48 protein-coding genes and 2 pseudogenes are annotated in these 57,671 nt (G+C 70.6%); 13 read left to right on the forward strand and 37 right to left on the reverse strand.

Going from position 1 to position 57,671, the window contains the following annotated elements; translation table 11 throughout:
- Positions 1–88: 88 nt before the first annotated feature.
- The 14 genes from ACWD6R_RS13760 to uvrA form a co-directional block, all read right to left on the reverse strand.
- Positions 89–1,681: a PH domain-containing protein gene (locus ACWD6R_RS13760; RefSeq protein WP_451818865.1), complete on the reverse strand. Its 1,593-nt coding sequence runs from the start codon at positions 1,679–1,681 to the stop codon at positions 89–91.
- Complete coding sequence (locus ACWD6R_RS13765; RefSeq protein ID WP_451818866.1) at positions 1,678–2,181, reverse strand: PH domain-containing protein; 504 nt, start codon at positions 2,179–2,181, stop codon at positions 1,678–1,680. Before ACWD6R_RS13765 ends, ACWD6R_RS13760 begins: the two co-directional genes overlap by 4 nt.
- Before the next feature lie 4 nt (positions 2,182–2,185).
- Positions 2,186–3,838 (reverse strand): glucose-6-phosphate isomerase, encoded by a 1,653-nt coding sequence (gene pgi, locus ACWD6R_RS13770; protein WP_451818867.1) that lies wholly within the window; start codon positions 3,836–3,838, stop codon positions 2,186–2,188.
- Positions 3,839–4,009: 171 nt separating this feature from the next.
- On the reverse strand, positions 4,010–4,345 hold the full coding sequence (locus ACWD6R_RS13775) for an RNA polymerase-binding protein RbpA (RefSeq protein WP_078839979.1): 336 nt from the start codon (positions 4,343–4,345) through the stop codon (positions 4,010–4,012).
- Positions 4,346–4,454: 109 nt separating this feature from the next.
- Complete coding sequence (gene secG / locus ACWD6R_RS13780; RefSeq protein ID WP_078839980.1) at positions 4,455–4,691, reverse strand: preprotein translocase subunit SecG; 237 nt, start codon at positions 4,689–4,691, stop codon at positions 4,455–4,457.
- Between the two features lie 116 nt (positions 4,692–4,807).
- Entirely contained in the window at positions 4,808–5,584 is a 777-nt protein-coding gene (gene tpiA / locus ACWD6R_RS13785; RefSeq protein WP_451818868.1) for a triose-phosphate isomerase, read from the reverse strand.
- 6 nt (positions 5,585–5,590) lie between these two features.
- Positions 5,591–6,802, reverse strand: coding sequence for a phosphoglycerate kinase (locus ACWD6R_RS13790; RefSeq protein WP_451818869.1), 1,212 nt, complete (start codon positions 6,800–6,802; stop codon positions 5,591–5,593).
- A 108-nt stretch (positions 6,803–6,910) separates the two neighbouring features.
- A complete protein-coding gene (gene gap / locus ACWD6R_RS13795) occupies positions 6,911–7,918 on the reverse strand; it encodes a type I glyceraldehyde-3-phosphate dehydrogenase (RefSeq protein WP_451818870.1) in 1,008 nt (335 codons plus the stop codon).
- Between the two features lie 262 nt (positions 7,919–8,180).
- Positions 8,181–9,170, reverse strand: coding sequence for a DNA-binding protein WhiA (whiA, locus tag ACWD6R_RS13800; protein WP_030919772.1), 990 nt, complete (start codon positions 9,168–9,170; stop codon positions 8,181–8,183).
- The gene (locus ACWD6R_RS13805; protein WP_451818871.1) at positions 9,161–10,198 is read right to left on the reverse strand and encodes a gluconeogenesis factor YvcK family protein; all 1,038 of its coding nucleotides are present in this window, start codon (positions 10,196–10,198) and stop codon (positions 9,161–9,163) included. Before ACWD6R_RS13805 ends, whiA begins: the two co-directional genes overlap by 10 nt.
- The gene (gene rapZ / locus ACWD6R_RS13810; protein ID WP_451818872.1) at positions 10,195–11,208 is read right to left on the reverse strand and encodes an RNase adapter RapZ; all 1,014 of its coding nucleotides are present in this window, start codon (positions 11,206–11,208) and stop codon (positions 10,195–10,197) included. Before rapZ ends, ACWD6R_RS13805 begins: the two co-directional genes overlap by 4 nt.
- Entirely contained in the window at positions 11,205–13,235 is a 2,031-nt protein-coding gene (gene uvrC, locus ACWD6R_RS13815; protein WP_451818928.1) for an excinuclease ABC subunit UvrC, read from the reverse strand. Before uvrC ends, rapZ begins: the two co-directional genes overlap by 4 nt.
- A 185-nt stretch (positions 13,236–13,420) precedes the next feature.
- Complete coding sequence (locus tag ACWD6R_RS13820) at positions 13,421–13,849, reverse strand: Rieske (2Fe-2S) protein (protein WP_451818873.1); 429 nt, start codon at positions 13,847–13,849, stop codon at positions 13,421–13,423.
- Between the two features lie 427 nt (positions 13,850–14,276).
- The gene (gene uvrA, locus ACWD6R_RS13825) at positions 14,277–17,312 is read right to left on the reverse strand and encodes an excinuclease ABC subunit UvrA (protein ID WP_451818874.1); all 3,036 of its coding nucleotides are present in this window, start codon (positions 17,310–17,312) and stop codon (positions 14,277–14,279) included.
- A 177-nt stretch (positions 17,313–17,489) separates the two neighbouring features.
- Between uvrA and ACWD6R_RS13830 the strand changes: the two genes are divergently transcribed.
- A complete protein-coding gene (locus ACWD6R_RS13830; protein ID WP_451818875.1) occupies positions 17,490–18,179 on the forward strand; it encodes a maleylpyruvate isomerase family mycothiol-dependent enzyme in 690 nt (229 codons plus the stop codon).
- A 10-nt stretch (positions 18,180–18,189) separates the two neighbouring features.
- Positions 18,190–18,846 carry an MBL fold metallo-hydrolase gene (locus tag ACWD6R_RS13835; protein WP_451818876.1) on the forward strand — a complete coding sequence of 219 codons (657 nt, stop codon included), beginning with the start codon at positions 18,190–18,192 and terminating at the stop codon, positions 18,844–18,846.
- Positions 18,847–18,969: 123 nt separating this feature from the next.
- Here ACWD6R_RS13835 and ACWD6R_RS13840 read toward each other — a convergent pair whose 3' ends face one another.
- The 5 genes from ACWD6R_RS13840 to ACWD6R_RS13860 form a co-directional block, all read right to left on the reverse strand.
- Positions 18,970–19,974: a TerC family protein gene (locus tag ACWD6R_RS13840; protein ID WP_451818877.1), complete on the reverse strand. Its 1,005-nt coding sequence runs from the start codon at positions 19,972–19,974 to the stop codon at positions 18,970–18,972.
- 256 nt (positions 19,975–20,230) lie between these two features.
- Positions 20,231–22,183, reverse strand: a complete 1,953-nt coding sequence (locus tag ACWD6R_RS13845; RefSeq protein WP_451818878.1) for a TerD family protein — start codon at positions 22,181–22,183, stop codon at positions 20,231–20,233.
- Between the two features lie 134 nt (positions 22,184–22,317).
- Positions 22,318–22,896 carry a TerD family protein gene (locus tag ACWD6R_RS13850; RefSeq protein ID WP_451818879.1) on the reverse strand — a complete coding sequence of 193 codons (579 nt, stop codon included), beginning with the start codon at positions 22,894–22,896 and terminating at the stop codon, positions 22,318–22,320.
- A gap of 131 nt (positions 22,897–23,027) precedes the next feature.
- Complete coding sequence (gene uvrB, locus ACWD6R_RS13855) at positions 23,028–25,157, reverse strand: excinuclease ABC subunit UvrB (protein ID WP_451818880.1); 2,130 nt, start codon at positions 25,155–25,157, stop codon at positions 23,028–23,030.
- A 39-nt stretch (positions 25,158–25,196) separates the two neighbouring features.
- Positions 25,197–26,084: an MHYT domain-containing protein gene (locus tag ACWD6R_RS13860; RefSeq protein WP_451818881.1), complete on the reverse strand. Its 888-nt coding sequence runs from the start codon at positions 26,082–26,084 to the stop codon at positions 25,197–25,199.
- A 214-nt stretch (positions 26,085–26,298) separates the two neighbouring features.
- On the opposite strand from ACWD6R_RS13860, the gene ACWD6R_RS13865 reads away from it, so the two are divergent.
- The 3 genes from ACWD6R_RS13865 (at position 26,299) to ACWD6R_RS13875 (ending at position 29,256) form a co-directional block, all read left to right on the forward strand.
- Positions 26,299–27,243 carry a glycerophosphodiester phosphodiesterase gene (locus ACWD6R_RS13865; protein ID WP_451818882.1) on the forward strand — a complete coding sequence of 315 codons (945 nt, stop codon included), beginning with the start codon at positions 26,299–26,301 and terminating at the stop codon, positions 27,241–27,243.
- A gap of 57 nt (positions 27,244–27,300) precedes the next feature.
- Complete coding sequence (locus ACWD6R_RS13870; protein WP_451818883.1) at positions 27,301–27,870, forward strand: methylated-DNA--[protein]-cysteine S-methyltransferase; 570 nt, start codon at positions 27,301–27,303, stop codon at positions 27,868–27,870.
- Positions 27,871–27,936: 66 nt separating this feature from the next.
- On the forward strand, positions 27,937–29,256 hold the full coding sequence (locus tag ACWD6R_RS13875) for an MFS transporter (protein WP_451818884.1): 1,320 nt from the start codon (positions 27,937–27,939) through the stop codon (positions 29,254–29,256).
- Between the two features lie 88 nt (positions 29,257–29,344).
- Here ACWD6R_RS13875 and ACWD6R_RS13880 read toward each other — a convergent pair whose 3' ends face one another.
- Positions 29,345–29,707 carry a cupin domain-containing protein gene (locus tag ACWD6R_RS13880; protein ID WP_451818885.1) on the reverse strand — a complete coding sequence of 121 codons (363 nt, stop codon included), beginning with the start codon at positions 29,705–29,707 and terminating at the stop codon, positions 29,345–29,347.
- Positions 29,708–29,956: 249 nt separating this feature from the next.
- Here ACWD6R_RS13880 and ACWD6R_RS13885 point away from each other — a divergent pair, with 249 nt between their 5' ends.
- Positions 29,957–30,937 (forward strand): pseudouridine-5'-phosphate glycosidase, encoded by a 981-nt coding sequence (locus ACWD6R_RS13885; protein ID WP_451818886.1) that lies wholly within the window; start codon positions 29,957–29,959, stop codon positions 30,935–30,937.
- Positions 30,928–31,830: a carbohydrate kinase family protein gene (locus tag ACWD6R_RS13890; protein WP_451818929.1), complete on the forward strand. Its 903-nt coding sequence runs from the start codon at positions 30,928–30,930 to the stop codon at positions 31,828–31,830. Before ACWD6R_RS13885 ends, ACWD6R_RS13890 begins: the two co-directional genes overlap by 10 nt.
- Before the next feature lies 1 nt (position 31,831).
- Here the strand turns inward: ACWD6R_RS13890 and ACWD6R_RS13895 are convergent, their stop codons facing one another.
- The 3 genes and pseudogenes from ACWD6R_RS13895 to ACWD6R_RS13905 form a co-directional block, all read right to left on the reverse strand.
- Complete coding sequence (locus ACWD6R_RS13895) at positions 31,832–32,479, reverse strand: uridine kinase (RefSeq protein WP_451818887.1); 648 nt, start codon at positions 32,477–32,479, stop codon at positions 31,832–31,834.
- Between the two features lie 303 nt (positions 32,480–32,782).
- The gene (locus ACWD6R_RS13900) at positions 32,783–33,238 is read right to left on the reverse strand and encodes a cupin domain-containing protein (RefSeq protein ID WP_451818930.1); all 456 of its coding nucleotides are present in this window, start codon (positions 33,236–33,238) and stop codon (positions 32,783–32,785) included.
- 111 nt (positions 33,239–33,349) lie between these two features.
- Positions 33,350–33,733, reverse strand: a pseudogene (locus ACWD6R_RS13905) (HXXEE domain-containing protein); the annotation flags it as partial.
- 75 nt (positions 33,734–33,808) lie between these two features.
- Here ACWD6R_RS13905 and ACWD6R_RS13910 point away from each other — a divergent pair.
- Positions 33,809–34,390 carry a TetR/AcrR family transcriptional regulator gene (locus ACWD6R_RS13910; RefSeq protein ID WP_451818888.1) on the forward strand — a complete coding sequence of 194 codons (582 nt, stop codon included), beginning with the start codon at positions 33,809–33,811 and terminating at the stop codon, positions 34,388–34,390.
- An 87-nt stretch (positions 34,391–34,477) separates the two neighbouring features.
- Here ACWD6R_RS13910 and ACWD6R_RS13915 read toward each other — a convergent pair whose 3' ends face one another.
- The 3 genes from ACWD6R_RS13915 to ACWD6R_RS13925 form a co-directional block, all read right to left on the reverse strand.
- Positions 34,478–35,770, reverse strand: a complete 1,293-nt coding sequence (locus ACWD6R_RS13915; RefSeq protein WP_451818889.1) for an SWIM zinc finger family protein — start codon at positions 35,768–35,770, stop codon at positions 34,478–34,480.
- A complete protein-coding gene (locus ACWD6R_RS13920; RefSeq protein ID WP_451818890.1) occupies positions 35,767–38,688 on the reverse strand; it encodes a DEAD/DEAH box helicase in 2,922 nt (973 codons plus the stop codon). The genes ACWD6R_RS13915 and ACWD6R_RS13920 overlap by 4 nt, the downstream gene beginning before the upstream one ends.
- A 99-nt stretch (positions 38,689–38,787) precedes the next feature.
- Entirely contained in the window at positions 38,788–39,744 is a 957-nt protein-coding gene (locus ACWD6R_RS13925) for a slipin family protein (RefSeq protein WP_451818891.1), read from the reverse strand.
- A 205-nt stretch (positions 39,745–39,949) separates the two neighbouring features.
- Between ACWD6R_RS13925 and ACWD6R_RS13930 the strand changes: the two genes are divergently transcribed.
- Positions 39,950–40,294 (forward strand): hypothetical protein, encoded by a 345-nt coding sequence (locus ACWD6R_RS13930; RefSeq protein WP_451818892.1) that lies wholly within the window; start codon positions 39,950–39,952, stop codon positions 40,292–40,294.
- 101 nt (positions 40,295–40,395) lie between these two features.
- Here the strand turns inward: ACWD6R_RS13930 and ACWD6R_RS13935 are convergent, their stop codons facing one another.
- A complete protein-coding gene (locus tag ACWD6R_RS13935) occupies positions 40,396–40,839 on the reverse strand; it encodes a DoxX family protein (protein ID WP_451818893.1) in 444 nt (147 codons plus the stop codon).
- Between the two features lie 232 nt (positions 40,840–41,071).
- The gene (locus ACWD6R_RS13940; protein ID WP_451818894.1) at positions 41,072–42,190 is read right to left on the reverse strand and encodes an ADP-ribosylglycohydrolase family protein; all 1,119 of its coding nucleotides are present in this window, start codon (positions 42,188–42,190) and stop codon (positions 41,072–41,074) included.
- A gap of 79 nt (positions 42,191–42,269) precedes the next feature.
- On the opposite strand from ACWD6R_RS13940, the gene ACWD6R_RS13945 reads away from it, so the two are divergent.
- Positions 42,270–42,548: a DUF6343 family protein gene (locus ACWD6R_RS13945; protein ID WP_393303211.1), complete on the forward strand. Its 279-nt coding sequence runs from the start codon at positions 42,270–42,272 to the stop codon at positions 42,546–42,548.
- A gap of 201 nt (positions 42,549–42,749) precedes the next feature.
- Here the strand turns inward: ACWD6R_RS13945 and ACWD6R_RS13950 are convergent, their stop codons facing one another.
- The 5 genes and pseudogenes from ACWD6R_RS13950 to rpsA all read right to left on the reverse strand — a co-directional run bounded on the left by ACWD6R_RS13950 (position 42,750) and on the right by rpsA (position 46,811).
- Positions 42,750–43,118 (reverse strand): tetratricopeptide repeat protein, encoded by a 369-nt coding sequence (locus tag ACWD6R_RS13950; protein ID WP_451818895.1) that lies wholly within the window; start codon positions 43,116–43,118, stop codon positions 42,750–42,752.
- A 92-nt stretch (positions 43,119–43,210) separates the two neighbouring features.
- Positions 43,211–43,825, reverse strand: coding sequence for a dephospho-CoA kinase (gene coaE, locus ACWD6R_RS13955; RefSeq protein WP_451818896.1), 615 nt, complete (start codon positions 43,823–43,825; stop codon positions 43,211–43,213).
- Positions 43,826–43,889: 64 nt separating this feature from the next.
- Complete coding sequence (locus tag ACWD6R_RS13960) at positions 43,890–44,828, reverse strand: PAC2 family protein (RefSeq protein ID WP_451818897.1); 939 nt, start codon at positions 44,826–44,828, stop codon at positions 43,890–43,892.
- Positions 44,829–44,911: 83 nt separating this feature from the next.
- Positions 44,912–45,140, reverse strand: a pseudogene (locus ACWD6R_RS13965) (amino acid oxidase); the annotation flags it as partial.
- 162 nt (positions 45,141–45,302) lie between these two features.
- Positions 45,303–46,811, reverse strand: coding sequence for a 30S ribosomal protein S1 (gene rpsA, locus ACWD6R_RS13970; RefSeq protein WP_451818898.1), 1,509 nt, complete (start codon positions 46,809–46,811; stop codon positions 45,303–45,305).
- Between the two features lie 397 nt (positions 46,812–47,208).
- Between rpsA and ACWD6R_RS13975 the strand changes: the two genes are divergently transcribed.
- Positions 47,209–48,021, forward strand: coding sequence for a class I SAM-dependent methyltransferase (locus ACWD6R_RS13975; RefSeq protein WP_451818899.1), 813 nt, complete (start codon positions 47,209–47,211; stop codon positions 48,019–48,021).
- Positions 48,022–48,315: 294 nt separating this feature from the next.
- Positions 48,316–50,814, forward strand: a complete 2,499-nt coding sequence (gene hrpB / locus ACWD6R_RS13980) for an ATP-dependent helicase HrpB (protein WP_451818900.1) — start codon at positions 48,316–48,318, stop codon at positions 50,812–50,814.
- Here hrpB and ACWD6R_RS13985 read toward each other — a convergent pair.
- From ACWD6R_RS13985 to ACWD6R_RS13995, 3 genes are all read right to left on the reverse strand, one after another.
- Entirely contained in the window at positions 50,801–51,811 is a 1,011-nt protein-coding gene (locus ACWD6R_RS13985; protein ID WP_451818901.1) for a DUF3068 domain-containing protein, read from the reverse strand. The genes hrpB and ACWD6R_RS13985 overlap by 14 nt on opposite strands.
- Positions 51,812–51,823: 12 nt before the next feature.
- The gene (locus ACWD6R_RS13990) at positions 51,824–51,961 is read right to left on the reverse strand and encodes an SPW_0924 family protein (protein WP_266986840.1); all 138 of its coding nucleotides are present in this window, start codon (positions 51,959–51,961) and stop codon (positions 51,824–51,826) included.
- A 152-nt stretch (positions 51,962–52,113) separates the two neighbouring features.
- On the reverse strand, positions 52,114–53,781 hold the full coding sequence (locus ACWD6R_RS13995; protein ID WP_451818902.1) for a lytic transglycosylase domain-containing protein: 1,668 nt from the start codon (positions 53,779–53,781) through the stop codon (positions 52,114–52,116).
- Positions 53,782–53,993: 212 nt separating this feature from the next.
- On the opposite strand from ACWD6R_RS13995, the gene ACWD6R_RS14000 reads away from it, so the two are divergent.
- A complete protein-coding gene (locus ACWD6R_RS14000) occupies positions 53,994–54,863 on the forward strand; it encodes a DUF4184 family protein (RefSeq protein WP_451818903.1) in 870 nt (289 codons plus the stop codon).
- Between the two features lie 34 nt (positions 54,864–54,897).
- Here ACWD6R_RS14000 and polA read toward each other — a convergent pair whose 3' ends face one another.
- Positions 54,898–57,609 (reverse strand): DNA polymerase I, encoded by a 2,712-nt coding sequence (gene polA, locus ACWD6R_RS14005; RefSeq protein WP_451818904.1) that lies wholly within the window; start codon positions 57,607–57,609, stop codon positions 54,898–54,900.
- Between the last annotated feature and the right edge of the window lie 62 nt (positions 57,610–57,671).

Below are 57,671 nucleotides of genomic sequence, written 5' to 3' on the forward strand. Positions count from 1 at the left end.
GAGACCCCATCCGAGGGCCTTCCGGCGCCTTGGAATCGCACGCACCAGACCGCGTCCGCTTTCCGATCGAAGGTCACCCGACAGGCTCTCAGGCGTTCGGCGGCGTGCACTCCAGGAAGGGCTCCAGCAGGCCGGGGACGGCCTCGGAGGCGAAGCCGAGGCCCTCACTCGCACCGGCGTCGTACACCGTGTAGGCGCCCGCTCCGGCCGCCGTCGTGGCGGTCACGCTCAGCAGCCCCGCCCGCCGCTGGAAGTACGACTGCCTGACCGTCCAGCCGATCACTCCGGCCCGCTCCAGTGCGGCGGTGGACCGCCGTACGATGCCGGAGCGGGTCACCAGATAGTCACCGCTGAGGGCGTGTCCCAGGCCGCGGTACGCATCACGGGCCAGGAACACGCCGACCGGCAGCCCCACCACGGCGCAGCCCAGGGCAACCCAGAGCAGGACGGGCGTCAGCAGCACGCCCAGGACACCAAGGATCAGCACGGGAGCCAGGACGGCCCAAACCGCCCGGCGCAGCCGTCTGCCACGGGCCGCGAGGGGGTGTGGGATCAGCGGGGCACCGGTCGGGGCCGTGGTCTCGCGCAGCGCGTCGGCGGCCACGGCGTCGGCGACGCTGCGGGGCGCGGCGGGCAGCAGGGTGTTGTGGTCGCCGTGCTGCTCCTCGTCGTCCTTGGCGAGGCCGGTGGTGATCGCGTCCACCCGGGCGGCGCCGAACAGCCGGATACCGAGCGGTTCGACGACGTCGACGCCGCGCAGTCGGCGCTCCTCGATGGTGACGGACCGGGAGGTGAGGAGCCCGCGCCGGATCCGCAGGGTGCCGCCGGGTTCGCGCTCCAGGCGGTAGCTCCACCACCTCTCGATCCAGAGGCCGAGCGCGCCGAAGACCCCGGCGACCGTCACGGTGACGGCGAGGATCACGGTCGTCGTGAGCAGCGAGGTGTCCCGGAAGCGGTCGCCGATCCAGTGGAGCACCTGGCCCTGTTCCCCGAACCAGTCGCTGACCTGCAGCACCGCCCCGGCCGCCGCACCGCCGAGGGCGGGGGTGACGAACGAGACCGGTGCGTAGCGGATCCAGCGCGGGTCGAGTGCGGCGAGCTCGCCCTCGCGGTGGGTCCCGGGCGCACCGGTGGCCGCGTGGGTCAGCAGTTCGTGGCGGAGCCGTTCGCCCTCGCTCCTGCGGACCGGGTCGAGCTCCAGGGTGGCCTCGTTGCCGGTGTGCTCGCCGGTGCCGATCCGGACGGTGACGAGGCCGAGGATCCGCAGCAGGGGGTGGGCGGTGAGGTCGACGCTGCGGATGCGTTCGCGGGCCAGTGAGCGCTTCTCGACCAGCAGCAGCCCGGTGTGGAGCTCGACGCGCTCGGCGCCGATGCGGTAGCGGGTGCGGCGCCAGCGTATGTAGTCGCCGCCCGCACCGCAGCCGATCAGTACGAGCACGCCGGTCAGCACCCAGGCGACGGCGGCCGCGAGGCCGAGCCGTCCGGCCAGGCCGAGCGTGGTGGGCACGGCGGCGCCGGCCGCCACGCCGGCCGAGACGAGCGCGGTGACGAGGACCGTCCGCCGGTCGAGCTGCCGCCAGCCGGCTCCGGCGGCCGCCCCGGGATCCGTACCGTCCCGGTCCGATCCGCCGGCCGGTGAGGCGAGCCGCTCGCTGCCCGTGCCGTCCGCGACCTCACTCATGTGGCGTCCCCGGGCGTGTCCTGGGTGATCCTGGTCAGCCGCTCGGCCAGTTCGGCGGCGAGCTCGTGGTCGAGGCCCGCGATCTTCAGGGCCCCCTCGGCGGAGGCGGTGGTCACGGTGACCGAGGCCAGCCTGTACAGCTGCTCCAGCGGGCCGCGCACGGTGTCGACGGTCTGGATCCGGGACATCGGCGCGATCCGCCACTCCTGCCGGATCACGCCGGTCCTGATGTACACCGCCTCGCCGGTGACCTCCCAGCGGTGGGTGCGGTACCACCAGCGGGGGAAGAAAACGGCGCAGGCCGCACCGAGGGCCGCGAGGACCACGGCGGGCAGCAGCAGCCAGAACCGGGCGGGCGCGATGAGCGCGCCCAGCACGGCCAGGACGGCCACCGGCGCCGCGGTCAGCAGCAGCCACTGGGTCCGCCACCAGCCGACGGCCCTCGGGTCCGGCGTGTTGTTCGGCGGCCGGAGCCGCACCGTCCTCTCCCCCGTGGTCATCGGATCAGCGGCCCCGCCGCGTGCGGTAAGCGGCGACGAGGGCGGCGGTCGAGCTGTCCAGCTGCTCGCCCCCTGTGCCCTCGGTCAGCACCGGCTCGATCTTCTTGGCGAGAACCTTGCCGAGCTCGACGCCCCACTGGTCGAAGGAGTCGATGTTCCAGACGGCGCCCTGGACGAAGACCTTGTGCTCGTACAGCGCGATGAGCTGGCCGAGGACGGACGGCGTCAGCCGGTCCGCGAGGATCGTCGTCGTGGGGTGGTTGCCCCGGAACGTCTTGTGCGGCACCAGCTCCTCGGCGACGCCCTCCGCGCGGACCTCGTCCGGCGTCTTGCCGAAGGCCAGCGCCTGGGTCTGGGCGAAGAAGTTGGCCATCAGCAGATCGTGCTGGGCGACGAGCCCGGGCAGCAGGTCGGCGACCGGCTCGGCGAAGCCGATGAAGTCGGCCGGGATGACCTTGGTGCCCTGGTGGATCAACTGGTAGTAGGCGTGCTGCCCGTTGGTGCCGGGCGTGCCCCAGACGACCGGTCCGGTCTGCCACTCGACCGGATTGCCGTCCCGGTCCACGGACTTGCCATTGGACTCCATGTCCAGCTGCTGCAAGTAGGCGGTGAACTTGGACAGATAGTGGCTGTACGGCAGTACGGCATGCGACTGGGCGTCGAAGAATGCGCCGTACCAGATGCCCAGCAGGCCGAGCAGCAGAGGGGCGTTGGCCTCCGCCGGGGCGGTGCGGAAGTGTTCGTCGACGAGGTGGAAGCCGTCGAGCATCTCGCGGAACCGGTCCGGTCCGATGGCGATCATCAGCGAGAGACCGATGGCCGAGTCGTACGAGTAGCGGCCGCCGACCCAGTCCCAGAACTCGAACATGTTGGCGGTGTCGATGCCGAAGTCCGCGACCTTCTCGGCGTTGGTAGAGAGCGCCACGAAGTGCTTGGCGACCGCGTCCCGCTCGGCCCGAAGGCCGGTCAGCAGCCAGTTGCGGGCGGAGGTGGCGTTGGTGATCGTCTCGATCGTGGTGAAGGTCTTCGACGCGACGATGAACAGCGTCTCGGCGGGGTCGAGGTCGCGAACGGCCTCGTGCAGGTCGGCGCCGTCGACGTTCGACACGAAGCGGACGGTGAGCGAGCGGTCCGTGAAGGAGCGCAGCACCTCGTACGCCATGGCGGGGCCCAGGTCGGAGCCGCCGATGCCGATGTTGACGATGTTCTTGATCGGCTTGCCGGTGTGGCCGGTCCACTCCCCCGACCTGATGCGGTCGGCGAAGGCCGCCATCCTGTCGAGCACGGCGTGCACGGCGGGCACCACGTTCTCGCCGTCGACCTCGATCACGGCGTCGCGCGGGGCGCGCAGCGCGGTGTGCAGGACGGCGCGGTCCTCGGTGGTATTGATCTTCTCGCCGCGGAACATGGCGTCACGCAGCTCGGCGACTCCGGTGGCGTCGGCGAGCTCGCGCAGCAGTCGGAGCGTCTCGTCGGTGACCAGGTGCTTGGAGTAGTCGAGATACAGATCGCCGACCCGGAGGGTATATCCGGCCCCGCGCTCCGGATCGTCGGCGAACAGCTGCCGCAGATGCGTCCGCCCGAACTGCTCGCGGTGCTTGCCGAGAGCGGTCCACTCGGGCGTGTGATTGAGCTTGGTTCGGCTTTGTGCGTTCATCCCGGATATCAGCCCACTTCTTCTCGTACGTGCACATGCCCCGCTGCCCCTCCAACTTAATTGATCAGAGGGGCTGACAAGGCGACGGAGAGCTGCGGCGCCGACAAATGCACTCCGGCCGGCCACCCATGGGGCGACCGGCCGGTGAACAAAAACTTGCCGGGAGGGGTACTAGATTTCGCCCCGGAGTTTGGCCAGGGCCTCGGCGAGGATGGCCTCGCCGTCCGCATCGCTGCGACGCTCACGTACGTACGCAAGGTGCGTCTTGTACGGTTCGGTGCGCGGCGGGTCCGGCGGGTTGTCCCGGTCCTGACCGGCCGGGAAGCCACAGCGCGGGCAGTCCCAAGTGTCCGGTGTCTGCGCGTCACTGGCGAAGCTCGGCTGCGTCTCGTGCCCGTTCGAGCACCAGAAGGAGATGCGGAGACGCGGCGCGGACTCGCCCCGCTCGGCCTCCCCCATCGGCCCCGCTCCGACCCGGCTTCCCCGGATCGCGTTGCCACTTGCCACGGTCGTAACTCCCTGCGTGATGGTGCTCGAAGATGCCCCAGTCTACGTAAGGCCCAACGCGCGTCCAGTGAAAGGAGTTACACCCTCACCGGGAATCGCGGACGCCGGGTCAGTTGTCCAGCTTCATCAGCAGACCAAGCACGACAATGCATGCGAACCATCCCAGACCGACCACCACGGTGATCCGGTCGAGGTTTCGCTCGGCGACCGAGGAGCCGCCGACGGACGACTGCATACCGCCACCGAACATGTCGGAGAGGCCGCCGCCCTTTCCCTTGTGCATCAGCACCAGCAGCATCAGCAGCAGGCTGAAGACGATCAGGGCGATCGAGAACCCCATAACCACGGCTGGTCCCTACTTTCCGGAATTCCCTTGGACTGCTCTAACGGACAACGGGGGCCGGGAGGACAATGACCCCCACGGCCCCCGCAAGGGTACGACGGATCGGCGCTACCGCATACTCACTGGTCGCGGAAGCGGACGATCTTGACGAACTCGTCGGCATCCAGTGCGGCGCCGCCGATCAGGGCGCCGTCCACGTCGGACTGCGCCATGATCGCCGCGACGTTCCCGGACTTCACCGAGCCGCCGTACTGGATACGGACGGCGTCGGCCAGCTCCTGCGAGTACAGCTCGGCGAGGCGGCGGCGGATCGCACCACAGACCTCCTGCGCGTCCTCGGGGGTGGCGACCTCACCGGTGCCGATGGCCCAGACCGGCTCGTAGGCGATCACGATGGACTCGGCCTGCTCGGCCGGGATGTCCTTCAGGCCGCCGTCGAGCTGCGCGAGGGTGTACGCGACCTGGTCACCGGCCTTGCGGACGTCCAGGCCCTCACCGACGCAGAGGATCGGGGTCAGGCCGTGCCGGTACGCGGCCTTCACCTTGGCGTTGCAGATCTCGTCGTTCTCGCCGTGGTACTGGCGGCGCTCGCTGTGGCCGACCGCGACATAGGTGCACTTCAGCTTGGCGAGCATGAAGCCTGAGATCTCACCGGTGTACGCGCCGGAGTCGTGCGCCGAGACGTCCTGGGCGCCGTACTTGATCTTCAGTTTGTCGCCGTCGACCAGCGTCTGCACCGAGCGCAGGTCGGTGAAGGGCGGCAGGACGGCGACCTCGACGGCGTCGTAGTCCTTGTCGGCCAGGGCGAAGGCGAGCTTCTGGACGTGCGCGATGGCCTCGAGGTGGTTGAGGTTCATCTTCCAGTTGCCCGCCATCAGCGGGGTACGGGTGTTCATGAAAGGTCAGTCCTCCAGTGCGGCAAGGCCGGGAAGCGTCTTGCCCTCGAGGTATTCGAGGCTGGCGCCGCCACCGGTCGAGATGTGGCCGAATGCGTTCTCGTCGAAGCCCAGGATGCGGACGGCAGCGGCGGAGTCGCCACCGCCGACGACACTGAAGCCCGAGGAGTCGACGAGGGCCTGGGCGACCGCCCGGGTGCCCTCGGCGTAGTCGGGGTGCTCGAAGACGCCCATCGGGCCGTTCCAGAAGACGGTGACGGCGTCGGCGAGCTTCGAGGCGTACAGCTTGTTGGTCTCGGGTCCGTTGTCCAGACCCATCACGCCGGCCGGGATGGCGTGCGCGGGCACGGTGCTGTGCTGGGTCGGCGCCTTGGTCTTGAGGTCCGGGAACTGCTCGGAGACCACGACGTCGACGGGGAGCACGAACTCCACGCCCTTCTCCTCGGCGCGCTTCAGATACTCCAGCACCGCCGGGATCTGGTCCTCCTGCAGGAGGGAGCTGCCGACCTCGTGGCCCTGGGCCTTGAGGAAGGTGTACGCCATGCCACCGCCGATGAGGATGCGGTCGGCCCGCTCCAGGAGGTGGTCGATGACGCCGAGCTTGTCGGAGACCTTGGAGCCGCCGAGCACGACGGCGTACGGACGCGCGACGTCCTCGGTGAGCTTCTTCAGGACGCCGACCTCGGTGGCGATCAGGTCGCCCGCGGCGTGCGGCAGCCGGGCCGGGAGGTCGAAGACCGAGGCGTGCTTGCGGTGGACGGCTCCGAAGCCGTCGCCCACGTACACATCGGCGAGCTCGGCGAGCTGGTCGGCGAACGCGCCGCGCTCGGCGTCGTCCTTCGACGTCTCGCCGGGATTGAAGCGGAGGTTCTCGATGACGGCGACCCGGCCGTCGGTGAGGGCTGCGACCGTGGCGCGGGCGGACTCGCCGACCGTGTCGGTCGCGAAGGCGACGTCGGCGCCGATCAGCTCACCGAGCCGGGCGGCGGCGGGGGCCAGGGAGAAGGCCGGGTCCGGGGCGCCCTTGGGGCGGCCCAGGTGCGAGGCGACGATGACCTTCGCACCGGCCGCGGCCAGCTTCTCCACGGTCGGCTGGACGGCGCGGATGCGGCCGTCGTCGGTGATGGTGGTGCCGCTCAGCGGCACGTTGAGGTCGGCGCGGACGAATACGCGCTTGCCGGTGACCCCTTCGGCGAGAAGTTCGTCGATCGTCTTCATCTTGCTGGACTCCTTGGAGGGCGGGAGAGCATGCAACGGGGCTCGAACGGCGCTGCGTTGCGCTGTCCGAGCCCCGTGCTCACATCGAGGTGCCTGCCGATTCGACGGTCAGAGCTGGCTGCCGACGAACACGGTCAGGTCGACGAGGCGGTTGGAGTAGCCCCACTCATTGTCGTACCAGCCGATGACCTTGACCTGCGTGCCCTCTGCCATGGTCAGCAGGGAGTCGAAGGTGCAGGACGCCTGGTCCGAGACGATGTCCGAGGACACGATCGGGTCCTGGGTGTAGACGAGCTTGCCCTTGAGCGGGCCTTCCTCGGCGGCCTTCTGGAAGGCGGCGTTGACCTCGTCGCGGGTGACCTCGCGCTCCAGCGTGATGACCAGGTCGGTGACCGAGCCGGTCGGGACCGGAACGCGCATCGCGATGCCGTCGAGCTTGCCCTTGAGCTGAGGGAGCACCAGAGCGGTGGCCTTGGCGGCACCGGTCGTGGTCGGGATGATGTTCTCCGCGGCGGCGCGGGCGCGACGCAGGTCGGAGTGCGGGAAGTCCAGGATGCGCTGGTCGTTCGTGTACGCGTGAACCGTCGTCATGAGGCCCTTGACGATGCCGAAGTTCTCGTCCAGAACCTTGGTCATCGGCGCAACACAGTTGGTGGTGCAGGAGGCGTTGGAGATGACGTGGTGGTTGGCCGCGTCGTACTTGTCCTCGTTGACGCCCATCACGATGGTGATGTCCTCGTCCTTGGCCGGAGCCGAGATGAGGACCTTCTTGGCACCACCGGCGATGTGCTTCTCGGCGTCGGCCTTCTTGGTGAAGATGCCGGTCGACTCGATGACGACGTCGACGCGCAGCTCACCCCAGGGGATGTCGGCCGGGTTGCGCTCGGAGAGCACCTTGATGGTGTGGCCGTCGACGGTGATGCTGTCGGCGGTGTGGCTGACCTCGGCCTTCAGACGACCCAGAATGGTGTCGTACTTCAGAAGGTGGGCCGTGGTCGCAGTGTCACCCAGGTCGTTGACAGCCACGATCTCGATGTCCGCACCCTGCTCCAGCAGCGCGCGGAAGTAGTTACGACCGATGCGGCCAAAGCCATTGATGCCTACGCGGATCGTCACGAACCGATCTCCTCGTTAGGTACGCCGGTTTTCGACGCCGGCGAGTTGTATAGGGATGTCCCCGACCGCCTCCGACCCTACCTCTCCGAGGGCCCGTGAGTGACATCGAGCGGGCCCGGAAGCGCCGTGGGGGCCCGTACTCCCCGGTTGGAGTACGGGCCTCCGGATACTCGGCTGCGCACGCAGCGATGATTACTGTCTGTCAACACCTGCGGGAATGCCACGCGTTCCGCTTTCGGCCCACTTCCGCCGCTGCTTCTTCTCAGCCCACCAGGCCGTCGGCGAGCTCTTCGCTGAGGGTGGATTCCGTCCCCGGGATACCGAGGTCCTGGGCCCGCTTGTCGGCCATGGCCAGGAGTCGGCGGATCCGGCCGGCGACCGCGTCCTTCGTCAGCGGCGGGTCGGCGAGCGCGCCCAGTTCCTCCAGGGAGGCCTGCTTGTGCTCCATGCGCAGCCGTCCGGCCGCCGCGAGGTGCTCGGGCACCTCTTCGCCCAGGATCTCCAGAGCACGTCCCACGCGGGCACCCGCGGCCACCGCGGCCCGCGCGGAGCGGCGCAGATTGGCGTCGTCGAAGTTGGCCAGCCGGTTGGCGGTGGCGCGGACCTCGCGGCGCATCCGCCGCTCCTCCCAGGCCAGCACCGACTCATGGGCGCCCAGCCGGGTGAGCAGGGCACCGATCGCGTCGCCGTCGCGGACGACGACCCGGTCGACGCCGCGCACCTCGCGTGCCTTCGCCGCGATGGAGAGCCTGCGGGCCGCGCCGACCAGCGCGAGCGCCGCCTCCGGGCCCGGGCAGGTCACCTCCAGCGAGGAGGAGCGGCCCGGCTCGGTGAGCGAGCCGTGGGCCAGGAAGGCCCCGCGCCAGGCGGCCTCGGCATCGCAGGTGGCCCCCGAGACCACCTGCGGCGGCAGACCGCGGATCGGGCGGCCGCGGCCGTCCACCAGGCCGGTCTGGCGGGCCAGCTGATCGCCGCCCGCCACCACCCGTACGACATAGCGGGAGCCGCGCCGCAGACCGCCGGGGGCCATCACGATCAGCTCCGAGCTGTGCCCGAAGATCTCGAGAATGTCCCGCTTCAGCCGGCGTGCCGCCATAGCGGTGTCCAGCTCCGCCTCGATCACAATCCGGCCACTCACCAGGTGCAGCCCGCCCGCGAACCGAAGAATCGCCGAAACCTCTGCCTTCCTGCAGCAGGTCCGGGTCACGGGAAGCCGAGAGATTTCGTCCTTCACCGCTGGCGTCATCGCCATGGGCCGATCCTTCCATGCATCCGAAAAATACGGTCGTACGCGGCGGCCAACAGCTCCGGATCATGGATCGGAACGCCGTCGGGTGAGGCCACCGGCGCCAGCTCGACCGCGGCACCGAGCCGCTTGGCGGCTTCGGCGAGGGACTCGCGATCGGGCACGGCGGCTTCGTCGGCCAGCACCACGTCCAGGGCGAGTTTAGGGGCGTGTCGTCCCAAAACCTCCAAATGACGCTGCGGAGAGAAGCCATCAGTTTCACCGGGTTGCGGTGCGAGGTTGAGCGAGAGGACCTTGCGGGCCTTCGTCACGACGAGCGCGTCGAGCAGTTCCGGTACGAGCAGATGCGGGATCACCGAGGAGAACCACGATCCCGGGCCGAGCACCACCCAGTCCGCGTCCAGGACCGCCTCGACCGCCTCCGGGACGGCCGGCGGGTCGTTCGGGACGAGGTGCACGGACTGCACCTCACCGGGAGTGAGCGCCACCGTCGCCTGGCCGCGCACCGTGTCCACGTCGTCCGGACGGGCCGGGTCGTGGCCCCGTACGAGCGCCTGGAGCTCCAGCGGCACGGCGGACATGGGCAGCACCCGGCCGTGCGCGCCGAGGAGCTTGCCGACCAGGTCCAGGGCCTGCACATGGTCGCCGAGCTGCTCCCACAGGGCGACGATCAGCAGATTGCCGACCGCGTGCTCGTGCAGATCGCCCTTGGACTGGAAGCGGTGCTGGATGACCTGGGCCCAGGTCTGGCCCCAGTCGTCGTCGCCGCAGAGCGCGGCGAGCGCCTTCCGGAGGTCGCCGGGCGGCAGGACGCCGAGCTCCTCGCGGAGCCGGCCGCTGGAGCCGCCGTCGTCGGCGACGGTGACCACGGCGGTGAGATCGCCGGTGATCCGGCGCAGCGCCGCGAGCGACGCGGACAGGCCCATGCCGCCGCCGAGGGCGACGACCTTGGGATGCTGGGCGCCGCGCTTGCGGGCGGAGAGCGCAGAGGTGGCTCTGCGCAGCCGCCGCAGGCGCACATTACGACTGGTCACTCGCGCCCCATGTCCCGGTGGACGAGGACGGTCTCGATTCCTTCGGTGGCGAGCCGCGCGGCGAGCTTCTCCGACATCGCGACGGAGCGGTGCTTGCCGCCCGTGCAGCCGACGGCGATCGTCATATAGCGCTTGCCCTCGCGGCGGTAGCCCGCGGCGACGAGCTGCAGCAGCTCGGTGTACTGGTTGAGGAACTCCTTGGCGCCCGGCTGGTCGAAGACGTACGCCGACACCTCCTCGTTGAGCCCGGTGAACGGGCGCAGCTCCGGGACCCAGTGCGGGTTGGGCAGGAAGCGGCAGTCCACCACCAGGTCGGCGTCGACCGGCAGGCCGTACTTGAAGCCGAACGACATCACCGTGGCGCGCAGCTCCGGCTCCTCGTCGCCGGCGAACTGGGCGTCCATCTTGGCGCGCAGCTCGTGCACGTTGAGGCTGGAGGTGTCGATCACCAGGTCGGCGTCGCCGCGCAGCTCGCGCAGCAGGTCGCGCTCGGCCGCGATGCCGTCGACGATGCGGCCGTCACCCTGGAGGGGGTGCGGGCGGCGGACCGATTCGAAGCGGCGGACCAGCGCGTCGTCGGAGGACTCCAGGAAGACGATCCGCCGGGTGACGTGCTTGGCCTCGAGGTCGGCGAGGGATTCCCGGAGGTTGTCGAAGAAGCGGCGGCCGCGCACGTCGACGACGACGGCGATCCGGGCCACATTGCCCTGTGACCGGGCACCCAGCTCCACCATGGTGGGGATCAGCGCGGGCGGCAGGTTGTCGACGACGAACCAGCCGAGGTCCTCCAGACATTTGGCGGCGGTGGACCGCCCGGCGCCCGACATACCGGAGATGATCACCAGCTCGGGGATGGCCGCAGTGGCATCACCCGTCTCGATCGTGGTGCCCGTACTCACGTGTCCTGCTCCGTCTGCTCGGTCTGTGCGGTCGTGCGCGCGCTCTTGCTCGTGCTGCTGCTCGTGCTGGTTCTGCTGATTGTGCTCTTGTTCCTGCTCGTGCTCAGTCATGTTGCGCTGCCCCCGTCGTCCTCTTCAATGATCTCTCCTGTCGCCGTGTTCACGGCGGGCGCGGCCGGGGCGGCCGAGGCGAGGGCGACAGCCACTGATTCCGCCGTCCTGCGGCCTATTCCCGAAACCTCGCAGATCTCGTCGATTGTCGCCTGCTTCAGCCTCTTCACGGAGCCGAAATGCTTGATCAACGCCTGCTTCCTGGTCTCGCCGAGTCCGGCGACTGCATCGAGAGGGCTGGAGCGTATGCGCTTGGCCCGCTTGGCGCGCTGGTAGGTGATGGCGAAGCGGTGGGCCTCGTCGCGGACGCGCTGCAGGAGGTAGAGGCCCTCACTGGAGCGGGGCAGGACCACGGGGTCGTCGTCGTCGGGCAGCCAGACCTCTTCGAGACGCTTGGCGAGGCCGCAGACGGCGATGTCGTCGATCCCCAGCTCGTCGAGGGCCCGCTTGGCCGCGGCGACCTGCGGCTGACCACCGTCGACCACCACGAGCTGCGGCGGGTAGGCGAACCGCTTGGGGCGGCCGTCGTCCTCACGGGACTCGATCTCGAAGGGGCCGGCATCGGAGGCTTCCGGGGCCGGGACGGCTCCGGTGGGGACAGGGATCTCCTCCCACTCCCCCGTCCGTTCCTTCTCCTGCAGGTACCGCTTGAAGCGGCGGCCGATCACCTCGTGCATCGAGCGGACGTCGTCCTGGCCCTCGAAGCCCTTGATCTGGAAGCGGCGGTACTCGCTCTTGCGGGCCAGACCGTCCTCGAAGACGACCATGGAGGCGACCACGTCGTCGCCCTGGAGATGGGAGATGTCGAAGCACTCGATGCGCAGCGGAGCCGTATCGAGGCCGAGGGCCTCGGTGATCTCCTCCAGGGCGCGGGAGCGGGTCGTCAGATCGGAGGCGCGCTTGGTCTTGTGCAGCCCCAGGGCCTGCTGGGCGTTGCGCTGGACCGTCACCATCAGGTCCTTCTTGTCGCCGCGCTGCGGGATGCGCAGGCTGACCTGGGAGCCCCGGCGGTCGGCGAGCCACTGGGAGACCGCTTCGGGATCCTCCGGAAGGGCCGGGACGAGGACCTCCTTGGGGACGGAGTCGCCCGTCTCCTCCCCGTACAGCTGCTGCAGGGCGTGCTCGACGAGGCCCGAGGTGCCGACCGCCTCGACCTTGTCGGTGACCCAGCCGCGCTGGCCGCGCACCCGGCCGCCGCGGACGTGGAAGATCTGCACGGCGGCCTCCAGCTCATCCTCGGCGAGAGCGATCAGGTCGGCGTCGGTGGCGTCGGCGAGGACGACGGCGCTCTTCTCCATGGCCCGCTTGAGGGCCTCCACGTCGTCGCGGAGCCGGGCCGCCCGCTCGTACTCCATCTCCTCGGCCGCCGCCATCATGTCCTTCTCCAGGCGGCGGATGTACGTGCCCGTGCGGCCGGCCATGAAGTCGCAGAAATCGTCCGCAAGTTCGCGGTGTTCCTCGGGGGTGACCCGGCCGACGCAGGGCGCCGAGCACTTGCCGATGTAGCCGAGGAGGCAGGGGCGGCCGGTCCGCGCGGCGTTCCTGAAGACACCTGCGGAGCACGTGCGTACGGGAAAGACCCGGAGCATCAGGTCGACGGTCTCGCGGATCGCCCAGGCGTGCCCGTACGGACCGAAGTAGCGCACGCCTTTCTTCTTGGCACCGCGCATGACCTGCACGCGCGGGAACTCCTCGTTGAGCGTGACCGCGAGGTACGGATAACTCTTGTCGTCCCGGTACTTGACGTTGAACCGGGGGTCGTACTCCTTGATCCAGGAGTACTCCAGCTGGAGCGCCTCGACCTCGGTGGCGACGACGGTCCACTCGACGGAGGCGGCCGTGGTGACCATCGTGCGCGTACGGGGGTGGAGATTGGCCAGGTCCTGGAAGTAGTTGGCCAGGCGCTGGCGCAGGCTCTTCGCCTTCCCGACGTAGATCACCCGGCGATGCTCGTCGCGGAATCTGTAGACCCCCGGGGAGTCGGGGATCTGTCCCGGCTTGGGGCGGTAGCTGGAGGGGTCTGCCATGTCTCCCACCCTACTTGCGGGCAGTGACAGTGCGGTGACGTCCGGGGTGATGCCGTGCTCCGGGGCGTACCGCGTCCCGTCGTCGCCGGTGGCGATGTTCACCACCTGCCAGGCGCCGGACGTCCCCGCCTCGGGGACGGTCCGGAGGGACGCCTTGGGAGTGACCCGGCCCGGGGCGTCGGGCGTCAGGCGTCAGGACCGGCGATCAGCTTTCCGCCCTCGACCCTGACCGGGACGGAGGGCAGCGGCACGGTCGCCGGACCTTGCACCGCCTTGCCGGTGGTCGTGTCGAAGCGGCTGCCGTGGCAGGGGCAGTTCCCCTCGTTGTCCTCCACCTTGTCCAGCAGGCAGCCCGCGTGGGTGCACTGGGCGCTGAACGCCTTGAACTCGCCCTTGGCCGGGCAGCTGACGACGACCCGCTGCTCGCGGTAGAGCTTGGACCCGCCGACCGGCACCTCGTCCGGGGAGCCGAGCTCGACGGGGGCGGTGGGGGTCGGCGTCTGGGCGTGCCCGAGCTTCGATTCGGTCGAACAGGCGGTCACTCCCAGCCCGGCGACACCGGCGAGAGCGGCACCCTTCAGCACGGTACGGCGGGCGGTGGGCTGGCCGGACATGCGGACTCCACGGGGTGAGAGGGGTGGGACGAAGAGGGGGCGTCGGAGAGACGCCGGCTGCACCAGGGGTACCGGAAGGCACCCGGGGCACTACCGGCATCAGTGACAGAACCGACGATACCGGCGGAGACGGGCGGCCCTGCGGCCGGGCCGGTCGTGGACGGTCATGCCTGGTCAGGACCGGTCGCGACTACGCCTGAGCAGGCATGACCGACCCACCGCAGCCGGCGCGGGCCGGGGCGGCGGTGGGCCGGGCCACCCGCGCCGAGCGGCAGCAGGCGGGCAGACCGTCGCCGGTTGCAGCCACCCACGCCCGACCGTGACCGGGCGGCAGCCGAGCGTGGCCCGACGCGACCGGTTGTGGCCGCCCGCAAGGTGACGGCTGCCCGCCTGCCGGCCGGGAGCCGTCACCTCGACGCGCCGCGCGTCAGGCCTTGCGCGCGCGAGTCGTCTTCTTCGCCACCGCCGTCTTGGCCGACTTGGCCGCCGCGCTCCCGCCGGCATCCGTCTTGGCCGTCGCCGTCTTCCGCGCAGGGGACGACTTCGCGGCCACCGTCTTCTTCGCGGCCGTCCTCCGCACCGGCTTCCGCGCTGCGGGCACCGCCGCCTCGCTCACCCGGTCCGCGTCCAGGATGCCCTGGAGGAACTTGCCCGTGTGGCTCGCCGGGACCGTCGCGACCAGCTCCGGCGTGCCCTCGGCGACCACCAGGCCACCGCCGTTGCCGCCCTCGGGACCCATGTCGATGACCCAGTCCGCGGTCTTGATGACATCGAGGTTGTGCTCGATGACGATCACCGAGTTGCCCTTGTCGACCAGTCCGGACAGCACCTTGATGAGCTTGCTGATGTCCTCGAAGTGCAGTCCGGTGGTCGGCTCGTCCAGGACGTAGACCGTGCGGCCGGTGGAGCGCTTCTGCAGCTCGCTCGCGAGCTTCACGCGCTGCGCCTCACCGCCGGAGAGCGTCGGCGCGGACTGGCCGAGCCTGACGTATCCGAGGCCCACCTCGTGGAGCGTACGGAGATGGCGGGCGATCGTCGGGACGGCCTCGAAGAACTCCAGGCCCTCCTCGATCGGCATGTCCAGCACCTCAGCGATCGACTTGCCCTTGTAGTGGACCTCCAGCGTCTCCCGGTTGTACCGCGCCCCGTGGCAGACCTCGCACGGGACGTACACATCCGGCAGGAAGTTCATCTCGATCTTGATCGTGCCGTCGCCGGAGCAGTTCTCGCAGCGGCCGCCCTTGACGTTGAAGGAGAAGCGGCCCGGCAGATAACCGCGCACCTTCGCCTCCATCGTCTCGGCGAACAGCTTGCGGACATGGTCGAAGACGCCGGTGTACGTCGCCGGGTTGGACCGGGGCGTACGGCCGATCGGCGACTGGTCGACGTGTACCACCTTGTCGACCAGGTCGTCGCCGTCGACCCGGGTGTGCCGCCCGGGGACCGACTTGGCGCCGTTCAGCTCGCGCGCCAGGTGGGTGTAGAGGATGTCGTTGACCAGGGTCGACTTCCCCGACCCCGAGACTCCGGTGACGGCCGTGAGCACCCCGAGCGGGAAGGAGACGTCGATGTCCTGGAGGTTGTTCTCCCGGGCTCCGTGCACCGTGAGCCTGCGCGTCGGGTCGACCGGGCGCCGGACGTCGGGCATCGCGATGGCCTTCTTGCCGACCAGATACTGGCCGGTGATCGACTCATCGTTGCCGAGCAGCTCCTTGAGCGAGCCGGAGTGGACCACCTTGCCGCCGTGCTCACCGGCGCCGGGGCCGATGTCGACGACCCAGTCGGCGACCTTGATGGTGTCCTCGTCGTGCTCGACGACGATGAGCGTGTTGCCCATGTCACGGAGCCGTACCAGCGTCTCGATCAGCCGGTGGTTGTCGCGCTGGTGCAGGCCGATGGACGGCTCGTCCAGCACGTACAGCACGCCGACGAGTCCGGAGCCGATCTGGGTGGCGAGCCGGATGCGCTGCGCCTCGCCACCGGACAGAGTGCCTGCCGCGCGGTTCAGCGAGAGATAGTCGAGGCCGACGTCGACGAGGAACTTCAGCCGCTCGTTGACCTCCTTGAGCACCCGCTCGGCGATCTTCTTGTCGCGGGCGTTCAGCTTCATCCGGCCGAGGAATTCGGCGCACTCGCTGATGGACATCGCGGCGACCTGGGCGATGGACTTCTCCATCACCGTGACCGCGAGGACGATCGGCTTCAGCCTGGTGCCCTCACAGGTCGGGCAGGGCACCTCGCGCATATAGCCCTCGAAGCGCTCCCTGCTGGAGTCGCTCTCGGCGTCGGAGTGCCGCCGCTTGACGAACTGCACCGCGCCCTCGAAGGCCGGGGTGGTGTACGCGCGCTCACGCCCGTACCGGTTGCGGTAGCGGACCTCGGTCTGGATCTTGTGGCCGAAGAGCAGGGCCTTCCTGGCCCGCTGAGGCAGCCCGGCCCACGGGATGTCCGTACGGAATCCGAGGGCTGTGGCGAGCGCGTCGATCTGCCGCCCGAAGTACTCCTTGGTGTGGCCGTGCGACCAGGGGTGGATCGCGCCCTCGTCGAGGGACTTCTCCTCGTCGGGGACGATCAGCTCCGGGTCGACCTCCATCCGCGTACCGATGCCCGTGCAGTCGGGGCAGGCGCCGAAGGGGGAGTTGAAGGAGAAGGAGCGCGGCTCCAGCTCTTCGAAGGAGAGGTCGTCGTACGGGCAGTAGAGGTGCTCGGAGTACATCCGCTCACGCTCGGGGTCGTCCTCGGGGAGGTCGACGAAGTCGAGCACGACCATGCCGCCGGAGAGCCCGAGCGCGGTCTCGACCGAGTCGGTCAGCCGGCGCTTGGCGCCGTCCTTCACCGTGAGACGGTCGATGACCACCTCGATGGTGTGCTTCTCCTGCTTCTTCAGCGCGGGCGGCTCGGAGAGGTGGATGGTCTCACCGTCGACCCGGGCCCTGCTGTAGCCCTTGGTCTGCAGATCTGCGAAGAGGTCGACGAACTCGCCCTTGCGCTCGCGCACCAGCGGCGACAACACCTGGAAGCGGCTGCCCTCGGGCAGGCCGAGCACCTTGTCGACGATGGCCTGCGGCGACTGGCGGGAGATGGGGCGGGAGCACTCGGGGCAGTGCGGCTTGCCGATCCGGGCGAAGAGCAGCCGGAGGTAGTCGTACACCTCGGTGATCGTGCCGACCGTCGAGCGCGGGTTGCGCGAGGTCGACTTCTGGTCGATGGAGACGGCGGGCGACAGGCCCTCGATGAAATCGACGTCCGGCTTGTCCATCTGGCCGAGGAACTGCCGGGCGTACGAGGAGAGCGACTCCACGTACCGGCGCTGGCCCTCGGCGAAGATCGTGTCGAACGCGAGAGACGACTTACCCGACCCGGAGAGCCCGGTGAAGACGATGAGGGAGTCGCGGGGAAGGTCGAGCGAGACGTTCTTGAGGTTGTGCTCGCGAGCGCCACGGACGATGAGACGGTCGGTCACGCCGGTCCGCACCTTTCTAGAGAGAAATGGGGGAACTGAGCCCCTGTCCCAGGATATGGGGGGCGCCACAGCGGTGTACGAAGCTTTTTCGACTCCGAGCGTATAGCACGCGCATTCGATTTATGGACGGTCGACAACTCCTTCACCCGAACGAGTGCCGAGGCTAGGCTCGGCCGCATGATTGATCACGCGCACGACCTGGCAGCCGTACGTGAAGCGACGGATCGGCTGCTCAGCGCGACGGTGAAACTGGACGACGTCACCGCCGCCGAACCGTCACGGCTGCCCGGCTGGAGCCGGGGCCATGTCCTGGCACACCTTTCCCGTAACGCCGACGCGCTCGTAAATGTTCTCCAGGGCCGTCCCATGTACGCAGACAGCGAAACCCGCGACCGGGACATCGAGCGCGACGCACCCCGGCCGCTCACCGAACAGCTGGCCGATCTGCGCGAGAGCTCGGCCCGCTTCCTGGCCGCCGCCGCCGAGCCGGCCGACTGGTCCCGCACCATCACGATGCGCAACGGCGTGACCGACTCCGCCTCCCGGGTCCCCTTCCGCCGCTGGATCGAGGTCGAGCTGCACCATGTCGACCTGGGAATCGGCTACGAGCTCGAGGACCTTCCGGACGAATTCGTGGCCCGTGAGATCGACTTCCTCGCGGAGCGGTTCGGCCGTCACCCGGAGGTCGTCTCCACGGGTCTGGCCACCGACGACGGCCGGATCTGGACCACGGGTGGCGGCGCCGAGGGCCCGGCCGTCGCGGTCCGCGGCCCGGCGCCGGAGCTGCTCGGCTGGCTCGCCGGACGCCGCGACGGCTCGGCGCTGAAGGTCGACGGCGGCCCTCTCCCCGTGCTGCCGCCGCTATAGGCTGAGACGTATGACGTACAGCGGAGCGGTCAGGGTCGGCGGACCTGCGGATGTACACGAGTTGACGGACCTGATGATCTCCAAGGTCGCCGTCGGCCCGATGAACAACAACGCGTATCTGCTGCGCTGCCGGGCCACCGGCGAGCAGCTCCTGATCGACGCGGCCGCCGACGCCCCCACCCTGCTGCGGCTGATCGGTGACGACTCCATCGCGTCCGTCGTCACCACCCATCAGCACGGCGACCACTGGCAGGCGCTGGGCGAGGTGGTGGCGGCCACCGGTGCGCGTACCTACGCGGGGCGGTACGACGCCGAGGGCATTCCGGTCCCGACCGATGTGCTGGTCGACGACAACGACACGATCCGGGTGGGGCAGGTCACCCTGACCGCGCGCCATCTGGTCGGTCACACCCCGGGCTCCATCGCGCTGGTCTACGACGACCCGCACGGCGCCCCGCATCTGTTCACCGGGGATTGCCTCTTCCCCGGCGGGGTCGGCAATACCCGCAAGGACCCCGAGGCGTTCGCGAGCCTGCTCCACGACGTGGAGACCAAGCTCTTCGACGTGCTGCCCGACGAGACCTGGGTCTATCCGGGCCACGGCCACGACACGACGCTCGGCGACGAGCATCCGCAGCTGCCCGAGTGGCGCGCACGCGGCTGGTGACGGCAGCTGCAGGGGCGCTCTCCACCCGTACAAACACCGGCCGGGGCGGGCAACGGACAGTTGCGCGCCCCGGCCGGTGCCGGTTCCTGCCCGGCCGGACGGCCGCCGGGCCGTCCGCCGCGGTCAGGCGTCGATGCTGGAACCTTTGTCCGCGGCCTTGTCCGCTTCCGCGGCCGCCTCGGCCTGCTCCTGCTTCTTGTTGGCGATGAGGCTGGTGATCGTGGTGATCACCAGCACGCCGCAGATGACGCCGAGCGAGACCGGGATCGAGATCTCGGGGACATGCGCCCCGGACTCGTGCAGGGCGTGCAGCACCAGCTTGACGCCGATGAAGCCGAGGATGACCGAGAGCCCGTAGCTGAGGTGGACCAGCTTCTTCAGCAGACCGCCGATGAGGAAGTACAACTGCCGCAGCCCCATAAGGGCGAAGGCGTTGGCGGTGAAGACGATGTACGGGTCCTGGGTCAGGCCGAAGATCGCGGGGATGGAGTCCAGGGCGAACAGCACATCGGTGGTGCCGATGGCGAGCATGACGATCATCAGCGGCGTCAGGACGCGCTTGCCGTTGTTACGGATGAAGAGCTTGGTGCCGTGGTATCGGTCGGCGACCCCGAAGCGGCGCTCGATCGTCTTGAGGAGACGGTTCTCCTCGAACTCGTCCTCCTCCTCACCGGCCCGCGCCTCCTGGATGAGCTTCCAGGCGGTGTAGATCAGGAACGCGCCGAAGATGTAGAAGACCCACGAGAAGTTGGCGATGACCGCGGCGCCCGCGGCGATGAAGATCGCTCGCAGAACCAGCGCGATCAGCACGCCGACCAGCAGCACGCGCTGCTGGAGATGGGACGGCACCGAGAACTTCGCCATGATCAGGACGAAGACGAAGAGGTTGTCCACGCTGAGCGACTTCTCGGTGATGAACCCGGCGAAGAACTGGCCCGATGCCTGGCTCTCGCCGAACACGAGCAGGCCGAGTCCGAAGAGCACGGCCAGCGCGATCCAGACGATCGTCCAGATTCCGGCTTCCTTCGTCGTCACGTCATGAGGCTTGCGCCCGATGAAGAAGTCGACGGCGATAAGGGCTGACAGACCAAGAATGGTCAGCACCCAGAGGGTCCACGAAACGTCCACTGCGCCTCCGGCAGTTCGCTACGGCTACTGATCAGCGTCGTCGCTGCCGGAGGTCTCTTCCACCCGGGTGCACAGGCTGCGCACCACGGGCCGGCGCCCCGGGACCGGTCACAGTCCGTACTGACGGGCACGCCGCGTATGGGAGTACTCCCCTCCGCCCAAAGAACAGTACAGGGAACACCAAGGGAAGGTAAAGAAGAGGGTAAAGATTCCTCAAAAGAGCAGGTCAGGGGTGTTGATATGTAGTTGCCGCCGCTCAGGGGCGCCGGGGGTGGCGGGCCGCGGCCACCCTGGCGAGCACCTGCTCAAGCACCCGGCTGCCGGGCGGCATCCTCAGCGGCTCGTACGTCCAGGCGTGGCCCACCCAGGGATCGGCCAGGTGGTCGTCGGCGACCGGGGTGATCCGGAGCAGCGAGCGCCACAGCGGGTCGAGCACCGGCCCGTACTCGCCGGCGTCCTCGCGGTCCGCGACCATCAGCAGATGGACGCCGACCGAGGGCCCCTCGTCTGCGAGGTAACGCAGCTGGGTGACGGCCCGGTCGTCGAAGCCGTGCGGGAAGTCGTTGACGATCAGTAGCTGCTCGCCGGTGTCGAGGTCCGGCGGAAGCGAATCGGCGGCGCCGGCCCGGATCGCCATCTGCACCAGGTCGACGCGCCGGGTGAGCTGTGCCAGGACCGAGGCCACTCCCCCGGCTCCGGCGGCGGGCGGCCCGGCGAGGGCCCCGGATCCGACCAGGGGGGCGAGCGCTCCGGCCGCCGAGCCCGCGGGGTCGATGACATGGACGGAGAACTCGTCGGCCGGGTAGACGGCCAGCAGCCGGGCCGCGTGCGCGACCGCGTTCTCCATGGCCAGGCGGCGCAGTTGGGCGGTATCCATCAGGGCTGCGGCCTCGGAGGCCGTACGGCCGCTGTCGACCCAGATCCCGCGCTCCAGAGGGAGCCGGACCAGTAGCGGGATTCGCAGGTCGGGGCTCTCGGGCAGATGGAGGTCGCCGATGCGCAGCGCCATGGGGATCTCCATCGGGACGCGATAGGCGTGCCAGACGGGGTTGTCCCATCCCGCGTACGCGGCGGGGAGTGCGGGTTCCACGACTGCGGCCTCGGCGGCGAGTTGGGCGAGGTCGCGATCGAGGACCTCGCGGGCCCGGGCGGTCAGCTCGTCGCGCTTGGCGCGGGCCTGTTCGCGGGCCCGGTCGCCAGCGCCGCCGATCCGGTTGCGCGGGTCGGACAGGGTCCGGTCGAGCTCCTGGTCCATGCGGGACTCTGCGAAGTCGACGGCGCTGCGGTACGCGGCGGTGGTGCGGGCCAGGTCCTCGAACATGCCCCAGATCTGGTTGTAGAGGCGCTCCTCCATGGACCAGCCGGTCGCGTCCCCGGCGACGGGCCGGGCGGGGCGGCCCGGCTCGGCGGGCGGCGCGGTGAGAGGGGGCGGCGGGGGCGCGGATGCCTGGCGGCGCGGGTGCGCGTAGTCGATGGGGCCGCCCGTCGTGGCCGCGGACGGTGGAATGGTGGGCTCGGCGAGCGGCTCGGCGGGCTGGGCGGCCGTCGGCGGCGCGACGGGAGGCAGTCGGCCGTCCGAGGGCGGTACGGGGCCCGTGCCGTGACCGACCCGGTCGCCGTCCGGGGTGCGCGGCGGGGGCGGTGCGACCGAGCGGGCCATCGCGCGGGCGACGGCGTCCTGGATCGAGCGGGCCAGCTCGGCCGCCTGCGTCAGGCCCTGGTCGGCGAGCATGGCGGCGAGGCCGTCCACATAGCCCTGACCGACGGCGCGGACCTTCCAGGCGCCCTGGCGGCGGTAGAGCTCCAGGGCGGTGACCGCGGACTCGGTGTCCAGGCCGGTGAGGGTGAAGGTGGCGATCTCGCCGCCTTCGAGCCCGGTGACGGCGACGAACGGTGAGGCGACCGCGCCGAACCGGACCGGGCCGCCGACGCCCGTGGGCAGGGCCAGCAGCACGGTGACCCGGTGCACCGAAGCCGGCAGGGCATCGAGGTCCACGGCGAGCCGGTGGTCGGCAGCGGCCTGTCCGGACACCTTGAGCCCGGGCAGCTGGGGCGATCCCGGGTGGGCGACCCACTCGGTGCCGTGCACGGTGCCGTTCTCGTCGCCGAGCGTGGCACCGGCCACGACGGGCGTGCCGGCCGATACCCGGATCTCCAGACGGGTCTGGGGCAAGGTGTGGTTCTGCCCCCGGACCAGCTCGGCCGTCATTGCCCTGTCCCCTCGATGAGTTGCTGCTGCGTGGTGCGGTGTCGTGCGGTGCGCCCGCGATGTGGTGCAGCTCCCGGCGGCCGATGCCTCCGGGAGCTGCGCGTACCGATGTCGACCGGCTGGTCCGGCCGTGCCTACAGGTGCGGCAGGATCGCCGGCATCAGGTCCTGGAAGGTGCGGCCGTTGGCCGGGTTGCCGAGGGCGGTCATCTGCCACCCGTTCCCCGAACGGTGCACCTTCGCCATGATCTGGGCGGTGTACTGCCCGCCGCCGTCCAGCGTGTACCGGGCGAGCTCCTGGCCGTTGGTCTCGTCGACGATACGACAGAAGGCGTTCTGCACCTCCTGGAACGTCTGGCCGGTGAAGGAGTTCACCGTGAAGACGATCTGGTCGATGTGGACCGGCACCCGCTGCAGATCGACGAGGATCGCCTCGTCGTCGCCGCCCGAACCGGCGCCGCCGACCACGTTGTCCCCGGTGTGCCTGACCGAGCCGTCGTCACTGACGAGGTGCTGGAAGAAGACGACGTCGACCGGCCGCTTGTCGGCGAACAGCACCGCCGAGGCGTCCAGGTCGATCTCCCGGGTGCGTGAGCCGAACAGACCCCGGCGCGGCGCCGCCTGCCAGCCGAGCCCCATCCGTACCGCGGTCAGGGTCCCCCCGTCGCTCTTCTGCAGGTTGATGGCCTGACCCTTGGTCATATTGACCGTCACGCGCTGTCCCCTCTCCGCTGTCCCCGCAACCGTCCTTGCGCGGTCTTCCAGCACCCTACGCAGTCACACAACCGGCGTAGCGGATCCGGGCCGTTTTGTGTCGGTCCTGCAACACACCAGGTGCGGTGGAGTCAGGCCAGACCCGCCTCCCGCATCTGGCGCAGCTCCTTCTTCAACTCACCGACCTCGTCGCGCAGTCGGGCCGCCACTTCGAACTGCAGGTCGGCGGCGGCCGCCCGCATCCGGTCGGTCATCTCCTCGATGATTCCGGCGAGTTCGGTGGCGGGCCGGTCAGTGACCACCGCGCCGGCCTTCTTGGCTCCGGCCGCCTTTCCTGCCCTGCCCGCCTTGCCGCTGAGCGCGGGAACGGGCGCCTTGGCGGCCTTCCCCTGGCGGTAGCCGGTGCCGAGCAGCTCCTCGGTGTCGATCTCCTCGCGGGCGATTGTCGCGACGATGTCGTTGATCTTCTTGCGCAGCGGCTGGGGGTCGAGGCCGCGCTCGGTGTTGTAGGCGATCTGCTTCTCGCGACGGCGATTGGTCTCGTCGATGGCCTGCGCCATCGCCGGGGTGATCTTGTCCGCGTACATATGGACCTGCCCCGACACGTTACGGGCGGCGCGCCCGATGGTCTGGATCAGGGACGTCCCCGAGCGCAGGAAGCCCTGCTTGTCCGCGTCGAGGATGGCCACGAGCGACACCTCGGGCAGGTCGAGGCCCTCACGCAGGAGGTTGATGCCGACCAGGACGTCGTACTCCCCGGCCCGCAGTTCGCGGAGCAGCTCGATGCGGCGGAGCGTGTCGACGTCGCTGTGGAGATATCGGACCTGGATGCCCAGCTCCAGGAAGTAGTCCGTGAGATCCTCGGACATCTTCTTGGTGAGGGTGGTGACCAGGACCCGCTCGTCCTTCTCGGTGCGCTTGCGGATCTCGTGCACCAGGTCGTCGATCTGGCCCTCGGTGGGCTTGACGACGACCTCCGGGTCGACGAGGCCGGTGGGGCGGATGATCTGCTCCACGAACCCGTCGCCGCGGGACAGCTCGTACTTGCCCGGGGTGGCGGAGAGATAGACGGTCTGACCGATCCGCTCCGTGAACTCCTCCCACCTCAGGGGGCGGTTGTCGAGGGCGGACGGCAGCCGGAAGCCGTGGTCGACGAGGCTGCGCTTGCGGGAGGCGTCACCCTCGTACATCGCGCCGATCTGCGGCACGGTGACATGCGACTCGTCGATGACGAGCAGGAAGTCCTCGGGGAAGTAGTCGAGGAGGGTGTTGGGGGCGGTGCCGGGCTCGCGGCCGTCCATGTGCATCGAGTAGTTCTCGATGCCGGAGCAGGTGCCGATCTGGCGCATCATCTCGATGTCGTACGTGGTGCGCATCCGCAGCCGCTGGGCCTCCAGCAGCTTGCCCTGCTTCTCCAGCTCGTCGAGGCGCTCCTGCAGCTCCTGCTCGATGCCGTTGACCGCCTTCTCCATGCGCTCCGGGCCCGCCACGTAGTGGCTGGCGGGGAAGACGTAGAGCTCGCGGTCCTCGCTGATCACCTCGCCGGTGAGGGGATGGAGCGTGGAGAGCGCCTCGATCTCGTCGCCGAACATCTCGATGCGGACGGCGAGCTCCTCGTAGACCGGGAAGATCTCGATGGTGTCGCCGCGCACCCGGAAGGTGCCACGGGTGAACGCGATGTCGTTGCGCGTGTACTGGATCTCGACGAAGCGGCGCAGCAGCTGGTCGCGGTCGATCTCCTCCCCCACCGTGAGCGGGACCATGCGGTCCACGTACTCCTGCGGCGTACCGAGGCCGTAGATGCAGGAGACCGAGGCGACCACGATGACGTCGCGGCGGGTGAGCAGCGAGTTCGTCGCGGAGTGGCGCAGTCGCTCGACCTCGTCGTTGATCGACGAGTCCTTCTCGATGTAGGTGTCCGACTGCGGGATGTACGCCTCGGGCTGGTAGTAGTCGTAGTACGAGACGAAGTACTCGACGGCGTTGTTGGGGAGCAGCTCGCGAAACTCGTTCGCCAGCTGGGCGGCGAGCGTTTTGTTCGGCGCCATCACCAGGGTGGGGCGCTGCAGCTTCTCGATCATCCAGGCGGTGGTCGCCGACTTACCGGTGCCGGTCGCGCCGAGCAGCACGACATCCTTCTCACCTGCCCGGATACGCCGCTCCAGCTCGGCGATGGCAGCGGGCTGGTCACCGCTGGGCTGGTAGGGACTGACGACCTCGAAAGGCGCCACCGAACGTTCGATCTTCGAAACGGGCCGCATGCAACCACGGTACGACCCCCCACTGACAACCGGGCCCGGTCACCAGTCCCGGGGCGGCGGGGAGTCCCGGTGCCGCGACTGGAACGACGCCGGGTCGGCGTGGGTACCGAAGCGCGGGACCTGGCGCTGGACGGGGATGCCGGGGGGCCGACCGGCGCCGACGCCGTTCCGGGGGTCGTCCCAGTCCGGGGAACCCATCACCACCAGAGGATCGAACATGACGACCACCGCGGCGAGCAGGAGGAAGCAGGCCGGGCCGATCATGAGCGGGATCAGGGCCGAGATCGGCCCGCTGCCGGTCACGGAATCCGCGACGGCCGCGGGGTGCAAATGGACGCTGAGCGCGGCCATGCCCGTGTAGTGCATCCCGCTCACGGCCAGGCCCATCACCACGCTGGCGCCGAGGCTGGGCAGGAAGCCGTGGATGGAGACGGCCGACCACAGTGCGGTCGTGGAGGCGACCACGGCGATGACGACGGAAAGCGAAACGGTGAGCGTGTCGTACTCGAGCGTTCCCTGGAGGCGCATGCCGGCCATGCCGAGATAGTGCATGGTGGCCACGCCGAGTCCGGTGATGGTGCCGCCGGTGACCAGGGCCATGGAGGTGGCGCCCCGGTAGCCGACGATGAAGATGCCGATACCGACCATGACGATCGCGATGGCCAGGCTGGCGAACGTGATCGGGGCGTCGTAGCCGATCGAGGTCCCGTCGACGCTGAAGCCCATCATCGCGATGAAGTGCATCGTCCATATGCCGGAGCCGATGGAGGTGGCCCCGAGGGCGAGCCAGCCGGCCTTGAAGGAACGCTCGGTGCGCAGCGATCGCGTCGTGCAGCGCAGTCCGAGGGCCGCGCCGAGGCACGCCATGAGGAACGCCGCAATGGGCGTCACCACTCCATAGCTGAAACCGTCGATTATGCCCTGCATGCTCGTACGCCCTTCGAGGAAGCCCGGGTTCGGGGTGACCCTAAGGCGCAAGTCCCGGCAAACAAACAGAACAGCTGCATTTTATCGACATGGAAACCGGCCCGTGACTCCGTCCTGCCTGCCGCGTTCACGTGATGGCCACCCTTCGCCCGCCCCTCGTCGGGTGGCGGCTGTCACACCCGGCCCGTCCGTCACTCTGCCGCAAGGAGTACACGTGCACGCACGCACCGCAACCGTCTCCCTCACTGCCGCCGCCCTGCTGGGCATCGGCGCGCTGCTGCTTCCCACCCCCCATTTACCGGCCACGGACACCGGCTCGGCCACGGGAACGGAGACAGTGACCGGCATCCGGACGGTCGGCGCCCGGGCCACCGGGGCGCCCGCAGCGGCCCCGGTCGTCTTCGCCCACCGGGGCGCCTCGGCGTACGCGCCGGAGAACACCCTGGCCGCCGTCGACAGGGCCGACCGCCTCGGCTTCGACTGGGTGGAGAACGATGTCCAGCTCACCAGGGACGGTGTGCCGGTCGTCATCCACGACACCGGTCTGAAGCGGACCACCGACGTCGAGGACGTCTTCCCGGACCGTGCGCCGTGGGCGGTCAAGGACTTCACGGCCGCGGAGATCGCCCGGCTGGACGCGGGCAGCTGGTTCGGTGCGCGGTACACCGGGACCCGGGTCCCCACGCTCACGCAGTACCTGGACCGGATCGGGCGCAACCGGCAGAAGCTGCTGCTGGAGATCAAGAGCCCGGAGCTCTATCCGGGCATCGAGAAGGAGACCCTGCGGGTGCTGCGCCGGGCGGGGTGGCTCGACCGCGATCACGTCAGGAGCCGACTCGTGATCCAGAGCTTCGCCGCGGGCAGTCTGAAGAAGGTCCATCAGCAGCGTCCGGACGTCACCACCGGCTTCCTCGGCACCCCTGCGATCGCCGATCTGACGTCGTACGCGGCGTTCACCGACCAGATCAACCCGTCGTACACGTCGATCGGCGCCGGCTACGTCGCCGCTGTGCACGCGCGGAAGGGCGCGCACGGCAAGAAGCTCAGGGTCAACACCTGGACGGTCAACGATGCGGCGACCGCCGCGAAGGTGGACCTCCTCGGCGTGGACGGGATCATCACCAACACCCCTGATGTGGTGCGCAAGGCGACCGGCTGACGACCGGAGGGAGCATCCCGCCCCCCGTTGTCAGTGGCCGGCCGTACGGTGGATTCCATGAACAGCAACGGGGGTGCTGACGGAGGCGATGCCGGCGGCAGGGTCGAGTGGGCCGTCGTCGGGAGCGACATCGGGCCGCTGCTGCTTGCCGCGACCGACGCAGGGCTGGTGAGCGTGGTCTTCCACGCCGGGCCCGCCGTGCGGGACAGGGCGGTCGGGCAGTTGCGCACCCGTCTCGGGACGGAGCCGGTGGAGGCGCCCGGTTCCGGGCGCCTCGCCGAGCCGATACGCCAGCTCGCGGAGTACTTCGCCGGCTCGTTGCGGGAGTTCTCGCTCGACCTGGACTGGTCGCTGACTACGGGCTTCAACCGCCAGGTGCTCCGCGAGCTGGCGACGGGTGTGCCGTACGGAACAGTCGTCGGGTACGGGGACCTCGCCGAGCGGGCTGGGCAGCCGGGCGCGGCGCAGGCGGTCGGGGCGGCCATGGGGTCCAACCCACTGCCCGTGGTGGTGCCCTGTCACCGGGTGGTGGAGAGCGACGGCGGACTCGGCGGGTTCGGCGGCGGCCTGGAGACCAAGCGGCAGCTGCTGGCGCTGGAAGGGGTTCTGCCGCAGCCGCTGTTCTGAGCCCGCGTGCCCCGACCGGGCCGGAACCCGTTTTCGTACCCACCTGCGAGCTGGCACACTCCGTCAGTGACCAACACCCTCGATGCACCTGACTCCCCCGCCGGCCCCGGCGAACCGGGCGGACCCCCCACCGGGGCCGCACCCATCACAGCGGCGGAGCTGCCCGCTCTTCGGCGCAGGACGTCCGCGGTACTGATCGCCTCTCAGATCCTCGGCGGCCTCGGTGTGCCCATCGGTATCGCCCTGGCCCCCGTGCTGGCGACGAAAGTGAGCGGCTCCGAGGCGCTGTCCGGTCTCGCGCCGACCGCGTCGGTGACCGGCACGGCGCTGCTGTCGTTGCCGCTGGCCGCGCTGATGACCTCGCGGGGCCGACGCCCCGGACTCGTTCTCGCGTATCTGATCGGTGCGCTGGGCGCGGGCCTGGTGGTCGTGGCTGCCGTCGTGGACAGTTTCCCGTTGCTGCTGCTCGGCATGGCCGGATTCGGTGCCGGTTCGTCGGCCAATCTGCAGGCGCGGTTCGCCGCCGCCGACCTGGCCGAGCCGGACCGTCGCGGCCGGGCGATATCCACCGTCATCTGGGCCACCACGATCGGTTCGGTCCTCGGCCCCAACATCGCGGCTCCGGCGGGCCGGGTCTTCCGGTCCACGTCCATACCCGAGACGGCCGGACCGTTCCTCTGGGCTGCCGGGATCTTCCTGCTCGCCGCGGTGGTGGTCGCGGTGCTGCTGCGGCCCGATCCGCTGCTCACCGCGCGTGCGCTGGCCCCGCAGGACAGCCGGTCCGCGGGCGGCCGTTCGCTGCGGGCGGGCATCGCGGCGGTGCGGGCCTCGCCGATGGCCCGGCTGGCGCTGGTGACGGTGGCCGGATCGCACACCGCAATGGTGTCCATCATGGTGATGACCCCGGTCGATCTGGGTCACCACGGCGCGGACCTGCAACTGATCGGTCTGGTCATCAGCGGCCACATCGCGGGCATGTACGCGTTCTCACCGGTGATGGGCTGGCTCTCCGACCGCTTCGGACGGCTCACCGTGATCGGTCTGGCCGTCGGGCTGCTGTCCTGCGCCGCGCTGCTGGCCGGCACCGCCGGTCCCAGTCATGGCCAGACGGCCGCCGGTCTGTTCGTGCTCGGGCTCGGCTGGTCGGCGGGCCTGGTGGCCGGTTCGGCGCTCCTCACCGACTCCGTGCCGCAGCCCGCCCGCGCCGCCGTGCAGGGTCTGTCGGACCTGACCATGAACACGGCGGCGGGCATCGGCGGTGCGGTCGCCGGGGTGATCGTCTCCCAGGCGGGTTACGGCTGGCTGAACGCGGCCGGCGCCTGTCTGTTGCTGCCGATGGCGGCACTGGCGCTGCGCCGGGCGCTGTCCCGGCCCGCCACCACCTGACCGGGCCGCGGGACCGGACCACTTGGACCGGCCGGCGATTGGGGGGCGGCACCGGACCGCAGGCGCCCGCCGGGCAGGCGCCTGGTGCTCAGAGGCTGATGTGGTACGCCTTGCGCAGCGTCTCGTGCACGGTCCACGTCGTACGGTCGCCCTCGCGCAGGACGCAGGCGTCACCCGGGCCGATCTCCAGCGTCTCGCCGTCCTCGACCACGACGGTCGCACGCCCGCTGACGACCACGAACAGCTCGTTGGCCTCGGTGTCGGTGACCACGCCGGGCGTGATCTGCCAGATGCCCCGCAGCTGCTTGCCGTCCGGCGACTCCCAGAGCACCTTGCCGGTCACCACGGGCTCGCCCGAGACGATCTGCGCGGGGTCGAGCGGTTCCGGTTCGAGGTCGGCGTCCGGGATGTGCACGGCGAAGGAAGCGGGAACTTGATCAATTGTGGTCATGGTCGGTCACCCTAGCGACCGCGTCGGGACGTCGTGCCATCAGGACCGGCTGGAAGAAGCCCGGCCCGTCGTTCTCGTGCGAGTGCGCCGTCCGGTTGCTGCGGTGGTGTCGACGTGGTGCTCGTGGCGCGGACGTCGGCGTCGAGCGACGTGTCACGAAAGGGAAGGGAAGGTAAGGGCCCACAGTCGGCGGCTGTTCGGCTCCCGGGACACGTTTGAGGTCGGACCGCCCGCGACAGGGATGTGGACATGTCACCGAACGCGCCGCAGCGCACCCACCTGTACGCACCGGCCCTCTCCACCGAGGTACGGGAAGCTCTCGCCGCGCACCGCCCCGTCGTGGCACTGGAGTCGACGATCATCGCGCACGGTCTGCCGCGACCCCGGAATCTACGGGTCGCGGAAGAGCTGGAAGAGCTCGTACGGTCCGCGGGAGCTGTCCCCGCAACCATCGCCGTACTGAACGGAAGGGCCCATGTCGGCCTGGACAAGTCCGAGTTGGAGCGGGTCGCCGGAGATCCGACGATGCGGAAGCTCGGGCACCGGGACCTCGCTCCGGCGCTGGCGACGGGAGCGAGCGGGGCGACGACCGTGTCCGCGACGGCGTTCCTCGCGGCCCGCGCCGGGCTGCGCGTCTTCGCGACGGGCGGCCTCGGCGGTGTACACCGGGAGTGGACCGAGACCCAGGACGAGTCCGCGGATCTCCGGCTGCTCGCACGGACCGACATCACCGTGGTGTGTGCGGGCGTGAAGTCGATCCTGGACGTCCCCGCCACGCTGCAGCGCCTGGAGACGCTCGGGGTCGGAGTGCTCGGCTACCGCACGGAGCACTTCCCCGGCTTCTATCTCAGCAGTTCGGGGGAGCCGGTGGACTGGACGGTGCGCACGCCCGAGGAGGTCGCAGAAGTGATGCGGGCCGGGGACACGCTCGGCGGTCCCCCCACGGCGCTGATCGTCGCCAACCCCGTACCGCAGAAGGACCAGCTGGATCCCGCGCTGCACGACCGCGTACTGGCGGAGGCGCTGGACGCGTGCCGGGAGCGCGGCATCGTGGGCCAGGCCGTCACACCCTTCCTGCTCGACCATCTGATGCGGCAGACCGAAGGGGCGTCGCTGGAGGCCAACGTGGCGGCGGTACGCGGAAACGTATCGCTTGCGGCGCGGATCGCCATCTCCTGGGCCAGGATCCACGAGGGACCGCGGGAGCGGGACTCGGCAGGATCCCAGTGACCGGCGGCGGCCTTCTCGTCGTCGGGGACGTGGTCACGGACGTGGTGGCCCGCCATTTCTCGCCACTCGTCCACGGCACGGACACGGCGGCCCGGATCAGCACGCTGCCGGGCGGGGCCGGCGCCAATGCCGCCTGCTGGGCGGCGCGTTCGGGCTGTCGGGACGTGCGACTGGTGGCGCGGGTGGGCGCGGACTCCGCGGCCTGGCACGAGGATGTGCTGCGGCGGGCGGGGGTGCGTCCTCTGCTGGTGGTGGACGACGGGGCGCCGACCGCCACCGTCGTCGCGCTCGTCGACTCCGCGGCCGAACGCACCTTCCTCACCGACAGCGGCGCCGTGCTGCGCCTCTCCCCCGCCGACTGGTCGCCGTCCCTGCTCGACGGCATCGCACATCTGCATCTCTCCGGCTATCTCCTCTTCGCCGCGACGAGCCGCGCGACGGCCCTGCTCGCCCTGCGGGAGGCCCGGCGGCGGAACATCCCGGCGAGCGTGGATCCAGCCTCCGCGGGCTTCCTCGCCGAACTCGGCGTCGACACGTTCCTGACGGCCGTGGAGGGAGCGGAGCTGCTGCTGCCGAACGCGGACGAGGCCCGGCTGCTCACCGGACTCCCCGAACCGGCTGACGCCGCCGCCAAGCTGAGCCTGATGTTCCCTCGGGTCGTCGTCACCCTGGGCGAGGAGGGCGCCCTGCTCGCCGCCGGAGGGACGGTGACCGGACGCGTTCCGGCCGTTGCGGTGCGCGCAGCGGTGGACTCCACCGGGGCGGGCGACGCGTTCACCGGAGGATTCCTCGCGGCGCGGCTGGCAGGGGCGGACGAGGTCACGGCCGCGGCGGCGGGCTGCCGGTCGGGGGCCGAGGCGGTCGCCACGGTCGGCGGCCGACCCGGCGGGTGACCTACCCGCCCCCGGGCAACCCGGTCCAGGCGGGGTGGAGCGGATCGTCGGCCCGGACGACCGCGTCCGCACGCCCGGCGGGCTCCACCTCCTCCTCGTACCGCGCGAAAGCGGGCAGAGTCCACCGCTCGCTCTCCTCGGTGCGCCGCCGCAGCGCACCCGGCGAGAGCCGCAGATGGAGACTCAGGTCGAACGGGAACCAGTGACCGAGCAGCAACGGCCCGTGCATCACCAACACGCCGCCCTCAGGAAGGTGCTGATACGGGCTGCGGGTGGCCCGGTCCGTCACCGGGTCCCACAGATCGGGCAGCACCCGCCCGCTGCCGCCCGCCTCCAGCGGCCCGAAGACCTCACGCCAGAGAGCTCCCGTGTCGAACCAGCTGTCGACGTACGAGTCGGGGTCCTGCTTGCCGTACTCGTAACGCAGGCTCGCGGGGCGCAGGAACCCTTGGGTGGACACGACGAGCACGGCACGGCCACGGATCCGCAGCTCCTGGGCGAGACGCTCGGCCGGCTCCCCGGTGCGAGCGGCCGAAGCGCCGTCGACGCCGACCTTGAGCCACGGCCCGCCGTCGGACGGCTTCAGCCCGTCGGCGTACACGGCAAAGGTTTCGGCCAGCCGTTCCCAGGTGATCGCTTCGAATCGCACCCTGCCATCATCGCCCCCGGCGTCGGCGCGTCGGCGTCGGCCGTCCCACCAGCGGGGTGCCTCGTCATGGCCGGGCGGGGCGGCATGCGATCCCCCTGGTCCGGCGCGGGAGCCGGGGCACCATGCGCCGAGCGCCTGCAGCAGATCCTGCGCGAGGGCCGCACGGCGCGCCGGGACGAGACCGCCCGTGCTCGCCCTGTCCTACGCCTCCGGCCCCTCCCCGTCCATGGCCCTTCGCTCCTGTCCTCGTGCAGGGAGACGCTCGCCGGCCGGCGTCGGCGGCGGGCGAGCGTCACGCGCTAGTCACTTCTGCGCGCCGCAGTCCACCGCTTCGGCGTCGTCGGAGAGTGCGCTTCCCTCGGGCAGCAGATAGGACACCCAGAGCACGACCGGCTCGGTGCCCAGATTCCGACCGATGTGGCGGTGCTTGGCCCCGGACGGTTCGATGAACGAGGTGCCAGCGGGCGTCACCTCGACCGAGCAGTCGTCCAGTGTGCGCGTCAGCGTCCCCGACTTGACGACGGCGATCAGCTGGCCACTGTGGGTGTGCCAGCCGGTGGAGCCGCCCGGCTCCAGGGTGATCGTCCGGAAGGTCACGTCCGTACGGCCCTTCGGCGTCTTCACCTTCAGCTTGCCGACCGATGTGCCCTTCGCGACAACCGTGCCGCTCACCCCGCTGCCCGGGGTGGCGAGGGCCGCCGACGGTACGAAGCCGAGCGCCGCCACGCAGCCTCCGATGACCAGAGGCCGGCGCGCCAGCCCGTGCGCTCCCGCGACGGCCGCCGGGAGGAACGCCAGCGCCGCAGCCGCCGTGCCGACGCCGCCGCTCTCGATACCGGCCGCCTTCAACCGCCGCACGGCCCACAGCGAGTACGGGATGACAACGGTCGGCGCCGTGGCGACCCCCGGTGTGTAGCCGCGGTACGCCAGTGCCTGCGCCATGTGCACGATGCCGTGCAGCCCGAATCCGACCAGTACGGTCCGGAAGAACGGGCTGCGACCGCCGGTGCGCGCCCCGTCCGCCGACGCCGCCGCCATGACTCCGCCCATGATGCCGATGGCGACATTGACGTCCCGCTGCGAGAGTTCCATCCGCGCCCAGACCCGTTCGGGCACTCTCGGGAATCGCTTCCGGAGCCGCGGCCGGGCGGACCGCGCCCAGCCGGCCATGGTGGCCAGCTCCTCCAGATCGTTGGCCACCCAGGCGGCGAGCAGCCCCCAGGTCACCGCCTTGGAAACCGCGGTCTCCGCCATACCGGCCCCCCTGCGTCGCAGTACGATGACAGCACCTTACAACGCAACGTTGCGTTGCTTTTCTCTGGAGTGCCCATGGCCGCCGATCAGACCGTGAACCGCCGAACGGGCAAGGGCCCGCGTGCCGCCGAAGCGATCTTCGACACCACGCTGCGCCATCTCGCCGAACGCGGATACGCCCGTCTCACCATTGAGGCCGTCGCTCAGGACTCCGGGGTCAACAAGACGACGATCTACCGTTGGTGGCCCTCGAAGCCGGCGCTGCTACGGGCGGCCATGCTCCATGCCCGGGTCCTCGACATCGACATCCCCGATACGGGCAGTCTCCGCGGTGACCTGATCGCCCTCACCCAACAGATCGTCGGCCTGCTCACCGACGAGCGTACGGAACCGGTCGCCCGCGCCATGACCGCGGGCACCGGCCTGCCGGACGACGAACTCGCCGCGCTCACCCGCGACTTCTTCGCCGACCGGTTCTCCCGCGAGCAGCCGGTCTTCGCCCGCGCCGCCGCCCGTGGTGAACTCCCGAAGGACGCCGACCCGATGCTGCTGCTGGACCTGATCGCGGGGGCGGTCTGGATGCGGGTGCTGCTCCGCCGCGAACCGGTACCGCCGGACTTCGCCCGCGATGTCGTCGATGCCGTGCTGCCTCGCTGAGTGCGGCCCCGGCGTCGTGCTGCTGATCGCTGTCTTCGTCTGCCTGCGGAGCTGACAGACAGCCAGGGAGTCCGGGCGGAGCCGGTGTCAGCGGCCGAGCAGAGCCATGAGTGCGCCCACCGGGTCGGTGTCCGGCATCGCGCGGGGCCACCAGTCGTCCTTGTCCCGGTCCGATTCGTAGCCGTACCAACGGCCGTCGTGCCCGAAGCGGAGCTGAAGGATGCCGCCGGGGTGTGTGAGGTGGTTGCGCCAGGGGTGGAAGCGGGGGAAGTCGGCGGCTGCGAGCGCGGGGCGGGCCCGGTCGAAGGGACCGGCCGGGGGGTCCCAGGGAGTCTCCAGGACATCCAGCCCTTCGGCGCCGCCCTGGCGCCAGGCGGCGACGGCGCGGGCCAGGTCGGTGGTGGTGCGGCCGGTGGCGTAGGCGAGCTCGCGGTAGAGGGCGCGGGTGGTGGCGGTGAGCCCGGCGGTGGGGCGGGCGGCGGCCAGCCGGACGGCGTCCTGCCAGGGGGTGAGCCCGGCGAGCGGATCGTGTCCGGTGGTGAGGAGCGTGAGCGCGCGGGCCGCCGCGTCGGTGGCGAGGTGGTCGAGGGCGAGCGGGTCGCGGGCGCCGGGCAGTTCGGGGTACGAGGGCGGCTGGCCGGGATGCGCGGGTTCCGGGAGCGGGGAGGGCAGCGGCGGCAGGAATCGGTCGGCGAACGCTTCACGCGCCGGCACGGAGGGGGTGGCGGCGGCCGTGGGCCGTTCCCGGGCGGAGTGCGCGGCGTTGCGCCGGCCCAGCTCCTCCACGAGTTCGCGCTCACCCCGGCCGCGCAGCAGCAGGAGGACGAACGGGTCGGTGTCGAGCAGGCGGGCCATCTGGTAGCAGAGGGCGGCGACGTGCTTGCAGGGCCAGCCGTGGTCGGGGCAGGAGCAGCTCGGGTCGAGGTCGTCCGCGGCGGGCAGCAGTCCGGTGCCGGTCTCGGCCGCCGTGTCGACCAGTCCGTGCGGCATCTCCTTGGCGAGCAGCGCGGAGAGATGGCCGGGCCGCTCGGCGACGGCGTCGAGGAAGGTGTCCCAGCCGGCGTCGGTGAGGGTCCGCAGCCGCAGTTCGGTCCGGTACGGGCGGGGGCGGCTGCCCTGGACGTAGGCGACGACGCGGCCGGGAGTCACGGTGATCGCGGCGACATGGCCACTGTCCGCGTACGTACGGCCGCGGGCGAGGCGCCCCTCGTCCATCGACAGGGACTCCAGCGCCGCCACCCAGGACCGGCCCCACCAGCTGTCCGCGAACGGTGCGCCGCCGTCGGACGTGCGGGGCGGCACGGCGTCGAAGGTGCGCCTCAGGTCGTCGGGGCCCGGGCGGGCGCGGACATACGACGCGGGCCGGGAGCGGGGGCTCATGACGGCCTCCGGAGCGAGACGAGATCGGCGAGGTCACGGTCGCTGAGTTCGGTCAGCGCGGTCTCTCCGGTGCCGAGCACCGCGTCGGCCAGGGCCTGCTTGGCCGCCAGCATCTCGCCGATCCGGTCCTCGACGGTGCCTTCCGCGATCAGCCGGTGCACCTGGACGGGCTGGGTCTGGCCGATGCGGTACGCGCGGTCGGTGGCCTGCTCCTCGACCGCCGGGTTCCACCAGCGGTCGTAGTGGATGACGTGGGCGGCGCGGGTGAGGTTCAGTCCGGTGCCCGCCGCCTTGAGGGAGAGCAGGAAGACGGGTACCTCGCCGGACTGGAAGCGGTCCACCATCCGTTCCCGTTCGGCCACCGGCGTACCGCCGTGCAGGAGCTGGGACGGGACGGCGCGCGAGGCGAGGTGGGCGGAGAGGATCCGGGCCATCGTCACGTACTGGGTGAAGATCAGCACGGAGCCGTCCTCGGCGAGGATCGTGTCGAGGAGTTCGTCGAGCAGGGCGAGCTTGCCGGAGCGGCCGACGAGGCGGGTCGGCTCCTCCTTCAGGTACTGCGCGGGGTGGTTGCAGATCTGCTTGAGCGAGGCCAGCAGCTTCATGATCAGTCCGCGGCGGGCGATGCCTTCGGAGGCCTCGATGAACGCCATGGTCTCGCGTACCGCCGCCTCGTACAGCGTGGCCTGTTCGCGGGTGAGGAAGACGGGGTGGTCGGTCTCCGTCTTGGGCGGCAGCTCCGGGGCGATGCCCGGATCGGACTTCTTGCGGCGCAGCAGGAACGGCCTGACCAGCCGGGAGAGACGCTCGATCGCTTCCTCGTTCCCGAGTCCTGCCGCGGTGCCGGTGTTCTCGACGATCCGGGCGTGCCGGGCACGGAACGCCTTGAGGGGGCCGAGCAGCCCGGGGGTGGTCCAGTCGAGCAGGGCCCAGAGCTCGGAGAGGTTGTTCTCCACGGGGGTGCCGGTGAGGGCGATCCTGGCCGGGGCCGGGATGGTGCGCAGCGCCTTCGCGGTGGACGAGTGCGGATTCTTCACGTGCTGCGCCTCGTCGGCGACGACAAGTCCCCAGCTGTGCTGGGCGAGTTCGGCGGCGCTGGACCGCATCGTTCCGTACGTGGTGAGGACGAAGCCGTCGTCGGGGTCGTCGAGCGTGCGGTCGGCGCCGTGGAACCGGCGGACGGGAACCCCCGGGGCGAAGCGGTTGATCTCCCGGTGCCAGTTGCCCAGGAGGGAGGCGGGGCAGATCACCAGGGTGGGTGCGGGGTGCGCGCGGCGCAGATGCAGGGCGATGACGGTGATGGTCTTACCGAGTCCCATGTCGTCGGCGAGGCAGCCGCCGAGGCCGAGCGATGCCATCCGGTCGAGCCAGGCCAGGCCGCGCAGTTGGTAGTCGCGGAGCGTGGCGTCCAGCCCGGGCGGCGGCTCGATGGTGGCGTCGTCGGCGAGGATGCGGGTGCGGAGTTCGGCGAGGGCACCGGCGGGCATCGCCTCGACCTGTTCGCCGTCCACCTCCGCGCTGCCGGTCAGCGCGACGGCGAGGGCGTCCACCGGGTCGAGCAGGCCGAGCTCACGCTTGCGTGCCTTGCGTACGAGCGCGGGGTCGACGACGACCCACTGGTCCCGCAGGCGCACCACCGGGCGGTGGGCCTCCGCGAGGATGTCCATCTCCCGCTCGGTGAGCTGCTCGTCGCCCAGCGACAGCTGCCAGTTGAAGGAGAAGAGCTGCTCGGCGTCGAAGAACGAGGTGCCGTCGGTGGCCGAGCCGGGCGCGGGCCGTACGACGGCGGCGGCCGTGAGGGAGCGGACGAGTTCGCGCGGCCAGTGGATGCTCACGCCTGCCGCCGCCAGCCGCGCCCCGGCGTCGCTCAGCAGCTCGTACAGCTCGTCCTCGGTGAGGGCGAGCACGTCGGGGACCGGCAGGTCCAGCAGCCGTTCCAGCGGCGCCCAGACGCGGGCGGCGCGGCGCAGTGCGAGCACGGCGTCGATCCTGGCCCGCGGCCCGAACGGTTCTCCGCCACCGCCGTTCCACAGTGCGGCGGCGTCGATGACGTACGTCGGGTCGGCCAGGCTGTGCACCTGCGTGATCGCCGCGGCGGCATGCCGCGCGGCGCCGCGGTGGATGTCCGCGGTGTCTTCGGTGGAATCGTCGGCGCCGGGGCCGCCGTACGTGTCGGCGGTGTCGAAGAGTTCGTACGCCGACAGGTCGAGCCGGAGCGACACCCGCACCCCCGCGTCCAGACCGGCAGCGACCTCGGCGGCCCAGTCACGGGCGCGGGGCAGATGCTGGGCCTCGCGGGCCGCGAAGGGGGACCCCATCGCGTACGCCGCCGCGGGTGTCCGGGGCAGGGTGTCGGCGACCGCGTCGAGGAACGCACCGACCAGCGACTCGGGGTCCGGGAGCTGAAGCGGTGTGCGGTCCGGGAGCGGGACGGCATGTGCCTCGGGCGGCATGGCAGCGGCGATCGCGCGCAGATGGGCGATGTCCTCGGCGTCGCGCGGACCGGCCCGCCAGGCGTCGTGGTCCTCGGCCGTCAGACCGGGGACCAGCCGGCCGCGCGCCACCAGGTTGAGCCCCTGGAGTGCGGCCGCTCCCCAGCAGCGGGCGGCCGGATGAGCGGACTGCCGGTGCCGGGTGCGGACCAGCAGGGGCAGGGCGTCGGCGACGGGCAGCAGGACGGCGGGCACGGCGCGGACACGGACCTCACCCTGCTGCCCGTGACGTCGCACGACCGTGATCTCGGCGCCCTCGGCCGGCCCGGCCGGCTCGACCTCCGGAAGCGGACCGTCGTCCGGGTCCCAGAAGGCGACTCGCCCGTCCCGCGGCAGCGGGGCGGGCAGGAAAACGACAGCGCACCGCAGGAAGCGAGCCATGGCCGCGTCCTGCGCGTCCTGTTGCACACGTCCTGCCGAGGTCATCGCACCCCTCCCGTCCCGCGCTCGATCGTCTGATCTCACTGACTCCGCGAGTCTAGGCGGGGGGTCTGACAACCGGCCCTCGGCCGGCATTCGCTCAGGTCAGTGCCTGGCGAGTGGCTTCGGGCGGGCGACCCGCGTGGGCCCGGAGGCCACCGGCGCGGCGGCAGGTGCAGGCGGAGGCGGAGGCGCGGCCGCAGGCACCACGGGCGGCATCTGTTGCGGCTGCGGCTCCGGCTGCGGTTGTTGTTGCTGCGGCGGCTGCGGTTGTTGTTGCGGTTGCTGCTGCACCTGTCCGGGCTGCTGCGCCCGCTCCAGGAAGCGGAGCAGTTCCACCGGGAACGGCAGCACCAGTGTGGAGTTCTTCTCCGCCGCGACCGCGACCACGGTCTGCAGCAGTCGCAGCTGCAGCGCGGCCGGCTGGGCGGACATCTGGGCGGCCGCTTCGGCCAGTTTCTTCGATGCCTGCAGCTCCGCGTCCGCGTTGATGACCCGCGCGCGCCGCTCGCGGTCGGCCTCGGCCTGGCGCGCCATGGAGCGCTTCATCGTCTCCGGCAGCGATACGTCCTTGATCTCCACCCGGTCGATCTGGACGCCCCAGCCCACCGCAGGGCTGTCGATCATGAGCTCCAGTCCCTGGTTCAGCTTCTCCCGGTTGGACAGCAGGTCGTCGAGGTCGCTCTTGCCGATGATCGACCGCAGGGATGTCTGCGCCATCTGCGACACCGCGAACCGGTAGTCCTCGACCTCCACGATCGCGCTCGCCGCGTCGACCACCTTGAAGTAGATGACCGCATCCACCCGCACCGTCACGTTGTCCCTCGTGATGCCGTCCTGCGCGGGCACGGGCATCGTCACGATCTGCATATTGACCTTCCGCAGCCGCTCGATGCCGGGAAGGATCATGGTGAATCCGGGGCCGCGCACATCGTTGCGCAGCCTGCCGAGCCGCAGCACGACGCCCCGTTCGTACTGCTTCACGACCCGCGCAGCGGCCATCGCGTAGACCACGCCCACGGACGCCGTCGCCGCCATCGCGACCACCAGTTCTTCGACCATGACGGCCCCCTGAAAGCCGGAAATGCCTGATTCGCGCCGTTATTACCACGGTATGCCCATTAAGTACACCGGGCGAACCCCGACCCACGGGATGATCACCCGGCAGGCCCCGCACCGGATGCCGGGGCGGCCGGGAGAGGGCAGGGTGACCATCGTCAGCACCTGATGTACGGACGAGCCGGACGAGACAGACGAGGACCCGCCCATGCCCGTGATCGATCAACGACGCCGCCGTCTCGGCATCGCAGCCGGGACCGCGCTCCTGACCCTCACCGTCGCCGGCTGTTCCGGCCTCGGTCGCACCGCGGTCGGGCCGGTCACCTACGTCACCGAGCGGGATGCCGTGATCATGTTGAACAGCCCCTCGGTGAAGGGCTGCCACCGGCTCTTTCCGGGTGCCAAAGCAGTGAGGAACGGGACCCTGATCGACATCATCCTGTACCGGACACGAGACTGCACGGGCCCGGGGACGACGTATCTCGCCACCACGTTCACCGATGTGAACGCAGCGACCTCCCTCCCCTGGCGCAGCTTCAGCACGGTCCACTGACCACGGTGGCGGCGAGCCGCCGCAGCCCGGCACCGAGGCGCATCCGCGGGACGCTCTCCGGTGCCGTGCTGCGGCAGTGCACGTACGGAGGCCCGCTCGCCCTACGCGCGCCTGCGGATGAGCGCGACCAGCCGTGCCGTTCTGTCCCGCTGCTCCCGGGCGATCAGGACGACCAGCCCGATGAGCAGTGCGGGCATGATCGCGTTCACCGGGTCGAGCAGCGTCAGTTGGACGATGGAGGCGCCGGCCAGCAGTCCGGCGAAGGCCATCGCCGCGACGCCGGACAGCAGGGGTACCAGCAGGGCGATGGCGCCTGCCATCTCCAGGGCGCCGATGAGGTACATCGCACCATGGCTCCAGCCCATGCGGTCGAAGGACTCGATCGCGGTTTCATGGGCGATCAGCTTGGCGAACGCGCTGAAGGCGAAGAACAGGGCGAGTACGACCCGCGCGACGGTCAGCGCGACCGCACCGCGGCTGCGTGCCGTGTTCTCCGTCGTGGCGTCAGTGGTCGTCGTGTTCGTCGCCGTCGTGATCTCGGACATCGGGGTCTCCTCGAAGAAGCGTCGCGTGGTGTCGCGTACACAGGGATAGACTCCGCCGCCGTCCGAAACTCATCGCATCTCCCGCGCCTGGGGTCCTTCGTTCGGATCAGGCCGGATCAGACCCCGCGAGCCCGGCCTGATCCAAACATATGCAGCCGAACGAACGGCCGTTGGGCGCGGTTCCCGGCACGCGGCGCCCTCCCGCGCCGGGCTCCTCGCCGCCCGGTGTCCGTCAGCACCCCGGATAGCGCTCCTGCGGCCACGCCACCGCCTGCTCGAACTCCAGGCACAGATCATCCGCCAGCTCGGCGATCACGGCCCGTCCCTCCGTCAGCACGAGCCAGGAAGACGGGAGTTGCACGTCACCGTGGTGGGCGCCGAGCAGATTGCCGCAGACCGATCCGGTGGAGTCGCTGTCGCCCGAGTGGTTGACCGAGAGCAACAGCGACTCCGCCACCTCGTCGGCGCCGGGCAGCACCAGGGCGCAGTACACGGCGATGGCGAGGGCCTCCTCGGCCACCCAGCCCGCCCCCAGCGACTCCACCTTCTCGGCGGTCGGCGCCCCCTGCGCGGCCAGGTCGACGGCCGCGCGCAGCACCGCCGTCGTCTCCTCGTGTCCCGGGTGGCGGGCCAGCAGCTCCATGGCGCGCAGCACGGCGCCCGCCATCGAGTCGCCCTCCAGCAGATGGGCGATGATCGCGGCGAGGGCCCCGGCGGCGAACGCACCGGTCGGATGCCCATGGGTGATCTGGGCACAGCGGGCGGCGAGCGCGAAGCCGGTCGCCGCTCCCTCGCCGATCAGGCCGAAGGGCGCGGACCGCATCACCGTGCCGCACCCCTTGGACCCGGTGTTGACCGGACCCGGCAGGCCGATCGGTCCCGTCGGGCCGGGGATGTGGCCGGCCGCGAGTCCGGTGAGGCAGGCGTTGCCGGGGGCCCGGCGGGCGTACAGGAAGCGCTGCTGCCGCAGCCACCCGGTCCGTACGAGGTCGTCCCCGCCGCGGGCGGGCGGTGCCGGATGGTTCTGGGTGTCGAGCCAGCGCAGATAGGCGTTGCGGACCATCGCGGTCTCGGCGCCGCCTATCCCCTTCGACATGGCCCGGGAGTGCGCCCTGATCAGCCCTTCCGCGGTGAACAGGGTCATCTGCGTGTCGTCGGTGACCCGGCCGACGACCCCGTCCCCGTCCGCGACAGGTCCCAGGACACCCTGCTCCCCGTACGCCCGGCGGATACCGGAGAGCGACAGGAATTCCACCGGGTTTCCCAGGGCGTCCCCGATCGCACCGCCGAGCAGCGACCCGCGGACCCGGGCCCGGCTGGTGGCGCTGTGCCCCCATGATGTGCCGTTCACGGACGGTCCCCCACATTCTGTCGTCGTCGTTACTCAAAACCGCCGCCGCGGGTCCATCCTGGGAGGAGAGGCGATCACCATGCGTACCGGTAATGAACCGATGACCGCACGTAGTCCGCTGCGCCTGCGGCTGTGCCTGAGTCTATGGGGCATGGCCTGGGCGGTCTTCGGCCTGACAGCCTTCAGCCTGGTCGACCGCCCGGGTTGGGCCGCGGCCTGCGGTCTGCTCCTTCTGCTGACGCTGGTGGATCTGGCAGTGATCGTCCACCACATCCACCAGGGCCCGCACTACCAGCCGGGCCGCAACATCCCCCCGTACGAACCGGACCACGGTGGACGCGGCCGGTACGGGCACTGACCTCCGGGTCCCGGCGCGGGGCTCCCCCATCAGGGACAGGAAGCAGGGACAGGTCAGTAGGGGCAGACGTCGATGCCGCACAGCCCCGGCCCGCGTACGGGCACGCCTGCGTCACCGCTCCGCAGGACCGGTTCCGGCCCCGATCAAAGCCACGGAGGGCCCGTCCTGAGAGCCGTCATCCTCATGGACAGGACCGTGGCGTCAGCCGTCCGTGCCGAAGCGGGCCGCCCGCAGATACTCCGGGTTCGGGTCGAGTGCGGCGGCCAGCCGGAAGTGACGCACGGCCGGTTCCGAACGGCCGGAGCGCTGGAAGGTACGGGCCAGCGCGAAGTGCGCGAACGCGTTGTCCGGTTCGCGCTCCAGGACGAGTTCGAATTCCAGCTCGGCCGGGCGCAGTTGAGCGGCGGCGAAGAAGGCGCGTGCGCGCAGCAGACGGGCGGCCGTGTTCTCCGGATGGGCCGCGATCACCGAGTCCAGCAGTTTGACCGCGCCCCGCGGGTCGCGCGCGGCCAGCAGGCGTTCGGCCGCGCGGAAGTCGATGACATGGGTTTCCGGGGTCCTCTCGGGCACGGTCGCATCCTTCCCTTCGTCAACGCGTTTCCAACGTCCGGCCGGGTGCCGGTATTCCGGTCGGTGGACCGGTCCCGCGGCGGCCCGCCGTGTCAGTCCCGTCCGGAGGCGGCAGCGGCCCGCTGCGTCAGTTCCTCCCAGACCTTGCGGACCTGTGACTCCAGCGCCTCCAGTGGTCCGTCGTTGTCGACGATCAGATCGGCGACGGCCCGTCGCTGCTCGCGGGTGGCCTGCGCGGCCATCCGGGCGCGGGCCTCGGGCTCCGTCATGCCGCGCAGCCGTACGAGCCGGTCGAGCTGGGTCCCGGGGGCGGCGTCCACGACGACGACCAGGTCGTAGAGCGGGGCGAGTCCGTTCTCGGTGAGGAGGGGGACGTCGTGGACGACGACGGAGTCGGGGCCCGCCGCCCGCTCCAGTTCGGCGGAGCGGGCGCCGACCAGCGGGTGGACGATCGCGTTGAGCGTGGCGAGCCGGTCGGCGTCGGAGAAGACGATGGAGCCGAGCTTCGGCCGGTCCAGGGTGCCGTCGGCGGTGAGGATGCCATCGCCGAAGGCCTCGACGACGGCCGCGAGTCCGGGGGTTCCGGGCTCGACGACCTCGCGCGCGATCCGGTCGGCGTCGATCAGTACCGCTCCGTACGAGACGAGCAGTCGTGACACTTCGCTCTTGCCGGCGCCGATTCCGCCGGTCAGGCCCACTTTCAGCATGGTCGAGAGATTAGCCCCGCCTCCGGGCGCGGTCATGGCCCGGTCACGCCGTCCGGGCCGGCGGTCAGCCGTCGCCCTCCCGCTCGGCGAGGAACCGTTCGAATTCGAGGCCGATCTCGTCGGCGGACGGCAGGTCGACCGGTTCCGCGACCAGGTTGCCGCGCGTCCCGGAGCCCGCGAGCGCGTCGTACTGGTGCTCAAGCCCCTCGACGAGCGAGACGAGCTCCTCGTCTCCCTGGTCGATCTGGCGGTCGATCTCCGTCTGCGTGCGGTGGGCCTCTGTGCGCAGGGAGTGCGCGATGCCCGGCAGGACCAGGCCGGTCGCGGCCGTGATCGCCTCCAGTGCGGTGAGCGCGGCGTCCGGGTACGCGGCGCGTGCGACGTAGTGCGGCACATGGGCGGCGACGCCGAGGACGTCGTGTCCGGCCTCCATCAGCCGGTACTCCACCAGTGCCTCGGCGGAGCCGGGGACCTGTGCCTCGTCGAAGGGGCTGCGGTGGCCGGGCATCAGGTCCGTGCGGTTGCCGTGCGGCGTGATGCCGACCGGCCGGGTGTGCGGGACGCCCATCGGGATGCCGTGGAAGTTGACGGCGAGACGCACCCCCAGCCGCTCGACGATCTGCTCGACGGCGGAGGCGAACCTCTCCCACTCCACATCCGGCTCGGGCCCGGACAGCAGCAGGAAGGGCGCCCCGGTGGCGTCCTGGACCACCCGGACGTCCAGCGTCGGGGTCTCGTACGCCGCCCAGCGGTCACGCCGGAAGGTCAGCAGCGGGCGCCGTGCGCGGTAGTCGACGAGCCGGTCGTGGTCGAAGCGGGCCACGACCTGGTGCGGCAGTGTCCCGAGGAGGCCGTCCACGATCTGCTCGCCGGTCTCACCCGCGTCGATGTACCCCTCGAAGTGGTAGAGCATGACCAGGCCGGCCGACTCCTGGGCGAGCGCCATGTCGACGACGGCCAGGCCCTTCGGCTCCCATTCGTACAAACTCTGCGGATCAGGCACGGTTACCGCTCCTCCTCGTATTCCCAGGGAAGAACGCCCGGCGGGACACAGGCATTCCCAGCCTGTGCCCTTTCACAGGGTGGTTACGCCAGAACGCGCGTGTGCAGTGCGGCGACCACCTTCCGTGCGGAGGTGAACGCTCCGTGCTGCCAGGCATCGGTGTGGCCGAGGTAGTCACCGGCGAAGTGGACGCGGCCCGCAGCCTGGTTGAGGGGCGCGAAGGCAGGGGCCGTCGGGGCCGCCGGACAGGGAGTGCCAGGCGGCCTCCAGGTGCGGGGTCTGGCGCCAGTGGTAGGAGAACGACTGCCCGACCACCGTCCACAGCAGCAACACGGTCACCGGCGGCAAGGGCCTGACCAACATCACGGCACCCCGTAGAACCGGACCCCGGACACGAGTGAGGCCCGCTCCCCGAGGGGAGCGGGCCTCACTTGTCAGCTACTGCAGCCGATGACCGGCCGGAGGGTCAGAGCGTCAGCTCTGGCCGCCCGCCAGCTTCTCGCGCAGGGCAGCCAGGGCCTCGTCCGACGCCAGGGCGCCGGAGGTGTCCGCGGACTCCGAGGAGTACGAGCCGCCGCCGGCACCGGAGGCAGCCGGGGCACCACCGGCCGGGGCAGCAGCGCCCTCGGCAGCAGCGGCCTCGTCGGCCTCGCGGGACTTGATGACCTGGGCGCGGTGCTGCTCGAAGCGCTCCTGCGCCTCGGCGTACTGCGTCTCCCACACCTCGCGCTGGGTCTCGTAGCCCTCGAGCCAGTCGTTGGTCTCGGGGTCGAAGCCCTCGGGGTAGATGTAGTTGCCCTGGTCGTCGTAGGACGCGGCCATGCCGTACAGGGTCGGGTCGAACTCGACCGAGGCGGCGTCGGCGCCGAACGCCTCGTTGGCCTGCTTCAGCGAGAGGCTGATGCGACGGCGCTCGAGGTCGATGTCGATGACCTTGACGAAGATCTCGTCGTTGACCTGGACGACCTGCTCCGGGATCTCCACGTGGCGCTCGGCCAGCTCGGAGATGTGGACCAGACCCTCGATGCCCTCGTCGACGCGCACGAACGCACCGAACGGAACGAGCTTCGTGACCTTACCGGGAACGACCTGCCCGATCTGGTGCGTACGGGCGAACTGCTGCCACGGGTCTTCCTGCGTCGCCTTGAGCGACAGCGAGACGCGCTCGCGGTCCATGTCGACGTCGAGAACCTCGACGGTGACTTCCTGGCCGACCTCGACAACCTCGGAGGGGTGGTCGATGTGCTTCCAGGACAGCTCGGAGACGTGCACGAGACCGTCGACGCCACCGAGGTCCACGAAGGCACCGAAGTTGACGATCGAGGAGACGACGCCGGAGCGGACCTGACCCTTCTGCAGGGTCGTGAGGAAGGTCTGACGGACCTCGCTCTGGGTCTGCTCGAGCCAGGCACGGCGGGACAGGACCACGTTGTTGCGGTTCTTGTCCAGCTCGATGATCTTGGCCTCGAGCTCCTTGCCCACGTAGGGCTGAAGGTCGCGGACACGACGCATCTCGACGAGCGACGCGGGAAGGAAGCCGCGGAGGCCGATGTCGAGGATGAGACCACCCTTGACGACCTCGATGACGGTACCGGTGACGATGCCGTCTTCTTCCTTGATCTTCTCGATGGTGCCCCAGGCACGCTCGTACTGAGCGCGCTTCTTCGAGAGGATCAGGCGGCCTTCCTTGTCCTCCTTCTGGAGAACCAGGGCCTCGATCTCGTCGCCGACCTTGACGACCTCGTTCGGGTCGACGTCGTGCTTGATCGAGAGCTCGCGGCTCGGGATGACGCCTTCGGTCTTGTAACCGATGTCGAGGAGAACCTCGTCCCGGTCAACCTTGACGATGACACCGTCAACGATGTCGCCGTCGTTGAAGTACTTGATCGTCTCGTCGATCGCCGCGAGGAACGCGTCCGCGTCGCCGATGTCGTTGACCGCAACCTGCGGAGTGGTGGCGGTGGTCTCGGTGCTGCTCGTCATGTGGGAAAGGGCTCCGGTACGGACAGTGAGTCGTAGGTACTGCTACGCCGAGAGCCCGTATCGCCTCTGCAGAAGCCGGACAGCCGAGGAAGCACCCGACCCGGCGAGCCGGAGGCGCCTCGTGAACCGAGGGGACATGCAACAGACGCAAGCGCGGCCTGCTAGGTCTGAGGCGCGCAGGCTCGCAACGCAACTTGTAGCATACGGGGGCAGCCGGGCAGGGTCAATGCGCGAAGGCGCACACGGGGGACACAGGGGCCCATACCCGGCACAATTCAGGTCCCCCGAGGCCACATCGGTCCCGGCCGTGTTGCGTGGGTACGGTTCCGTACTCACAGGTACCCCTAGGTACGTACCGCGTGCGGCGGGGTGAAGGCAAACTACAACGACGGACACGATGAGCCAAGAGATCTACACCACCGAACCGGAAGCGACCCGCCGCAGCGCCGGCGAAGCGGAGAGCAGCCGGGCAAGTCGCGGCTGGTGGGACCGGAACGCCGACGAGTACCAGAGCGACCACGGCGCCTTTCTCGGCGACGACCGGTTCGTCTGGGGCCCGGAGGGTCTCGACGAGGCCGAGGCCGGCCTGCTCGGCCCCGCGGAGTCGCTGAGCGGCCTGGACATCCTGGAGATCGGTGCGGGCGCGGCGCAGTGCTCGCGCTGGCTGGCCGCCCAGGGTGCCCGTGCCGTCGCCCTCGACCTCTCCCACCGCCAGCTCCAGCACGCGCTGCGGATCGGCGACGAGGTCCCGCTGGTGGAGGCGGACGCCGGAGTGCTGCCGTTCCGGGACGGCTCCTTCGACCTGGCCTGCTCCGCCTATGGCGCGGTGCCGTTCGTCGCCGACCCCGTACAGGTCTTCCGCGAGGTGCACCGGGTGCTGCGCCCGGGGGGCCGCTGGGTCTTCTCGGTGACGCATCCGATCCGCTGGGCGTTCCCGGACGAGCCCGGGCCCGAAGGCCTGTCCGTCGCGGCCTCCTACTTCGACCGCACCCCGTACGTCGAGCAGGACGAGCAGGGCAACGCCGTGTACGTCGAGCACCACCGGACCGTGGGCGACCGGGTGCGGGACGTGGTGGCCGGCGGGTTCCGCCTGGTCGACCTGGTCGAGCCGGAGTGGCCCGACTGGAACCACCAGGAGTGGGGCGGCTGGTCCCCGCTGCGCGGAAACCTGATCCCGGGCACCGCAGTCTTCGTCTGCGTACGGGACTGAGCTCCGGCCGGCACGGCTGAGAGCCTGTCGGGTGACCTTCGATCGGAAAGCGGACGCGGTCTGGTGCGTGCGATTCCAAGGCGCCGGAAGGCCCTCGGATGAGGTCTCCCCTGCTCGAACGAAGCTGAGAGCTTGGGGAAGGAGCTACCAGGGCATTTCGGCAACGCGGGAAGCGTGCGTGCCAGGGCGTGGCCGCCCGATCAGAGGTCACCCGACAGGCTCTGAGCCCTGGTCGTACGCGACCGGCCGCTCCCGCCGTACGGGCCCGGGCACCCGTCGTACGACACTGGGGGCGTGATCCGTACCGACGCCCTCGACCGGCTGCCCGTCCGTACCGCCGTGCCCGCGCTCCGGCAGGCGCTCGACGACCGGGGTGTCGCGGTGCTCTGCGCACCGCCCGGCACCGGCAAGACGACGCTGGTCCCGCTGGTCCTCGCCGGCCTGGTCGGCGACGGCCCCGCGCGCCGCGTGGTGGTCGCCGAACCACGCCGGATCGCGGCCCGCGCGGCGGCCCGGCGCATGGCGTGGCTCCTCGGGGAGCAGACCGGGGAGCGGGTGGGGTTCACGGTCCGCGGGGAGCGTGTGGTGGGGCGCGACACGGTGGTGGAGGTGGTGACCACCGGTGTGCTCCTGCAACGGCTCCAGCGCGACCAGGAGCTCGCCGGGGTCGATGCGGTGATCATCGACGAGTGTCATGAACGGCATCTGGACGCGGACACGGTCGCCGCCTTCCTCCTCGACGTACGGGAGGCGATCCGGCCCGATCTGCGGCTGGTCGCCGCGTCGGCGACGACGGACGCGGAGGGGTGGGCGCGACTGCTCGGCGATGCGCCGGTGATCGAGGCGCAGGGCGTGTCGCACCCGGTGGAGGTGGTGTGGGCGCCGCCGGTGAAGCCGGTCGGGCCGCCGCACGGGATGCGGGTCGACCCGGCTCTGCTGACGCATGTCGCCTCGGTGGTGCGCCGGGCGCTCGCCGAGCGGGACGGCGACGTGCTCTGCTTCCTGCCCGGGGTCGGTGAGATCGGCCGGGTGGCGGGACAGCTGGCGGGGGTGCCCGCGGAGGTGCTGCAGGTGCACGGGCGGGCACCGGCGGCGGTGCAGGACGCGGTGCTGGCGGGCTCGTCCGAGGGGCGCCGGGTGGTGCTGGCGACCTCCGTCGCGGAGTCGTCGCTGACGGTGCCGGGGGTGCGGATCGTCGTCGACTCGGGCCTGGCCAGGGAGCCGCGTACCGATCATGCCCGCGGACTGAGTGCGCTGACGACCGTGCGGGCCTCGCAGGCCACCGGGAGGCAGCGGGCGGGCCGGGCGGGGCGTGAGGCGCCGGGCGCGGTGTACCGGTGCTGGGAACAGGCGGAGGACGGGCGGCTCGCCCGGTTCCCGTCACCGGAGATCAAGGTGGCCGATCTGGCGGCGTTCGCCCTGCAGGCGGCCTGCTGGGGCGATCCGGACGCGTCGGGGCTGGCGCTGCTCGACGCGCCGCCCGCCGGTGCGATGGGGGCGGCCCGCGAGGTCCTGACGGCCGTCGGCGCGGTGGACGCGGTCGGCCGGGTGACCGACCGGGGCGTACGGATGTCGCGGCTCGGCCTGCATCCGCGGCTCGCCCGTGCGCTGCTGGACGGCGCGGCCGAGGTGGGCGGGCGCCGGGCGGCGGAGGTGGTGGCGCTGCTGAGCGAGGAGCCGCCGCGGGAGTACGGGGACGACCTGGCGGCGGCGCTGCGTACCGCCCGGCGGGGCGGCGACGGCTACGCGGCTCGCTGGCGGCAGGAGGTACGGCGGCTGTCGTCGTCCCTGGAAGGCGCCCGCGACGGTTCCGGCACGGACGATGCCGCCGTCGGCCTGGTGGCCGCGCTGGCGTTCCCGGAGCGGGTGGCGCGGGCCCGCGGCGAAGGAACGTTCCTGATGGCGTCGGGGACGGGCGCGGAGCTGCGGGACGGGTCGCGGCTGCGCAGCGCACCCTGGCTGGCCGTCGCAGTCGCGGACCGCCCGGCGCACGCGGCGTCCGCACGGGTGCGGCTCGCAGCCGTCATCGACGAGGACACGGCGCGGCTTGCCGCCGGGCATCTGCGGTTCGCGGGCGAGGAGGTCCGGTGGGACGGCCAGGACGTGGTGGCCCGCTCCGTGGAACGCCTGGGCGCTGTCGAACTGTCCGTGCGCGCGCTGAAGCAGCCGGACCCCGCGCTGGTGCGGGCAGCGCTCGTCGACGGGTTGCGGCGCGAGGGGCTCGGCCTGCTGCGCTGGACCCGGGAGACCGAGCAGCTGCGCGAGCGGCTCACCTTCCTGCACCGGGAGCTGGGGGTCCCGTGGCCCGATGTGTCGGACGCTGCGCTGCTGTCGCGTACCGAGGAATGGCTGGAGCCCGAGTTGTCACGGGCCCGGCGCCGCTCCGACCTGGCCCGCATCGACGCCGGGCAGGCGTTGCGGCGGCTCCTGCCATGGGCGACGGGCGAGGCGGCCCGGCTGGACGAGCTGGCGCCCGAGCGGATCGAGGTGCCGAGCGGGTCCCGGATCCGGGTCGAGTACGGCGGGGCGCAGCCCGTGCTCGCGGTGAAGCTCCAGGAGCTGTTCGGTCTCACCGAGACACCGGAGGTGGCCGGGGTGCCGGTCCTCGTGCACCTGCTCTCCCCTGCCGGCCGCCCGGCGGCGGTCACCGCCGATCTGGCGTCGTTCTGGCAGGACGGATACCGGGCGGTGCGGGCGGAGCTGCGCGGCCGCTATCCGAAGCATCCGTGGCCGGAGGACCCGACGACGGTCGCGGCGACCCGGTACACCTCGGCGCGGCTCAGGCGGGAGTAGGCGCCGGATCCGGGGTGGGTGCGGTCGCCGCCTCCGGCTCCCGGCCGCCCGGCCGCCGGGACCGTGCCTCCAGCCACAGCGCGAGCGCCAGCAGCCCGGCGGCAAGGATCAGGAAACCCCGGGGCAGGTACGAGGTGAGCAGCAGGATCAGCACACGCTGGGACGAGACCAGTGCGACGGTGGACTCGATGTAGTCCTCGCGCATCTTCACGTGTCCGGCGAACGCGGTGACCGTGTCCTCGGGCATGCCCATCGCCTTCGCGTTGCGCAGCTCCTCCTTGTGGATCTCCTCGCCGTTGACGGGCGCGCCGGTGACCGGGTCGACCCAGAACATCCGCTTGGTGGTGTACCAGCGGGTCATGCCCGTCTTGGCGACCTGCGCGGCGGTCAGGCCCTCGATCGGCATCTTCTTCGGCATCGGGACCCTGGTCCACGGAATCGTCTGCTCGAAGTAGTAGACGTCCATGCCGCGGAACGTCCGGGTGCCCCTGTAGTGGATCGGCGAGCTGGTGCGGGTCTGGGCGTCGAAGTACTCGTAGTCGCGCTTCTCGGTGAGGAACGGCCATTTGAACTCGATGCCCTCGCGCTCGACGGGGTCGCCGTCGACGCTCTCGCCGGTGGCGTGGACGGGGGCCTGGCTGTGCGCGTCGAAGATGTAGCGCTCGGGGATCTGCGAGACCATCGCGCCGTTCGGGTCGACCACGTAGCTGAGGGTGTCCCAGACGACGACGTCGCGGCCGGCGCTGCGCTCGATCTTCTCGGACTCCTCCACATTGCCCTTGAGGGTCTGCACGATGGTGACCTTGGGGACCTGCTTGACCTTCATGCCGTCGTTGTAGTCGAGGAGCGTGGCGGGCTTCGCCTCCAGAACCATCTCCTGGTACTGGCTCGGCGGGATCTTCGCCAACCTCGGGAAGGCGTACCAGCGCAGCAGTGGCGACAGCGCGGCGAAGAAGACGGCGAAGGCCAGGAGTACGAGTCCGGCTCGGCGGCGCATGGCGTCCTCCCTCTACTTCTTGGGTCCGGGGACGGTGGTCAGCAGGGGTTTGGGCGAGGTCTCGCCGGGTGGTGCACCGATCGCGGTGACCGTGAACACGAGGGCGAGGGCCGCGGCCAGCCCGATGGCGGCGGCGATGACGGCACGCATGCTCGGCCTCCCGGAGAGCGCAGACCTGACAGGGCGTCAGAGTTGGGGCACCGTAGCAATGAAGACGCGAGATGAGAACACGTGAAGCAGCCCCTGTGCCGGGTGGTGGCACAGGGGCTGCTTGAGGACGCGGTACGGCTCCGGGGCCGCCGTCAGGCGGCGGGCGCCTCAACGTCGAGCTCGATGACGACGGTGGCGCCGCCCTCGGTGGTCAGGCGGAGCCTGTACGTGCCCGTGGTGTCGTCGGCGTAGATCTTCGGGAGCGTCAGCGTGCCGTCGGCGCCGGTCTTCAGGTCCGTCAGGGTGCGGACCGTGTTGCCGTCCGCGTCCTTGAAGTACGGGCCCTTGTCGTTCTCCACCGGCGCGTCCCCGTCGGTGATCATCGTCGCGGTGACGGCGACACCGGACGCGATCGCACCCCGGTACGTCGCCTTGACCGCGACGGTGTCGGCGAAATCGGCGCCGGGGGCGGCGGTCAGTGCCTTGTCGTCGGTCCTGGCGATCGCGTCGGCCTGCCGGGCCGTCACGGTCGCGGTGTACGGGACAGCCGGCAGCGAACGTCCGGTGGCGATGGCCCGGACCGTGAACCGGCCCGTCCTCTCGCCCGCTTGCAGCACCGGAGCCGTCACCGTGCCGTCGGCACCGGTGGCCAGGGTGACCGAGCTCTTCCCGCCCTCGAAGCGGGCGTCGGTGTCACCGGCGATGGTGAATGTGACGGACACCTTGGCGAGCGGGCCGCCCAGACTGTTCTTCGCCCGCACCTTGATCCGTTCGGCGAACGCGTCGCCCGCGGTGGCGGTCAGCTTGCCGGTGCCCGCGTTCTCCACGGCGCCGAGGGTCTGCGCCGGTGGCGGCTTGGGAGACGGCTCGGGGCTCGTCGAACCGCCGCCCGACTTCGGAGGCTTCGGGTCCGGCTTCGGGTCCGGCTTCGGATTCGCGGGCGGGGTCGGCGACGGGGAGGTGCCGGGGTTCGGGCTCGGGTCCGTACCACCGCCGGGGGGCGGCGGGACGACGCCGCTGCCGTCGGGGACCTCGTGCGTGCCGCGCCTGTAGTAGTCGAACCAGGAACGGACGGTACGGAGGTATTCGTTCGAGTGGTTGTAGCTGAGGACCGCCCGGTCGAGATCGGCCGCCACCGCCAGGTCGCGCGACCCGGCGCAGAGATAGCGCCCGGCGGCGAGCGCCGCGTCGTAGATGTTGTTGGGGTCCTTGCGGCCGTCGCCATTGCCGTCCTGGCCCCACGTCGCCCACGTCGACGGGATGAACTGCATCGGGCCGACCGCACGGTCGTGCGTCGAATCCCCGTCGTACGCCCCGTTGTCGGTGTCCTTGATCATGGCGAAGCCCTGACCGTTGAGGACCGGGCCGAGAATCGGGGAGAACGTGGTGCCGTTCGCGTCGACCCGGCCGCCGCGGGCCTGGCCGGACTCGACCTTCCCGATCGCGGCGAGGAGCTGCCACGGCAGCCGGCAGGCCGCGTCGGTGTCCGCGAGAGACCGCTCGGCCTTCTTGTACGCGGCCAGAACCGAAGCCGGTATGCCCGATTGCGCACTGCCGGTGATCGGCAGATTCGTCGACGTACCAGGCTTGTTGGGGCTGACCAGCGGGGGCAGGTCCGTGTAGTACGGCGAGTTGCCGGTGGCCGCGGGGTCGTCGGACGATGTGGAACCGGCGGCCGGCTGCTCACCACCGATGCCGCCGCCGTCCGATGCGAGTACCGCACCGGGGCCCTGCGAGGCGGCGAGCGCCGCCACAGCAACTGCGGCCACCGCAGTGGTGGTCGCCCCTCGGTACAGTCGGCGGCCGAATTGCGCTGCCATACGTCTGGTCCCTCCCCGTCGACGGCTGCCCACGCTCCCCAGCGCAAGGACTCAGGCGACCCTACGGCAACTTGTGCCGCTCGAACACAGTGACCTGACCGCTTCTTACCGGTATTTCACGTTGCAGACCGCAAGTTGTACAGGAGGCGTCGACTGTGTGCATCGGACGAGCACCGGATCGCCGCCCGGCGTACTCGCGCATACTTGCCGCCATGCCGTTCACCCTGAGCCATGCCGCCGCCGTCCTCCCAGTGGTCCGCCGGAACGGCACCGCGCGCGGGCCGCTCCTCGCCTCGGCACTCGTCGCCGGTTCGTTCGCCCCCGACATGACGTACTACGCGGACACGGCGATCCCCGGCGCCATGGAGTTCGGGGAGGTCACCCATACGGTGTGGGGTGTGTTCACGGTGGACGTGCTCATCACCGCGGCGCTCGTGGCGCTGTGGCTGCTGCTGCGCGAACCACTGGTGGCACTGCTGCCGCAGCCCTGGCAGGGGCGCCTGTACACCTTCGTACGCGGAGAGCGGCGCGGCCCGTGGGGGGTGCGCAACGGTGCCTGGTTCGTCCTGTCGGCGGTCCTCGGGGCGGGCAGCCATGTGGTGTGGGACGCGTTCACCCATCACGACCGGTGGGGCACCCGGCTGGTACCGGTGCTCAGTGAGAGCGCCGGCGGATTCCCGGTGTTCCAGCTTGTGCAGTACGGCAGTTCGGCCGTGGCGCTGACCGTCCTCGCCTGGTTCACCGTGTCGGGACTGCGGCGGACCGGAACCCGGCCCGCCCCGCCGTCCGCACCCGTCCTCGACCACCGGGACCGGTGGTACGCGGGCGCCCTGCTGAGCCTCTGCGTGCTGCTCGGCATCGTCCACCGGTGCGCCCGCTGGTACGCGTACTTCGGGCACATCGACACACCACTGGACATCATCCCCACCGCCTGCTTCGGCGCCGGAGCCGGCCTCGCCGTCGGACTGGTGCTGTACGGGGTATGGATACACCTCCGGGAACGGAGGCGGAACCGGCCGCCCACCGGGGCCGGGGATCCCGGCCGCCGGACGGACCTGGTATCGAGCCCGCCCGGCGACTGAGCACCGTACGACTGCCGGGACCGCCCCGCTCACGTCAGTGCGCGGCGGACTCCCAGTCCGCACCCACGCCGACCGACACATCCAGCGGGGCACGCAGCTGCACCGCCGTCGACATCTCGTGGCGCAGGATCTCCTCCACCTGCTTCCGCTCGCCCTTGGCGATCTCCAGCACGATTTCGTCATGGACCTGGAGCAGCATCCGGGACTTCAACTGCGCCTCGGTGAGCGCCCGGTCGACCTGAAGCATGGCGACCTTGACGATGTCCGCCGCCGTGCCCTGGATCGGTGCGTTCAGCGCCATCCGCTCAGCCGTCTCGCGGCGCTGCCGGTTGTCGCTGTTCAGGTCCGGGAGGTAGCGGCGCCGCCCGAAGACCGTCTCCGTGTAGCCGGTGGCCCGGGCCTCCTCCACCACCCGGTGCAGATAGTCACGGACCCCGCCGAACCGCTCGAAGTACGTGTCCATCAGTCCGCGCGCCTCGCCCGCCTCGATGTTCAGCTGCTGCGACAGACCGAACGCGGAGAGCCCGTACGCGAGCCCGTAGCTCATGGCCTTGATCTTGCGGCGCATCTCCGCGTCGACAGCGGACTTGTCGACACCGAAGACCTGCGAGGCGACCGTGGTGTGCAGGTCCTCACCGGACGTGAACGCCTCGATCAGCCCCGCGTCCTCCGACAGGTGGGCCATCACCCGCAGTTCGATCTGGCTGTAGTCGGCCGTCATCAGCGTCTCGAACCCGTCGCCGACGACGAAACCGCGCCGGATCGCCCGGCCCTCGTCCGTCCGGACCGGAATGTTCTGCAGATTGGGGTCGGTCGACGACAGCCGGCCGGTCGCCGCGACCGTCTGGTTGAACGTCGTGTGGATACGGCCGTCCGCCGCGATCGTCTTGACCAGGCCCTCGACCGTCACCCGCAGCTTCGCCTGCTCGCGGTGGCGCAGCATGATGATCGGCAGCTCGTGCTCCGTCTGCACCGCCAGCCACGCCAGCGCATCCGCGTCCGTCGTGTAACCCGTCTTCGTCTTCTTCGTCTTCGGCAGCCCCAGCTCACCGAAGAGAACCTCCTGAAGCTGCTTGGGCGACCCGAGGTTGAACTCACGGCCCACCGCGGCGTGTGCCTCCTTCACCGCCTGCTGCACCGCGCCGGCGAACTGCTGCTCCATGCCTTCCAGATGCTCCCGGTCCGCTGCGATGCCGTACCGCTCCAGGCGGGCCAGCAGCGCGGACGTCGGCAGCTCCATGTCGTGCAGCAGCTCGGCGGCGCCGACCTCCTGCAGCCGCACGGTGAACGCCTCGCCCAGATCCAGGACCGCACGGGCCTGCGCCATCAGCGCCTCGGCCTCCGCCTGGTCGTCCGCACCGAACGCCAGCTGCCCGTCGGACGCCGCCGCGGGGGCCAGCTCCCGGCCCAGATACTCCACCGACAGGGCGTCCAGCGCGAAGGAACGGCGGCCGGGCTTGACCAGATACGCGGCCAGCGCCGTGTCCATCGTGACGCCGTCGACCTGCCAGCCGTGCTCCGGGAAGACCCGCATCGCACTCTTCGCGTTGTGCATGACCTTCGGCTGCCCGGCATCCGCGATCCAGGCGGCGAACGCCCGCTCGTCCGCCTCGTCGAGCCGCGCCGGGTCGAACCACGCCGCCGCCCCGTCCCCCGCCGCCAGCGCGATCTCCGTGACACTGCCGGTGCCCAGCGCCCACGTGTCCACCGAGGCGACACCCAGCGGCTGCCCGCCGTGCTCGGCCAGCCACGGCGCGAGCTCACCCGCACCCAGCACCGCACCGTCCAGCTCGATGCCCGCGGCAGGCGCCGGGGTCTCGTCCTCGGCAGCCCCAGGGTCCACGGCCAGCAGCCGCTCCCGCAGGCTCGGGTTACGGATCTCCAGCACATCCAGCACACCCGTGACCGCCGAGCGGTCGTACGGCGCACGCTCCAGATCCTGCGGAACCTTCGACAGCTCCACATCCCGGACCATCTCGGTCAGCCGCCGGTTCAGCTTCACCGACTCCAGATGGTCCCGGAAATTCTGCCCGGCCTTCCCCTTGACCTCGTCGGCGCGCGCGACCAGCTCGTCGAACGAACCGAACTGGTTGATCCACTTCGCGGCCGTCTTCTCACCGACCCCCGGGATACCCGGCAGATTGTCCGACGGGTCCCCGCGCAGCGCCGCGAAGTCCGGGTACTGCTGCGGCGTCAGCCCGTACTTCTCCTCGACCTTCTCCGGAGTGAACCGCGTCAGCTCCGACACACCCTTCGTCGGGTACAGCACCGTGACGTTGTCCGTGATCAGCTGGAACGAATCCCGGTCACCGGTGACGATCAGCACCTCGAAGCCGGCCGCCTCCGCCTGCGTCGCCAGCGTGGCGATCACATCGTCCGCCTCGAAACCGTCGACCGCGAAACGATCGGCATGCATCGCGTCCAGCAGCTCGCCGATCAGCTCGACCTGCCCCTTGAACTCGTCCGGCGTCTTCGAACGGGTCGCCTTGTACTCCGGGAACTCCTGCGACCGCCACGTCTTGCGCGAGACATCGAAAGCCACCGCGAAATGCGTAGGCGCCTCGTCGCGCAGCGTGTTCGCCAGCATCGACGCGAAGCCGTACACCGCGTTCGTCGGCTGCCCCGCCCCTGTCGTGAAATTCTCCGCAGGCAGCGCAAAGAACGCCCGGTACGCCAGGGAGTGCCCGTCCATCAGGAGCAGGCGCGGTCGGTTGTCTGCCGTCTTCTTCGATGCCGTCTCAGCCACGCCCCCGATCCTGCCACGGACCACCGACAATCCGGACCGCACACCACTCGCCCGGCACCCGC

The sequence above is a fragment of the Streptomyces sp. NPDC005151 genome (genome assembly GCF_053599875.1).

Coding starts and splice junctions, on each gene's coding strand:
- ACWD6R_RS13760 (WP_451818865.1), bottom strand. CDS start 1,681: ATGAGTGAGGTCGCGGACGGCACGGGCAGCGAGCGGCTCGCCTCACCG.
- ACWD6R_RS13765 (WP_451818866.1), bottom strand. CDS start 2,181: ATGACCACGGGGGAGAGGACGGTGCGGCTCCGGCCGCCGAACAACACG.
- pgi (WP_451818867.1), bottom strand. CDS start 3,838: ATGAACGCACAAAGCCGAACCAAGCTCAATCACACGCCCGAGTGGACC.
- tpiA (WP_451818868.1), bottom strand. CDS start 5,584: ATGAACACCCGTACCCCGCTGATGGCGGGCAACTGGAAGATGAACCTC.
- ACWD6R_RS13790 (WP_451818869.1), bottom strand. CDS start 6,802: ATGAAGACGATCGACGAACTTCTCGCCGAAGGGGTCACCGGCAAGCGC.
- whiA (WP_030919772.1), bottom strand. CDS start 9,170: ATGGCGATGACGCCAGCGGTGAAGGACGAAATCTCTCGGCTTCCCGTG.
- rapZ (WP_451818872.1), bottom strand. CDS start 11,208: ATGACTGAGCACGAGCAGGAACAAGAGCACAATCAGCAGAACCAGCAC.
- uvrC (WP_451818928.1), bottom strand. CDS start 13,235: ATGGCAGACCCCTCCAGCTACCGCCCCAAGCCGGGACAGATCCCCGAC.
- ACWD6R_RS13820 (WP_451818873.1), bottom strand. CDS start 13,849: ATGTCCGGCCAGCCCACCGCCCGCCGTACCGTGCTGAAGGGTGCCGCT.
- ACWD6R_RS13830 (WP_451818875.1), top strand. CDS start 17,490: ATGATTGATCACGCGCACGACCTGGCAGCCGTACGTGAAGCGACGGAT.
- ACWD6R_RS13835 (WP_451818876.1), top strand. CDS start 18,190: ATGACGTACAGCGGAGCGGTCAGGGTCGGCGGACCTGCGGATGTACAC.
- ACWD6R_RS13845 (WP_451818878.1), bottom strand. CDS start 22,183: ATGACGGCCGAGCTGGTCCGGGGGCAGAACCACACCTTGCCCCAGACC.
- uvrB (WP_451818880.1), bottom strand. CDS start 25,157: ATGCGGCCCGTTTCGAAGATCGAACGTTCGGTGGCGCCTTTCGAGGTC.
- ACWD6R_RS13860 (WP_451818881.1), bottom strand. CDS start 26,084: ATGCAGGGCATAATCGACGGTTTCAGCTATGGAGTGGTGACGCCCATT.
- ACWD6R_RS13870 (WP_451818883.1), top strand. CDS start 27,301: ATGAACAGCAACGGGGGTGCTGACGGAGGCGATGCCGGCGGCAGGGTC.
- ACWD6R_RS13880 (WP_451818885.1), bottom strand. CDS start 29,707: ATGACCACAATTGATCAAGTTCCCGCTTCCTTCGCCGTGCACATCCCG.
- ACWD6R_RS13885 (WP_451818886.1), top strand. CDS start 29,957: ATGTCACCGAACGCGCCGCAGCGCACCCACCTGTACGCACCGGCCCTC.
- ACWD6R_RS13910 (WP_451818888.1), top strand. CDS start 33,809: ATGGCCGCCGATCAGACCGTGAACCGCCGAACGGGCAAGGGCCCGCGT.
- ACWD6R_RS13915 (WP_451818889.1), bottom strand. CDS start 35,770: ATGAGCCCCCGCTCCCGGCCCGCGTCGTATGTCCGCGCCCGCCCGGGC.
- ACWD6R_RS13920 (WP_451818890.1), bottom strand. CDS start 38,688: ATGACCTCGGCAGGACGTGTGCAACAGGACGCGCAGGACGCGGCCATG.
- ACWD6R_RS13925 (WP_451818891.1), bottom strand. CDS start 39,744: ATGGTCGAAGAACTGGTGGTCGCGATGGCGGCGACGGCGTCCGTGGGC.
- ACWD6R_RS13930 (WP_451818892.1), top strand. CDS start 39,950: ATGCCCGTGATCGATCAACGACGCCGCCGTCTCGGCATCGCAGCCGGG.
- ACWD6R_RS13935 (WP_451818893.1), bottom strand. CDS start 40,839: ATGTCCGAGATCACGACGGCGACGAACACGACGACCACTGACGCCACG.
- ACWD6R_RS13945 (WP_393303211.1), top strand. CDS start 42,270: ATGCGTACCGGTAATGAACCGATGACCGCACGTAGTCCGCTGCGCCTG.
- coaE (WP_451818896.1), bottom strand. CDS start 43,825: ATGCTGAAAGTGGGCCTGACCGGCGGAATCGGCGCCGGCAAGAGCGAA.
- rpsA (WP_451818898.1), bottom strand. CDS start 46,811: ATGACGAGCAGCACCGAGACCACCGCCACCACTCCGCAGGTTGCGGTC.
- ACWD6R_RS13975 (WP_451818899.1), top strand. CDS start 47,209: ATGAGCCAAGAGATCTACACCACCGAACCGGAAGCGACCCGCCGCAGC.
- ACWD6R_RS13985 (WP_451818901.1), bottom strand. CDS start 51,811: ATGCGCCGCCGAGCCGGACTCGTACTCCTGGCCTTCGCCGTCTTCTTC.
- ACWD6R_RS13990 (WP_266986840.1), bottom strand. CDS start 51,961: ATGCGTGCCGTCATCGCCGCCGCCATCGGGCTGGCCGCGGCCCTCGCC.
- ACWD6R_RS13995 (WP_451818902.1), bottom strand. CDS start 53,781: ATGGCAGCGCAATTCGGCCGCCGACTGTACCGAGGGGCGACCACCACT.
- ACWD6R_RS14000 (WP_451818903.1), top strand. CDS start 53,994: ATGCCGTTCACCCTGAGCCATGCCGCCGCCGTCCTCCCAGTGGTCCGC.